This window comes from Variovorax sp. NFACC27, assembly GCF_048301545.1.
GTDB classification, from domain to species: Bacteria; Pseudomonadota; Gammaproteobacteria; order Burkholderiales; family Burkholderiaceae_C; genus Variovorax; species Variovorax gossypii.
This window is the reverse complement of record NZ_CP157613.1, coordinates 5,168,009-5,224,664: the sequence shown is the minus strand read 5'-3', so window position 1 is coordinate 5,224,664 and position 56,656 is coordinate 5,168,009. Positions and strand designations below refer to the sequence as shown.

The following is a 56,656-nucleotide window of genomic DNA, read 5'->3' as shown; positions in this document are numbered from 1 at the left end:
CCCGCGTCCTTGATGACCCTGGCCCACTTGGACAGGTCGGCTTTCTGGGTGTCGGCGAGCTGCTGCGGCGTGCTGCCCACGAGGGTCACGCCGAGCTTGTCGGCCATCGCGACGACATCGGGGTCCTTCAGGTGGCGCACGATTTCGTCGTGCAGGCGCTGCAGCATGGGCGCGGGCGTGCCGGCCGGCGCGTAGACGGCCTGCCACTGCTCCACCACGAAGTCCTTGAAGCCCGCCTGCCCCATGGTCGGTACGTCCGGCAAGGCTTTCAGGCGGTCCGCCGACGTGACGGCCAGCGCCCTGAGTTGCCCGCTCCGGATGTGCGGCAGCGCGGCGGCCACGGGGGCGAACATGAAGCTCGCATGGCCTGCCAGCACATCCTGGATGGCCGGCGTGTCGCCCTTGTAGGGAACGTGCGTCATCTTCGCGCCCGTCTGCAACCGCAGGAGTTCGCCCTGCATCTGAAGGACCGTGCCGTTGCCGCCGGATGCGAACGAGAGCTCGCCGGGGCGCGCCTTCGCCTGCGCGACGAGGTCGGCGACCGTCCGGAACGGCTGGCCGGAGCCGACGACCAGCACGTGCGGGATGGTCCCGATGAGCGACACCGGCGCGAAGGCTTTCACCGGGTCGTACTGCATCTTCGGCAGCAGGTTGGGCACGATCGCCTGCGGGCCGATCGACGTGCCCAGCAGCGTGTAGCCGTCGGGCGCTGCGCGCGCGACGAAGGCGGAACCGATGGTGCCGGTGGCGCCCGCCTTGTTGTCGACGATGACCGGGGTGCCCAGCGAACTGCCCAATCGCAGCGCGATGGCCCGGCCGAGGATGTCGGTGGTGCCGCCAGGCGGGTACGGCACCACCCAGGTAACGGGCTTGCCGGTGGGCCACTGGCCCTGGGCGAAAGCGGGGAATGACGCGGCGGCGAGCGCGGCCAGGCCAAGCGCACCGAACCGGCGCCGATGAAAGCGGATCATGAAGTCTCCTGAAGGGTTGCGGAGGGCGCGAAGCCGTAGAGTTCGGCGGGGTTGTCGACCAGCACGCGGCGCAGCGCCTCCGACGTGCCGGTCCAGCCGGCAAGCAGAGCCATCAGCTCTGCGTCGTCCGGCATGGCGTGGTGCCCGGCGCTGGCGGACGCGTGAGGCCAGTCGCTGCCCCAGAGCACGCGATCGGGCGCGGCGTCCAGAAAGCTGCGCGCCAGCGCGCCCACGTCTTCGTAAAGGGGCGCGCCCCGTTCGCTGACGATGTAGGCGCCGGACAGCTTCACCCAGGCGCGGCGCTTCTCGAGCAGCCGCAGGATCAGCGCATGCGAGGGATGCCTGCCGGCCATGGAGGGCGCGAGCCGGCCGAAATGGTCGAACACGACCGGTACAGGCAGCCGGTCCAGCACGTCGGCGAGGTCAATCCACGTGTGAGCGGGTGCGAGCAGCTGCAGATGCCAGCCGAGCGGAGCAGCGCGACGTGCAAGCGGCTCGATCTGCGATGCGGAATTGACGACGCCCAGCGACAGGTTCAGGCGGATGCCGCGTATCCCGCGGGCGAGCAGTGCTGCCAGCTCGGCATCGCCGACCTGTTCGTCGACAACCGCCACGCCGCGTGCCTTGGGGCCGAAAGCCTCGAGCGCATCGCACAGCGGCCTGTTGTCGGTGCCGTAGGTCGAGGGGGTCACGAACACGACCCGCTGCGTTCCCGTGCGCCGCTGCAGCTGGCGGTAGTCCGCCGCGCCGGCGTCCGGCGGCCTCAGCGTGGCGCCCGCGGCCGCGGGATAGCGTGCGTCGTACAGATGCACATGGCAATCGCAGGCATCGGGCGGAACGTCGACCATGGTGCGGCCGCGCCCCGCCGAGAACGGAGCCACGGGCGCATCGGCGCACGAAGCAGTGGGCGCGGCCATGCCGGATCAGTCCATCTTGACGCCGGAGGACTTCACGATCGCGCCCCAGCGCACGCCGTCGGTGCGGATCAGCGACGCGAACTTCTCCGGCGGCCCGGACATCACCTCCGCGCCTTGCGCGGCGAGCTTCTTCTGCACCTCGGGCGTGGCGAGCGCCTTGTTGAAGGCCGTGTTGAGCCTTGCGATCGCGTCCTTCGGCATGGCCGCGGGGCCGGCCAAGCCGAACCAGGTGACGGCCTCGAAATCCTTGTAGCCCGACTCGGCCATCGTCGGCACGTCGGGCAGGTCGCGGTTGCGTTGCAGAGACGTCACGGCCAGAGCGCGCAGCTGGCCGCTCTTGATCTGCGCGATCAGCGTCGGCACCGACGAGATGTACATCTGGATCTGCCCGCCGACGAGGTCGGTGAGACCCTGCGAGGCGCCCTTGTAGGGCACGTGCGTGAACCGTACGCCGGCCGCCTGCTGGAACTGCTCGGTGGCGAGGTGGGCCACGGTGCCGTTGCCGGAGCTCGCGTAGTTGAGCGCGGTCGGCTTCGCCTTGGCGGCGGCGACCACGTCCGACAGCTTCTTGTAGGGCGACGCGGCGGACACCACCACGACCAGCGGTGCAGAGGCGACCAGGCCGACGGGTGCGAGGTCCTTCACCGGGTCGTACGGCAGCTTGGCGTAGAGGGACGGGTTGATCGCCAGGTTGCTGGTCTGGCCCAGCACCAGCGTGTAGCCGTCGGGACTGGCCTTCACCGCCGCATCGACGCCGATGTTTCCGCCGGAGCCCGGCTTGTTGTCGATGACGATGGTCCAGCCTTCCGAGGTCGCGACCTTGTTCGCTACCTCGCGGGCAATGATGTCCGTGCCGCCGCCAGGCGGGAAGGGCACCACGAGGCGGATGGGGCGCGAGGGATAGGCCTGCGCCAGTGCCATGCCGCAGGCGAGCATGAGGGCGCCGCCGAGGGCTGCGCGGCGGGAAATGGAGCTGTTGCTCGAGGTACGCATTGGTTTGTCTCCGACTCGTTCGATGAGTGCCTGGCAGCGGTGCTCCAGGGCATGCGGCGACTTTAGGTTCGCGTTCCACTCCATACAATGGTGGTCCATTGAATGCAACATGGACCACTGGGTGAAACAGAATGACCCTTGCAAGAAAAACCGGAACAGTGAAGCCGAAGCGCCCGGCCGAGGTCGTCGAAGTGCCGCGCGAAGCCGACCTGGAGGCCACCGGCGGCGTCACTGCGGTGACCCGCGCCCTGCAGCTGCTCGACACGTTCGGGATGCAGGACGAACGGCTTTCGCTGGCCGAACTGACGCGGCGCACCGGCATGCACAAGACCACCATCCTCCGCCTGCTCCGCACGCTGGCGTTGGCCGGCTACGTGGTGCAGCGTGACGACGGCGAATGGAGGCTCGGCCCCGCGGCAGGCTGGCTCGGCGCCCGCTACCAGGCCAGCTTCGACGCCAACAACGTCGTCGAGCCGATGCTCCTCGCGCTATCGCAGGCCACGGGCGAAAGCGCTGCGTTCTATGTGCGCGAAGGCAATTCGCGCACATGCCTCGCCCGCGTGGAAGGGCCGCAACCGATCCGGCACCACGCGCGCATGGGCGCGATGCTTCCGCTGGAGCTCGGGTCTCCGGGGCGGGTGATCCTGGCCTTCTCCGGCGAGCCCGGAAAGCTGTACGAGGACATCCGCAAGAAGGGCTATCACTTCTCCATCGGAGAGCGCGAGAAGAATGTGGCGACGGTGTCCGCGCCGGTTTTCGGCCTGCGCTGGGCCTTGCTCGGCTCCGTGTGCATTTCAGGGCCTGCGGACCGCCTGCCGAAGGCCAAGCTCATTGGCCATGCGAAGACCATCATGAAAGCAGCGAACGAGCTTTCCTATGCGCTCGCCGGTCGTCCTACGGCGCAAACGCCGGCAGTCGTTTCCACGTGGCATCCGTAGAAGGGCCTGGTGGCATTCTCGAAATCGGCGGCCTTGACCGTCGATGCGCCTGAAGGAACGACAGCGCATGCCAGGCAATATCGCATCCGCGCACTTGTCGGACAGCCGTCGCTAGACGAGGTGATGCCCGCCATCGATGCGAAGAGTCTCGCCCGTGGTGAATTCGCTCGTCATCAGATAAAGATACGCGGGGCGATGTCGGACGCCGTCGCGATCCCGGTCGACTCCGGAAGGCTCAATCGGAACAGGCCTCGCAGTCGCGGTTCTTGCCGTCGGCATGCATCCTTTTCAGTTCTGCTCTGCCCAGCGGAGTGATCCGAAGAATGACACCGCCTTGGCCGTCTCCCGTTCCCGGCTCGGGCAACCTCGCCTCCACCAATTGGGCGGCAGCCAGGACTGCGGTGCACTGGATGTCCGCATCGGTCTGGATGGCCAGGGGAAACGAGGCGTCCTCGATGCGCCTCAGGAAATTCATCGGCATTGCCGTCGCTCCTTCCGAATGATCCGCGATCGGACCTTTGGGTTCAGTTCAACAGTATCGAAGTCGAGGGTTCTTATCGACAAGAGGGACGCCTGGTGCAGCGCGAAAGACAGGCATCATTCCTACAGGGGAATGCGCACCAATTTCCTATTTCTGACCAAGCCGGCCGCGTCTCGGTCTGATTTCTTCACGTCTCGCGTCTCGACGCGCAAAGCTGCAAGAGAAAAGAGAGCTCGCCTGAGTCAGGATCGATATGCCGCCTCGCGGCCCAGCAGCTCACGCTGCGCGAGCAGGAAGGTCGCGGCGTTCCAGCTCTGTCCGGCCATGCCCATGGGCGACAGCGTCCGGCCGTGGAACCACTCGGTGAAGCGCCAGTCGTCGAGTGCGTTGACCTGCGCCAGCCGCACGAGCTCGGACCATGCCATCTCGTGCGCGCCCAGCTTGGCCAGCGCCATCACCCAGAAGCCGCCGACGAAAGGCCAGATGCCGCCGTTGTGGTACTGGTGCACGATGTTCTGCTGGTGGCGACCCATGTAGGCCCGCCACAGCGGGTGCTGGCGCGACAGCGGATGCAGCACCACGCGCACGGGGTAGGGCTCGCTGGCGCGCGCCTGGGTGATGGTGTCGACGATGCGGTTTGCCATGGCCGGGTCGGCCAGCCCGCTCTGCATGGCCAGCACGTTGCCGAACACGTCTCCCTCGTCGCCGACCACGGCCAGATTGACGAAGCTGAGGTACAGACCGGGGTCGCGCCGGCCGCGGCGCGCGTAGTGCTGCAGCAGCCGGGCCCGGTGGTATTCGGGCAGGTCGCGCTGGAACGGATTGAACAGGTGATTGAAGTGGTGATGCGTTTCCTCCGCATGGTCCAGCGCGTATCGGCGCTTGACCTCGTACCAGAGTGCATTGGTGTAGAGCACGTAGCCCGAGCGCGGCATGATGTCGGCCCAGTCGCTGGCTTCGTTCTGCTGCAGCAGCCGGAAGTGCTGGTGCTCCTGCGCCAGCAGCCAGTCCAGCGCGCGGCCGACCTCGGCGTTCCAGCGCGAAGCGCCGACTTGCCCATGACGGCGCACGTGGTCCACGGCAATCAGCCACCACAAGGTGGCGTCGATGCAGCCCAGGTACCAGAAGTCGGCATCGCGGCCTTCGGGGTCGACGTACTTGGGGATCTGCCCGTTGGCAGCCTGCTGTGCCGCGAGCGAGTCGAGGCTTGCCACCGCCCCTTGTTCCAGTGCAGGAACGCCGCTGCCGCACATCGCGATCACGCATATCGCGGCGTCGCGCCCGAAGATGCGCGTGTAGCGCCGCGCCTCGGCGGCTTCGGTCCGGGATGCCGCAAGGATGCCGTGCGGCGTCAGGTTGCGTTCCAGAAGTGCGAGGGAGGCCTGCGAGCAGGTATCCAGCAATGCGAGCGTGGGGGCATCCAGGTCAGTCATGCGTTCGTATCGTGGCTCGGGGCTCTCTTTTTATCAACCGTGCTGTGCATGCGGAGGGTGCTTGCCAGCCGCGACGCTGTAGGCAAGTTCCTGCCCCAACATACGCAAAAGTCCATCGCCCCTGGAGGCTTCGCGCGCGCTGAATGCTCGAAACGAGAACACCGCGGATCGAGGGCCGGAGATCAGGGCACCCAGAAGGAGACAGGCAACATGGAATTAGGCAACGTGGAATTCGAAGGCATCTACTGTTTCGATACCGCATCGGTGCGATTCGCGATCTATCCCGACGGTCCCGATGGGGCCCGCATCCTGGCGCAGATTTCCGAGAACACCCTGCACGACGAGTTCGGCGTACGGGAAATGGGCGAGCAATTGACTGCCGCCTGCAGGAAACATTTCGACGCGATCCTGCCCGCCGCCATCGCTCGCTACAGAGCCGACCCGCACCAGCCCGTCACGCTCACCCACGCTGACTTTCGTGTCTCTCCGGCGGCCCCGGCTGCCAGAGCGGGACGCTGAGACGCCGCCGCGGCCCGGGTAATCGCCTTGTCGCCACCCCTTCGCCCCGTACGGGTCGGGCGGACGCACGGGCTTCTCTCCGACATGGTGAATCGGCACTGGCCTTAACCGCGGTATCCCGCACGCCAGCAAATTGGATCCGACCAGACGCGAACTCTGACAAGAACCCTGAGAGCTCTCTGAGAACTCTCTGAGAACTCTTCTTCTCAACAGGAGCACCGGTGCCGTCGAATCATCCACGCCATGGCGAGCGAGACGCCTATCTTTTCCGGGAGGGCACTCACTCCCGGCTCTACGAACTGCTCGGATGCCATCCCGTGGAAGAGGGCGGTGCGCGGTTCGCGGTGTGGGCGCCGAACGCCGAGTCCGTCTCGGTGGTCGGCGACTGGAACTACTGGTCCGGCGATGCCGATCCGCTGGCCGCGAGTGCCGACAGCACGGGCATATGGCAGGGACACGTTCCCGACGCCGCGGCCGGACAGGCCTACAAGTACCGCATTCGTTCCCGCCATGGCGGCTACACGGTCGACAAGGCCGATCCCGTCGCCTTCAGCGCGGAGCCGCCACCGGCCACCGCGTCGCGGGTCTGCGAACTTTCCTACGAATGGAACGACGCCGAGTGGATGGCAACGCGCGGTCCGCGCAACGCGCTCGGTGCCCCCATGTCGGTCTACGAGGTGCATCTCGGCTCGTGGCGGCGCCACGACGGCCGGTTTCTCGGCTATCGCGAGATGGCGCATCAGCTGGCCGCCTACGTGAAGGACATGGGCTTCACGCACGTGGAGCTCATGCCCGTGACCGAGCACCCGTTCTACGGCTCGTGGGGCTACCAGACCACCGGCTACTTCGCACCCACCGCACGCTTCGGCTCGCCGCAGGACTTCATGTACCTCGTCGACCATCTGCACCAGCAGGGCATCGGCGTGCTGCTCGACTGGGTGCCTTCGCACTTCCCGACCGACGAGCATGGGCTCGCGTACTTCGACGGCACGCACCTCTATGAGCACGCCGATCCGCGCCAGGGCTTCCATCCGGAGTGGAACTCCAGCATCTTCAACTACGGCCGCTCCGAGGTGCGCAGCTTCCTCGTGTCGTCGGGGCTGTTCTGGCTCGACGTGTACCACCTCGACGGGCTGCGCGTGGACGCCGTCGCGTCGATGCTCTACCTCGACTACGCACGCCGGCACGGCGAATGGGTTCCGAACCGCCACGGCGGACGCGAGAACCTGGAAGCCATCGATTTTCTCCAGACGCTGAACCGCGCCGTCTACCGCGAGCATCCCGACACGGTCACGGTGGCCGAGGAATCGACCGCGTGGCCGCGCGTGTCCCGGCCCACCGACATGGACGGCCTGGGCTTCGGCGAGAAGTGGAACATGGGCTGGATGCACGACGTGCTGGCCTACATGAAGGAGGACCCGGTCCACCGCCGGTATCACCATCACAAGCTGACCTTCTCGCTGGTGTACGCCTTCCACGAGAACTTCGTGCTGCCGCTCTCGCACGACGAGGTGGTGCACGGCAAGGGTTCGCTGCTCAACAAGATGCCCGGCGACAGCTGGCAGCAGTTCGCCAACCTGCGCGCGCTCTACGGCTTCATGTGGGCGCACCCCGGCAAGAAGCTGCTCTTCATGGGCGGCGAGTTCGGCCAGCGGCGCGAATGGACGCACGACGGCGAACTCGAATGGTGGGTCTGCGGGCTGGAGGGGCATCAGGGCCTGCAGCGCCTCGTGTCGCAGCTCAACCGTGTCTACAGGGACGCGCCCGCGCTGCACCGGATGGATTTCTCGTCCTCGGGCTTCGAGTGGGTCGCGGCCGACGACGCCGACACCAGCGTGTTCGCCTTCCTGCGCAAGGCGGACGACGGCAGTCCGCCCTTGCTGGCGGTGAGCAACATGACCCCGGTGCCTCGCACCAACTACCTGCTCGGCGTGCCGCTGGGAGGCCGCTGGCGAGAGCTGATCAACACCGATGCGTCGGAATTCGGAGGAGCGGGCTGGGGCAACTTCGGGGGCGTCGAGGCGTCGCCGGTGCGCTCCCATGGCCGCAGGCAATCGGTGTGCATCACCTTGCCGCCGTTGTCCACGCTGATCCTGGAGCACTGTTCCTGATGAAGAACATCTTCTCGGCCAAGACCGTCCCCACGCCGGTGGGAACCGACATGGAGCGCGACAACGGCACGGTCCGCGCGGTCATCGATGCCGTGCTGCCGTGCGTGGACGGCGGTCGCTTCCCGGTGAAGCGCGTGGTCGGGGAGCCGGTGCGGGTCCGCGCCCACTGCTTCACCGACGGGCACGACGTCCTGCGCGTGCAACTGTGCTGGCGCGCGCACGACCAAACCGCCTTTCGCGAAGTGCCGATGAAGCCGCTCGGCAACGACGTGTGGGAGGCCAGGTTCTCGCCCCCGTCGCTCGGACGCTACGTCTACACCGCCGTCGCCTGGGTGGATCCCTTCGAGTCGTGGCGCAGCGAGATGACGCGGCGCGTCGATCCCGACGACGTGCGCATTGCCGCGCAGGTCGGGGCGCTGGAGATCGCGGCCGCCGCCGCGCGCGCCGAGGGTGCCGATCGGGTCTCCCTGCAGCGATGGGCCACCGAGCTCGATGCAGTGGCCGCCAGCCCCGCGTCCGACATCGTCTCGCTGAAAGCCCTGGCGCTCGACGAGGAGTACGCCGACCTGGCGCGGCGCCATCCCGATCGCCGGCACGCGGTGCGCCATCCGGTGGAGCTGCCGCTGGTGGCCGACCGCGAGCGTGCGGGCTTCAGCACCTGGTACGAACTGTTCCCGCGTTCGGCAGGCCCCGCGCCAAGCGCGCACGGCACCTTCAGGGACGTGGAGGCGCGGCTGCCGGCCATCGCCGCCATGGGCTTCGACGTGCTGTACTTTCCGCCGATCCATCCCATCGGGCGCGAGCAGCGCAAGGGACCCAACAACGCGCTGGAGGCAGGGCCCGGCGACGTGGGGAGTCCGTGGGCCATCGGCGCGGCGGAAGGCGGGCACAAGGCGATCCTGCCGGCGCTGGGCACAGCGGAAGACTTCAGGCACCTGCTCGAGCGCGCCGCGGCACACGGCCTGGAGATCGCGCTCGACATCGCCTTCCAGTGCGCGCCCGACCACCCCTACGTGAAGTCACACCCCGACTGGTTCCGCTGGCGCCCCGACGGGAGCGTGCAGTACGCGGAGAACCCGCCCAAGAAGTACCAGGACATCTATCCCTTCAACTTCGAGTGCGAAGACTGGCGTGGCCTCTGGGCCGAGCTCAAGAGCGTGCTCGATCACTGGATCGGGGAGGGCGTGCGCATCTTCCGGGTGGACAACCCGCACACCAAGGCCTTTCCGTTCTGGGAGTGGGCCATCGGCGAGGTGAAGCGCGTGCATCCCGAGGCGATCTTCCTGGCCGAAGCCTTCACGCGGCCGAAGGTGATGCACCGGCTCGCCAAGCTCGGGTTCTCGCAGTCGTACACCTACTTCACCTGGCGCAACACGAAGAAGGAGCTGGAGGACTACTTCACCGAGTTTTCGAGCGGCCCCGGCATCGACTACTTCCGTCCCAACGCCTGGCCCAACACGCCCGACATCCTGCACGAGCAGCTGCAGTCGGGGGAGCCCGCCGTGTTCATGTCGCGACTGGTGCTGGCCGCGACGCTCGCCGCCAACTACGGCATCTACGGACCGGCGTACGAGCTGTGCGAGCACCTGCCGCGCGGACCCGGCAGCGAGGAATACCTCGACTCCGAGAAGTACCAGCTGCGCCACTGGAACCACGACGATCCCGCCAGCCTCGCGCCCTTCATCGCGCGGGTGAACCGCATCCGCCACGAGAACCCGGCGCTGCACCAGGACAGGAGCCTGCGCTTCCTGCACATCGACAACGACCAGCTGCTGGCCTACGCCAAGGAGTCGCCCGATGGCTGCAACGTGATCGTCACCGTGGTCAACCTCGATCCGCACAACACGCAGTCGGGCTGGCTCGGGCTGGAGCCCGGCAGCGTGGGCGTCGCGGGTGGGGGCAGCTTCCAGATGCACGACCTGCTCAGCGGCCAGCGGTTCATCTGGCAGGGCGACTGGCACTACATCCGGCTCGATCCCCACAGCGTGCCCGCGCACATCTTCGTGGTCCGCCGCCGCCATGGCGACGAACGCGACTTCGATTACTTCCTCTGAGGTCGTCCGCCCATGAACGCACCCGTCTCCCACATCGCGCTCGAAACCGTCGAGATCGACACCAGCGACGATCCGCTGTGGTATCGCGACGCGGTGATCTACCAGCTCAACGTCAAGGCCTTCTTCGACTCCAACAACGACGGCATGGGCGACTTCAAGGGCGTCACCGCCAAGCTCGACTACGTGAAGGAACTGGGCGTCAACACCATCTGGCTGATGCCGTTCTATCCCTCGCCGTTGCGCGACGACGGCTACGACATCTCCGAATACGAGAACGTGCATCCGCAGTACGGCACCCTCGACGACTTCCGCGAGATGCTGGCCGAGGCGCACAAGCGCGGCCTGCGGGTGATCACCGAACTGGTCATCAACCACACCTCCAGCGAGCACCCGTGGTTCAAGGCTGCGCGGCTGGCGCCGCCGGGCTCGCCGGAGCGCAACTTCTACGTGTGGAGCGACACCGACCAGATCTACCAGGGCACGCGGATCATCTTTACCGATACCGAGGCCTCCAACTGGACCTGGGACCCGATCGCCAAGCAGTACTTCTGGCACCGCTTCTTCAGCCACCAGCCCGACCTGAACTTCGACAACCCGGCGGTGCTGGAGGCCATCTTCCGGACGATGCGCTTCTGGCTCGACATGGGCGTGGACGGCTTCCGGCTCGACGCCATTCCCTACCTGGTGGAGCGCGACGGCACCAGCAACGAGAACCTGCCCGAGACCCACGCGGTGATCAAGCAGCTGCGCGCGGCCATCGACGCCGAGTACAAGAACCGCTTCCTGCTGGCCGAAGCCAACATGTGGCCGGAGGACGTGCGCGAGTACTTCGGCGACGGGGACGAGTGCCACATGGCCTACCACTTCCCGCTGATGCCGCGCATGTACATGGCCATCGCACAGGAAGACCGGCACCCGATCGTCGAGATCATGGCGCAGACGCCCGACATTCCCGAGGGCTGCCAGTGGGCCATCTTCCTGCGCAACCACGACGAGCTCACGCTCGAGATGGTGACCAGCAAGGAGCGCGACTACATGTACACCATGTACGCGGCCGACACGCGCGCGCGCATCAACCTGGGCATCCGCCGGCGCCTGGCGCCGCTGATGGAGAACGACCTGGACCGCGTGAAGCTCATGAACGGCATGCTGCTGTCGATGCCGGGCTCGCCCATCATCTACTACGGCGACGAGATCGGCATGGGCGACAACGTGTTCGTGGGCGACCGCAACGGCGTGCGCACGCCCATGCAGTGGAGCCCGGACCGCAACGCCGGCTTCTCGCGCGCCGACCCGCAGCGTCTGTACCTGCAGCCGATCATGGACCCGTTGTTCGGCTACGAGGCGCTCAATGTAGAGACGCAGGCGCGCGACGCGAGTTCGCTGCTCAACTGGACCAAGCGCATGCTCGCCGTGCGCAAGACCAGCCACGCCTTCGGCCGCGGCAGGCGGCGCTTCCTGAAGCCGGGCAACCGCAAGATCCTGGCCTACCTGAGCGAATACGACGGCGACGTGATCCTCACGGTGTTCAACCTCTCGCGCGCCGCGCAGCCGGTGGAGCTCGATCTTTCCGAGTTCAAGGGCTTCGTGCCGATCGAGATGCTGGGCCGCGCGCCGTTCCCGCCCATCGGCGAGCTGCCGTACCTGCTCACGCTGGCTTCCTATGGCTTCTACTGGTTCAGGCTCACTGCCGAGGCCAATGCGCCGAGCTGGCACCAGGAGGGCGTGGCATTGCAGGAGCGGCCCACGCTGGTGCTCTTCGACGGCTGGACCAGCTTCTTCCGCGATCGCGTGATGCCATGGCGCATCGGCATGTCCGAGCGCATGCGCAACCAGTTCGAGCTGGAGACGCTGCCGCGGCACATCGAGATCCAGCGCTGGTACGCCTCCAAGGGAACCGTCATCCAGTGCGCACGGCTGGCCGACCATGCCGTTTGGGAGGTGGACGGCCTGAGCTGGATGCTCTCCCTGCTCGATCTCGAGGGCCCGGCGGGAGGCGCCACCTACTTCATGCCGCTCGCGCTGGCCTGGGAGGAACGCGACGAGGAGCGCATGGCCGGCGTGGGGCAGGCCGCGCTCGCCAAGGTGCGGCAGCAGGCGCAGGTCGGCCTGATGGGCGACGCCTTCTACGACGAGGCTTTCTGCCGCGCGCTGGTGCGCACCATCGCCAAGGGCGCCGAGCTGCCCACGCTGGGCGGCAAGCTGGTCTTCCGGCCGACCGCCGCCTTCGCGGAGATCGCGGTCGACATCGACGCGCTGCCCGTCGGCCGCCCGAGCGGCGCGAGCAGCAACACCGCGCTCACGCTGGACGAGACCCTGTTCCTCAAGGGCTACCGCCATGTGCGCGAGGGCATCAACCCCGAGCTCGAGATGGGGCGCTTCCTGACCGAGGTGGCGCGCTACCCGCATTGCGTGCCGGTGCTCGGCGCGCTCGAGTACATGACCAACGACGGCCGCACGATGACGCTCGCGATGGTGCAGAGCTACATGGCCAACCAGGGCGACGGCTGGGACTACACGCTCGGCTACCTGGAGCGCTTCCTGCGCGACGTGCTCACCACCGATGGCGCCACGCCCGCCACGCCCGGCGAGCCCGACGTGTCCTCGGTGCATGGCGGCTTCCTAGCCCTCATGGCCACGCTGGGCCGGCGTACCGCCGAACTGCACCGCGCGCTTGCCGCGCGCACCGGATCGGCCGCCTTCGACCCCGAGCCGCTGGCTGCCGCCGACTTCGCCGGCTTCAAGACGCATGCGGCGAACGATGCCGCCGCCACGCTCGCGCTGCTGCACGAGCGTCTCGAACTGTTGCCGCCCGCCGCGCAGCCCGACGCGCGCAGCCTGCTCGAGGCGGCCGATGCGCTGCGCGCCGCCATCGAGGCGCGCCATCCGGTGGAGGGCGGCGGCATCAAGAGCCGCTACCACGGCGACTTCCACCTGGGCCAGGTGCTGGTGAAGGACAACGACTTCGTCATCATCGACTTCGAGGGCGAGCCCGCCCGCAGCTTCGAGGAGCGCCGCACCAAGAGTTCGCCGCTGCGCGACGTGGCGGGCATGCTGCGTTCGTTCAACTATGCCCGCTGGTCGGCATTGCGCCGCGTGGCCCAGAGCCCCGGCGAGGCCGAGCGGCTGGCGCCGCCCGCCATCGCCTGGGAGCGGGCGACGCGAGACGCCTTCCTGGGCGGCTACGGCGCCGCGCTGGCAGGGCCGGACGGCGCTCCTCTCGATGCCGAGCTGCTTGCGCTCTTCGAGCTGGACAAGGCCCTCTACGAGCTGCGCTACGAGCTCGAAAACCGCATCGAATGGGCGCAGGTTCCGCTGCATGGCGTGCTTGCGCTGATCCAGCCACCCCGCGCCTGACACCGCCGAGGCCGCCTTCAACGGAAGACAGATCATGGAAAACTTCGGCATTCACCTGGAGCCTCTGCGCGCCATCCTCTACCAGGTCGGCGCCTTCATACCGCGCCTACTGATCGCGCTGGTGGTGGTCCTCGTCGGCTGGCTGGTCGCCAAGGCGGCCCGCTTCACGGTGACCAAGGCGCTGCGTGCGATCAACTTCAACGTGCTGACCGAGCGCGCGGGGCTCGACAACTTCCTGCGCCAGGGTGGACTGGCGGGCGACACCAGCAGCCTGTTCGGCATCCTGACCTACTGGCTGGTGATCCTGGCCTCGCTGCTCATCGCCTTCAACGGCATGGGGTTGAGCTACATCGCCGACCTGCTGGGACGCATCGTCTGGTTCGTACCCAACGTGTTCGTGGCGCTGCTGGTGCTGGCCTTCGGCTCCTACTTCGCGCGCTTCGTGGGCGAGGCGGTGAGCAGCTATTTCCGGAGCGTGAAGATGCAGGACGCCGTGCTCTTCGGCAAGGTCGCGCAGTACGCGGTGATGGCCTTCGTGATCCTGATCGCCCTCGACCAGATCAAGGTCGGCGGCGACATCGTGCGCGAGAGCTTCCTCGTGATCCTGGCTGGCGTGGTGTTCGCGCTGGCCCTGGCCTTCGGGCTGGCCGGCAAGGATTGGGCGAAGGCCCAGATCGAGCGCTGGTGGCCGCGGCAGATCGGGAGCCCCCCCAAGCCGCCGCCAAGCGTGACCACCGTCGGCGACGGGCGCCCCGCGCACTTCGGCAACGACCGGCCCCCGCGCTGAAACGCACCGGATGATGCGAAAGACCAATCCGGCAATCAGCGCCGTCTGGCCCGGGCGCCCCTATCCGCGCGGCGCCACCTGGGACGGGGAGGGCGTCAACTTCGCCCTGTTCTCGCAGCATGCGGACAAGGTCGAACTCTGCCTGTTCGACGAGCAGGGCCGCCATGAGCTCCAGCGCATCCCGGTGCACGAACGCACGGATGGCGTCTGGCACTGCTACCTGCCCGAGGCGCGCCCCGGTCAGGCCTATGGCTATCGCGTGCACGGGCCCTACAAGCCCGAGGAGGGGCATCGCTTCAACGCCCACAAGCTGCTGATCGACCCGTACGCCAGGGACCTGGTGGGCGAGCTGCGCTGGGGCGACGCGCTCTACGGCTACACCGTCGGAAGCAAGCGCGAAGACCTCTCCTTCGATCGCCGCGACAGCGCGCCGCTGATGCCCAAGGGACGCGTGCTGGAGACCGCCTTCACCTGGGGAGAAGACCGCCGCCCCTCGGTGCCCTGGCAGGACATGGTGATCTACGAGATGCACGTGCGCGGCTTCACCATGACGCACCCCGACGTGCCGGCCGGGCTGCGCGGCACTTACGCCGGACTGGGCTGCGCGCCGGTGGTCGACTATCTCAAGCGGCTGGGCGTGACCACGGTCGAGCTGTTGCCCGTGCACGGTTTCCTCAACGACCGCCACCTGGCCGAGCGCGGCCTGCGCAACTACTGGGGCTACAACACGCTGGCCTTCTTCGCGCCCGAGATGCGCTACAGCGCCTCGGGCAAGGTCAAGGAGTTCAAGACCATGGTGAAGACGCTGCACTCGGCGGGCATCGAGGTGATCCTCGACGTCGTCTACAACCACACCTGCGAGGGCAACCAGCTCGGTCCCACGCTGTCGCTGCGCGGCGTGGACAACGCCTCGTACTACATCGCCAATGCAGAAAACCGCCGCTACTACGACGACTTCACCGGCTGCGGCAACACCGTCAATCTCGAGCATCCGCATGCGCTGCAACTGGTGATGGACTCGCTGCGCTACTGGGCCGAGGAGATGCACGTCGACGGCTTCCGCTTCGACCTGGCCTCGGCCCTGGCGCGCGAGTCGGGCAAGGTGGAAAACCTCGGCGGCTTCTTCGATGCGATCCGCCAGGACCCCACGCTCAACCGGGTGAAGCTGATCGCCGAACCCTGGGACCTGGGCCACGGTGGCTACCAGGTCGGCAACTTTCCGCTCGGCTGGGCCGAATGGAACGACCAGTACAGGGACGGCCTGCGCGGCTTCTGGAAGGGCGACGGCGGGCTCCTCGGCGAGGTGGCCAGGCGCATCAGCGGCTCCGAGGACCTCTACGGCTGGTCGGGCAAGCGACCCACCGCCAGCATCAATTTCGTCACCGCGCACGACGGCTTCACCCTGCATGACCTGGTCTCCTACAACGACAAGCACAACGAGGCCAACGGCGAGGACAACCGCGACGGCAACAGCCACAACATCTCGTGGAACTGCGGCGTCGAGGGGCCTACCGAAGACCCCGAGGTGGCGGCCCTGCGCGAGCGCCAGAAGCGCAACCTGCTGGCGATGCTGCTGCTGTCGCAGGGCGTGCCCATGCTGCTGGCGGGCGACGAGCGCGGCCATACGCAGCAGGGCAACAACAACGTCTACTGCCAGGACAACGAGCTCGGCTGGATCGACTGGACTTCCACGCCCGAGCGGCTGACGCTCGTGGCCTTCGTCGAACGCATGGTGGCGCTGCGCCGCGCGCACCCCTCGTTCCGGCGCCGCAGCTTCTTCGCGGGACAGCCTTCCGAAGGCGAGACCGTGACCGACGTCCATTGGCTGAAGCCCGACGGTGGGGAAATGCGGCCGGAAGACTGGAACGACGCCAGCGCGCGCTGCATCGCGATGTACATCCCCGGCGGCGGCATCGCCGACCGCGGGTTGCGTGGCGAAGTGCAGCACGACGACGACTTCCTGGTGCTGCTCAACGCCCACCACGACGAGATCGCCTTCACGCTGCCGCCGATGCCGCACGGCGCCTGGCGGCTGCTGGTCGACACCGCGAACAACTCGCCGCCCGTCATCGCCGAGGATGCCGCCGCGCTGGCGCCGGTCTGGCCGGAGCCCCGCTATCCCCTGCAATGCCGCTCGCTCGTGGTGCTGAGCCGGCCGGATGTGCGGCCATGAAGGCTCGCACGAACACGAAAACGCACGCGCATCGCATGCAGTTCGGTGCCACGGTGCTTGCCGATGGCACGGACTTCGCGCTCTGGGCCCCTTCCGCGGAGATCGTCGTGCTCGAACATCACCCGCTGGGCGGCGAGCTCTCGTCGCATCCGATGCCGCGCGACGGTCGCGGCTGGCATCGCCTGAGCGTGCCAGGGGCGGGGCACGGCGACAGCTACCGCTACCGCCTGCCCGACGGTACGCGCGTGCCCGATCCGGCGTCGCGCTTCAACCCCGGGGACGTGCACGGCCCGAGCGTGGTCATGGACCCGCAGCGCTTCGGGTGGACGGATGGCGCATGGCGCGGCCGTCCCTGGGAAGAGGCGGTGGTCTACGAGCTGCATGTGGGCACCTTCACCGAGGAGGGGAGTTTTCGCGCGGCGCGCGAGCGGCTGGCCGAGCTTGCCGAACTCGGCATCACCGCCATCGAGCTCATGCCGCTCGCGGACTTTCCGGGGCGGCGCAACTGGGGCTACGACGGCGTGCTGCCGTTCGCGCCCGATGCTTCGTACGGCACGCCCGACGAACTGAAGGCGCTGATCGACGCGGCGCATTCGCTGGGCCTGATGGTGCTGATCGACGTGGTCTACAACCACTTCGGGCCGGAAGGCAACTACCTGCATGCGTACTGCCCCGAGTTCTTCAATTCCGGGCGGCAGACGCCGTGGGGCGCAGCGATCAACTTCGACGGGCCGGACTCGCGCACGGTGCGCGATTTCTTCATCCACAACGCGCTCTACTGGGTGGAGGAGTTCCGCTTCGACGGGCTGCGCCTGGATGCCGTCCATGCCATCCACGACGAGACGCGGCTGCACATCGTGCGCGAGATCCGCGAGGCGCTGGATGCCGGGCCGGCGCGCGGGCGCTACGTGCATCTGGTGCTGGAGAACGAGGACAACCGGGCTTCGATGCTGATGCGCGACAGCCGGGGCATGCCCCTGATCGGCACGGCGCAGTGGAACGACGACCTGCACCATGCGGTGCATGTGCTGGCCACCGGCGAGCGCGACGGCTACTACGCCGACTACGCGGACGACCCGGTGCGTCGTTTCGCCTGCGCGCTGGCGGAGGGCTTCATCTACCAGGGGCAGCCGTCGGTGTTCCGGCAGGGGCAGCGGCGCGGCGAGCCGAGCGTACGGTTGCCGGCGCAGGCCTTCGTCTCCTTCCTGCAGACGCACGATCAGGTCGGCAACCGCGCCTTCGGCGAGCGCATCCACGCGCTCGGCGATCCGGTGCTGGTGCGTGCGGCGCTGGCCTGCCTGCTGCTGTCGCCGCATGTGCCGATGCTCTTCATGGGCGACGAGTTCGCGGCTTCTTCGCCGTTTCTGTATTTCTGCGATTTCGGGCCGGACCTGGCAGCGGCGGTGTCCGAAGGCCGGCGCGCGGAGTTCGGCGGCTTTGCGGCGTTCGCGGACGAAGCCGCCCGGGCGCGCATTCCGGACCCGAATGCCGAAGAAACCTTCCTTGCCTCGAAGTTGCGCTGGCGCGAGCGCGGGGCACGTCCGCATTTCTCGCGGCTCAGCGAGGTGCAGCTGCTGCTGGACTTGCGCCATCGCCTGATCGTGCCGAGGCTCGGTGGTACGAAGGGTGCTGGCATCTACCGGTGCGAGAACGACATGCTCCAGGTGCAGTGGGACCTGGCGCCGGTCAAGGCCGGCGGCACCTCGGTGCGCTTGCACATGCAGGCCCATTTCGGAGCGCAGCCCGTGGAGGCTGTCGTGACGCCACCCGGCGAGGTGATCTACAGCGATGGGGTGATCGATCGCGAGGGCGCCCTGTGCCTTGCGCGCGGCGCGGTGCACGTGACACTGGAAGCACTGCATGACGGATGAGGCACGCAGCGGCCCTGTTGCCGACGATCTCGGAAGGCTGTGCGCGCACTTCGGTATTGCAGCCGGCTACTTCGATGCCTTCGGCGCATGGCGCGAGGCGCCCGCCGAAAGCCTCGTCGCACTGCTGGCCGAGTTCGGCGTGCAACTCGATGGCCCGGGTTCGGCGGGCAGGGCGCTCGAGGCCGCCCGCCGTGCGCGTTGGGCAGAGGCCTTGCCGCCGGTGCGGGCCGTGCAGGCCGGGCGCCCTGCTTGGTCGGTGCAGTTGCGCCTGCCGGTGTCCATGCGCCGGATCCGATGGCAGCTCGACGACGAGCAAGGGAGCGAACTGCAGGGCGAAGCCGATGCAGAGGCTTTTCCCGAGACTGGCCGAATCGACATCGACGGTGCCTGCCTGTGCGAGAGAGTGCTGCAGATGCCGGTCGCCCTCGAGACGGGCTACCACCGGCTGCGCATCGAGGGCCTGCGCGGCGAGACCCTGGTGCTTGCATCGCCCGGCCGTTGCTACCGGCCACCCGCCGTGCGCGATGGCGGGCGCGTCTGGGGCGTGACGGTGCAGCTCTATGGTTTGCGCTCGCCGCGGAACTGGGGCATCGGCGACTTCGGCGATCTCGAGGACCTGGCTGCGCGCATGTCGGCTCAAGGCGCCGACATCATCGGCTTGAACCCGTTGCATGCGCTGTTCGCGAGCACGCCATCGGATGCGAGCCCGTACAGTCCCTCGTCGCGCCAGCACCTCAACGTGCTCTACATCGACGTGGAAGCGGTGGACGGCTTCGCAGATTGCGAGCCGGCCCGCGACAGGGTGCGTTCGCCCGGCTTCCAGAAACGGATTGCCGAGTTGCGCGCCGCGCCGCTGGTCGACTACCCAGGCGTGGCCGCTGCAAAGTTCGAAGTGCTCGAATTGCTATATGGCGATTTCTGCGAGCGGCACCTGCCGCCGGAAGGCGCACCCGACGAGATGGGCAGGGAGTTCCTGGCCTTCGTCGCGGAGCGCGGCGAGGCGCTGCGGCAGCACGCCATCTTCGAGACGCTGCAGGCGCACTTTCTTGCTGCCGGAGGCGACGCACGGGACTGGCATGCATGGCCGGCCGCCTACCGCGATCCGGACTCGGCCGAAGTCACCGCCTTTGCGATAGCCCATGCCCGGCAAGTACAGTTCCATCGGTACCTCCAGTGGCTGGCCAACCGGCAGCTCGCGCGCGTATCCGCGCGCTGCGACGCGCTCGGCATGGGCGTCGGCCTTTACGTGGACCTCGCAGTGTCGGTCGATCGCGCCGGCTCGGACGCGTGGGGCGCGCAGCAGGTGCTTGCGCAGGGCGCCAGCGTCGGCGCACCGCCGGACGAGTTCAACCCCGCCGGGCAGGGCTGGGGGCTGCCGCCGCTGCGCCCCGACCGCCTGCGCGCCGATGGCTACCGCTTCTTCATCGACACGCTGCGCGCCGGCATGCGCGGCGCGGGTGCGTTGCGCATCGATCACGTGATGGGCCTGATGCGCCTGTTCTGGATTCCGCGAAGCCTGAGCGCGCGCGAGGGAGCGTACGTCGGCTATGCGCTCGATGAAATGCTGGCCATCGTGGCGATCGAGAGTCAGCGTCACCGCTGCATGGTCGTGGGCGAGGACCTGGGAACGGTCGAAGAGGCGATGCGCGATGCGCTGACGCAGGCCGACGTGCTGTCCTACCGGTTGCTGTACTTCGAGAGGCAAGGCGACGGCGGTTTCACGCGGCCCGACGCCTATCCGCCGGCTGCCCTCGTCGCACTCAGCACGCACGACCTCGCGACCTTCGCTGGCTGGTGGACGGCCGCCGACCTGCGGGAGCGGCTCGCGCTGGGCCTGTTTCCCGATCCGGCGATCTTCGACAGGCAGCTGGCGGACCGGGCGCACGAGCGCATCGCGTTGATGCAGGCCTTGCGGCAGGCGGGTCTTCTGTCGCGCGAAGAGGTGGCGCAGGCGGCCGGGCTCGCGATGCCGTCCGCGCGCATCGTCGAAGCGGCGCATGCATTCCTCGCCGGCGCACCGTCGGCGCTGATGATGGTGCAGCTAGAGGACGTGGCAGGTCTGGTGGCGCAGGCCAACATGCCGGGCACGGTGGACGAGCATCCGAACTGGCGGCGCAAGCTGCCCGAGCCCGTTGCGGCGCTGGCCGGTGGCGAACGCATGCGCGGATTGGGTGAAGCCTTGCGCGCTGTCCGGCCGCGCCGGACCGAATCGAGCGCGCGAGGCGCATCGCCGGGGCTGCAGACCCGCGTGCCTCGCGCCACCTACCGGCTGCAGTTCCACAAGGATTTCGGTTTCGACGATGCGATCTGCGTGCTGCCGTATCTCGCGGAGCTCGGCGTGAGCCATGTGTACTGCTCGCCGATCCAGCGCGCCCGCGCCGGCAGCATGCACGGCTACGACGTGGTCGCACATGGAGAGATCAACCCCGAACTCGGCGGCGAGGAAGGCTTCGCGCGTTTCACCGAGGCGCTGAAGGCCAACGGCCTCGGCCAGCTGCTGGACATGGTGCCCAACCACATGGGCGTGTTCGGCGCCGACAACGCCTGGTGGATGGACGTGCTGGAGAACGGGCCTGCGTCGCTGTTCGCGCAGCACTTCGACATCGACTGGCAGCCGCTCAACGTCGAGCTGACCGGCAAGGTGCTGTTGCCCGTGCTGGGCGCGCACTACGGCGAGGCGCTGGAGAACGGCGAGTTGGTCCTGCGCTTCGAGGAAGCGACCGGCAGCTTCGCCATCGGCTACTACGACCACCGGTTTCCACTGGCGCCCGAGAGCTATCCCGTGGTGCTCGAGCGGGCGCTGGCGCGGATCGACGACGCAGCCGCATCGGGAAAGCTGGCGAGCCTGTCGACGGCTTTCGGCCATCTGCCGCAGCGCGATGAGATTTCCGCGCAGGGGCAGGTCGAACGCGTGCGCGACAAGGAATTGCTCAAGCTCCGGCTGGCGCGGCTTGCCCGGCGCCATGCCCCGGTGGCGCGGGCGCTCGCGGCGTCGGTGGCGGAACTGAACCTCGCCGTGCCGGAAGCCCGCGACGCGCTGCATCGGCTGATCGAGCTGCAGGCCTACCGGCTCGCTCACTGGCGGGTGGCGGCGGACGAGATCAACTACCGGCGCTTCTTCGACATCAACGATCTCGCGGCCGTGCGCATGGAGCGCGACGAGGTGTTCGAGGCCACGCAGTCGTTCGCGCTGGACCTTGCCGCGTCCGGCGTGGTGGACGGTTTGCGCATCGATCACCCCGACGGGCTCTACGACCCGGCCGACTACTTCCGCAAGCTGCAGGAAGGCTATGCACGGCGCGCCGGACTGGTGCTGCCCGCGCACGACGCCCAGGGGCGGCCCGCGCGGCCCCTGTACGTGGTGGCCGAGAAGATCGCCGGGGCCCACGAGGAAGTGCCCGAGCGCTGGCATGTGCACGGCACCACCGGCTACCGCTTCGCGAATGTGGCCAACGGCGTGCTGGTCGATACAGCCGCCGAGGCGAGCGTCGTGCACACGTGGCAGCGCTTCACCGGCGATGCGGCGGACTTCGCCTCGGTATCGCGCGCCGGACGTCGCGAGGTGATGCGCAACGCACTCGCATCGGAGTTGAACGTGCTGTCGACCGAGCTGCGGCGCATCGCCGGCGCCGACCGCGGCACGCGCGACTACACGCTCAATGCGCTGCGCCACGCGCTGGCCGATGTGGCCGCGTGCATGCCGGTCTACCGTACCTACATCGTCGAAGGGCCGTCGGAGCAGGACGGGCGCTTCATCGACGTAGCCGTCGACGAGGCGGCCCGGCAGAGCAGCGATGTCGACCGGTCGATCTTCGACTTCGTGCGGAGCGCGCTGCGCGCAGAAGCCGTGGCTTCGGCGCCGCCGGCGCTGCGCGAGCGGGTGCGGCGCTTCGCGCTGCGCTTCCAGCAGTTCAGTGCTCCCGTCGCGGCGAAGGGCGTGGAGGACACGGCTTTCTACCGCTACTTTCCGCTTGGCTCGCTCAACGAGGTGGGCGGCGAGCCGGACCTGTTCGGCATCGGGGTCGAGGCCTTTCACGCGGCGAGTGTCGACCGCGCACGGCGTTGGCCTCACACCATGCTGGCGACCTCGACGCACGACAACAAGCGCTCGGAGGACGTGCGCAACCGGATCGACGTGCTGTCGGAGATGCCCAACGAGTGGACGCTGGCGCTCACGCGCTGGCACGGCCTTTGTCGCGGTACGCGCAGGAAGCTGGCGGGCGGCGAGGCGCCGTCGCGCACGGACGAGTACCTGCTGTACCAGACCTTGCTCGGCACCCTGCCTCTCGGCGGGCTCGAGGCTCGCGCGGCACCTGGGTACAGCGACCGCATCTGGCAGTACATGCAGAAGGCCGCCCGGGAAGCCAAGCTGCGCACGCGATGGTCGCAGCCCGATGCTGAATACGAAGCCGCCCTCGAGCGTTTCGTGCGCGACCTGCTGGCCGATTCGAAGGAGGGCACGTGCCTGGCGGACATCCAGCAACTGGCCGACAAGCTGGCATGGTTCGGCGCCTGGAACAGCCTCACGCTCACGCTGCTGAAATACGGTTCGCCCGGGGTGCCCGATCTCTATCAGGGCAGCGAATTCATCGAACTGAGCCTGGTCGACCCCGACAACCGGCGCCCGGTGGACTACGCGCTGCGACAACAGCGGCTTGCTGAGCTGCGAGCGATAGCGGGGCAGGAGGGCTTGGCGCGGCAGGTGCGCTCGATGGTCGAGGCGCCGCACGATGGCCGCGCCAAGCTCTGGTTCATCTGGCGGATGCTGTCGTTGCGGCAGACGCATCCTGCGCTGTTTCGCGAAGGCAGCTACGAGCCGCTGGCGGTCGACGGGCCGCTGTCGAGGCACGTCGTTGCTTTTGCTCGCAGGCACGAAGGCCGGATGCTGGTGGTCGTGGCAGGCCGGTTGTTCGTGGATCTCGTGCGCCGCGATGCGGACGACGATGGCGTCATTCCGGCATTGCCCGATGCCATGAAGTGGAGCGGCACGACCGTGCGCCTTCCCGCCGATGTCCGCGCTGTGGTGTTCGAGAACTTGCTGACTGGCGAGCCTCTGGCGATGGAGGAGGGGCGCATGCGCCTGGACGACGCATTGCGATGGATGCCCTGGGCTGTTCTTTTTTTGGGATGGGAAGCCCCCTGCTGCCTGACGGGCGACATCAGCCCTTCAGGCAATTACCCGGTCTCCATGGACGAGCATCACGAATAGCCCCCATGCCTCCGCCCGAGAAAGTCCCGCATCAACGCCACGACTTCGTCGAGGTGCGTCTCCAGCAGCCAATGCCCGCCATCGAGAAAGTGGAGTTCGGCATCGGGCAGGTCCCGAAGGTATGCGCGCCCTGATTCCTCGGGCATGTAGTGATCCTGCGGGCCCCACACGATCAACGTCGGGGGACGGTGCGTGGCGAGGTACTTCCGGTGCTCGGGAAACCAGGCGCGGTTCTCTTTCAGCCCCGCGATCAGGTCGACTGCGATCTCCTTGCGCCGTGGCGTGACCAGCGACCAGTGCAGCTTCCACAGGTCGGGCGGAATGCATTCGGCGAGCTCGGGCCTCACCGCGTTGAGAAACTCCTCCTTGAAGATGTCCTCGGTGATCGCCTCGGCCAGTTGGGCGTGCATCTGCTCGGCGGGCAGCGTCCAGGTCCGCTCGATCTCGGCGTACTTCGGTCCTAGTGCATCTTCGTACGGGATATCGCCGTTCTGGATGATGAGTGCCGTCACACGCTCGGGCGCGCCGATCGCCAGACGTGCACCGATCGGCGAGCCGAAATCGTGCAGATAGAGTGCGAAGCGCCGGATGCCAAGCGTCTTCACGAAGCGGTCGAGAAAGGCCGCATAGCCGTCGAAGCTGTAGTCGAAGTCTTCCGGGGTGGCGCTGTAGCCGCAGCCCGGGTAGTCGGGCGCAACCAGTCGCCAGCGATCGGCCAGCCTCGGCATGAGCTCGCGAAACTCGTAGGACGAGCACGGGTAGCCGTGCGGCAGCAGCACGACCGGTGCGTCGACCGGGCCGGCTTCGCGATAGAAAGTGTCGACTTCGCCCACCTGAATGCGGCGATTTCGCACACGGGTGTCCATGAGCTCGATGTTCATGCGTCATCTCCTTGCTTTCCCGCAGGCTAGGAATCCTCGAGCGCCTGCTGGGTCGGCGAGCCCGGACGCATGTTGTAGGCCGATGCTGCTTGCCGCGCGGTTCATCCGTCCTGATCATCGCGCGCCTGAGTGCACGTCGATTCAGTCGGCCTTGCGAATCGCTTCTGCGCGACCGCGGCCGTCTTGCCAGATGGCTCTGCTCCGATCGGTCAGGCGTCGAAGCAACTAACCATGCGCTGAACGTGCAACATCGGACGGACTGAAGCCCAGGCGGCGTCGGAACATCGTCGAGAACGCACCGGGACTGTCATAGCCGAGGTCGAGCGCCACGGCGGTGACTGCCTGCCCTTCGGCCAGCCTGGAAAGCGCCGATATCAGGCAGGCGTGCTGGCGCCATTCGCCGAAGGCCATGCCCGTCTGGGCGCGGAAGAACCGTGTGAACGTGCGTTCGCTCCGGTGCAGAGTCGCCGCCCAATCGCCAGCGGTTGCGCGGATGTTGGGTGCGTAGAGGAACTCCACGCACAAGGCATGAAGCGTGCTGTCGCTGGGAAGGGGCGCGAAGATCGGGAGCGTGGCGGCACGCGCGATCTCCGCGAGCGCGAGGCGCATGACCAACCCATCCCTGCCTCGCACGTCGTAGAGCATCTGTACGTCCGTTGCCTCCAGCAGCAACTGGCGGAGCAGGGGAGAGACGAGCAGTACTTCGCAACGCGGCCCACCGCGTGGTGCAGCGCGCGGCTCGATGTAGAGGCTGCGCGTGCTGACGCCAACCATGCGCACGCGATGCGGCTTGCTCGCCGGTATCCAGACTCCGCAATGAGGCGGCACGACCCATGCGCCGTCGTCGATGCCTACCTCCATGAGGCCCGTTGCGCCGTAGAGGAACTGCGCCCGCCGATGCTGGTGCATCTCCAGCAACGTGCCACGCGCGTAGTCGGTGCCGATGGCCAGCACATCGCGTTCAGTGGCGTCGACGCTGTCCAGCGGCACGTTTCTCATCGGCATTCCTCTGTTGGCTGAAATGCGAACATTCTTGTCCAGATTCCGAATGCAGGACAAGACGAGGAGCCATAACCTTGCCGCTCTTGAAGGACGGATTTCGATGGAACTCTATATATGGCTCGCCGCCTGCGGCGTGCTCGCGGGCGTGACCACGGTGCTCTTCGGCTTCGGCGGTGGCTTTGTCGTGGTCCCTTTGCTCTACCAGGCGCTGACGCACATGCGCGCAACAGGATCGCCAGTTGGATCCCACGCGATGCAGATCGCGGTCGCGACATCGACGTGCGTGATGATCTTCGGGTCGGCCATGGCGACGGCGAAGCACCAGCGCGCGGGCTCGCTGGACTGGGCGGTCATCAAGCCGCTGGTTGTCTCCATCGCCATTGGCAGCGCGCTCGGCGCGGCTACCGCGGCGGCGGTGCAGGGCAGTTGGTTGCGCTGGGCTTTCATCGCGTATGTCAGCCTGACCGTCGTGGACTGCTGGCTTCGACCCGGCTTTCTGTCGCAGCCGACGCAGGAGGCTCAGTCCGCCCGGGCGCAGACGGCGCTGACCGGGATCGTGATCGGCTGGATCGCTGCCTTGCTAGGTGTGGGCGGCAGCGTGATGACGGTTCCCCTGCTTCGTCGCAGAGGGGTGAGCATGACCGGTGCGACGGCGATGGCCAGCCCGCTGTCGCTGCCCGTCGCGCTGGTGGGGACTGCGACCTATGCGGTGCTTTCCTGGGGAGGGACGGCGTCGTTGGGTAGCGGGTACGTGGGCTACGTGGATCTGCGTGCGTTTCTTGCCCTGGTCGTCGGCTCGTACGCGGGGATCCGGGTGGCGTCGCCGTTCATCGGGCGGATTCCCGATCGCGTGCATGCGAGGGTTTACGTCGGGCTGCTGATTGCAGTTGTGGTGTCGATGTTGGTGGGTTAGGCGAGTTCGCCAGCGGAGACATCCGACGCTTGGTGAGCCTTGTCTTCCCTGTCCAGGGCTGAGGGCTTCACTGCCAGTGAATTGGAGCGGGTGAAGGGAATCGAACCCTCGTATGAAGCTTGGGAAGCTGCCGTTCTACCATTGAACTACACCCGCATTTCGCAACCCGTTGATTTCAAACGAGTTGTCGACCTAAGTGCCTGATTCTACAGAGGAAAGAAGGCTTTTTTGAATTCGACCGTGTTCCCAAACTCGCCCGGCCACGCCCCTGTCCACTTGGCACCTTGGCGTAGTTTTCTTGATAGAAACTACACCCGAAACCACCCGTCGTCCGCATGCCTGGGAGCGACGGCAGCCGGGAGTATAGGGCCATGTTCTTCGACATCCGCGCTGCCAAACCGCTCAAGGCAGGCGAGCATCTCGTCGTGGAAGGTTGCGAGAGAGCATCGAGCAGCTGCGAAATCTGTGCTCTGAGCGGGAGATCCCAGATTTTCTGAACCTCCGAGAGCACTGTTTCGAGTTCTGCTACCTCCCGAACGGATAGCTCCCTGGTCGGTGCACGGTCATCACGACTTGACTGCAGAAGCCGACGGATGGTGCCTAGTCTGCTTGTGGTTGAGCGACCGAAGTGCCGCCCTTGTGGGGAAATGGTACGTAGCCCTGCGTCGGGGCGGGAAGCCGCTCTATGCACTCAATGGAACACGCATTGACCAACAGCGGAAGAACGTCGGTGGCAACGTTGAGCGACAGCCATCGCTGATGAACTGCGCTTCGACTCTCAAGAAGACCGTTGCAAACGCTGCATCGAATTGGAATCAGGGCTTCGACCACGGGGTCTAGCTTAGGGAATGTTGGCCGGTACTTGTAGTTTCCATAGAGCGCTCGCGTACTAACCGTGCTTGATTTCAGGTGGGGGCACCGCGTTATCTCGTATGGGAACCAGTGCAACCCATACGAGGTGTAAGGGATGAACTGTTCCAGACTCTCCATCTCTCCGATCTCAGGCGGGATACGAAGCAGGTTGCTGCGATACAAATTGAGCTTCTTGACGTGCTTCAGCTTGGCGATCGATGGGGGCAATGTGATGACCTGGCCCCAGAGCTCAGTGCCAAGAATCTCTTTGGGAGAGAGCGTTTCCCTGCGATCGTGTGCCGCATCTTCGATCAATTCCAACAGCGCGAGCCATCCTGGCAAAGTGGTGTCTTGGGATTCGAGATGAAGATGCGTTACTGGCCAGGGCGGTTGGCGTCCTTCCTCGATTGCATCGTAAATCGCATCCCATGCCTCATCGGGCGGGTACATCGTACGCGGTCAATTAATCACGCCCTTGTTCAGTGAACGATGAGCTGTGAGGCTACGTGCCCATGTAGAGCAACATGGACATGTAGACATGACAGAGCAGTACGCAGAGTTGAGAGGCCGGCTGGTTGTGGGGCGCAAGAGTGACGGTCGCAGCGTCTACGACGAGGCCGCCAAGAAGGAGTTGATCGTTGCCTGCCTGAAGCAAGGAGTTTCGGTGGCACGCATGGCGATGGAGCACGGTGTCAACACGAACTTGCTGAGAACGTGGATCACGGCCTACCAGCGACGAAGCGCTCAGGTATCAGCGGGCGACATCGCGCGAGCGCAGGATGCGCCATTCGTTGCCGTACACGTAGAGGGCGAACAAGATCCGAGTGAACGAGTGCCTCAGCGCGAGTGTGCGGTGACGGTTCCCGCGGTCGCCCACACACCAGCTACGGCGGTGGCGGTGATCTCGGATGAAGGCCCCTTGGCAGCACCGCCCCCGATGGTCGGATTGCAGGTGCGACTGCCCAACGGCGTGCAGCTCGATCTCGGTGAGACGACTTTGAAGGAATTGCCCACGCTCGTGCAGATGCTGAGCCGACTGCCATGTTCCGCTTCGACGAAGGGCTGAAGGTCTACCTGCACCGCGAGCCCGTGGACTTCCGGCTGAACATCAACGGCCTGGCCGTGTTGGTGGAGCAGGCGCTGGGCTTGGACCCGTTCGCCTCCTGCGCATATGTATTCAGCAATCGCCGACGCGACCGAGTGAAGATCCTGGGTTGGGAGCGCAACGGCTTCTGGCTGTTGCTCAAACGCCTGGAGAAGGACAGATTCATCTGGCCCTCGGCCGAGGCGGTTCCCACGCTGACGCCCGAGCAGCTGCACTGGTTGCTGGAAGGCATCGACATCGCGGTGGTGCGACGCCACCATCATCGGCGCTACACCAGCGTGGCCTGAAGGAACGATGATGAGGCATGCCGATCCAATCGGGCGTGTCGTCGCCTGCCACCATCACCGCTGAAGAACTCGCCGCGCTCATTGCTGAGCGCGATGCGTTGGCCGGCGCGCTTCGAGTGGCGACTACCGAGCGCGACCTCGCGCTGGAGCGGCTGAAGGCGCTGCAGCGTCAGCTGTTCGCGGCCAAGAGCGAAGCCCGCGGCACGGACCAGAAGGACCTGTTCCTCAACGAGGCCGAGGCACTCGCCCCCACCGATCAGACGCCGCAGGCCGAGGTCGAAGACATCGACGAAGAGGAGTCGACACCGGTCGCTGGGCATCAGCGCAAGAAGCGTGGACGCAAGCCACTGGACCCCGCGCTGCCGCGCGAGATCGTGCGCCACGAGCTGCCCGAGGCCGAGCGTGTGTGCGCACATGACGGGCACGCGCTGGTGGAGATCGGCGCCGAGATCAGCGAACAGATGGACGTCATACCCGAGCAGGTGCGCGTGCTGCAGCACCACCGCATCAAGTACGCCTGTCCCTGCTGCGATCAGAGCCTGAAGGTTGCACCGACGCCGGCGCGCATCATCCCGCGCGGGCTGCTCACCGAGCAGGCGCAGGCCTGGGTCATCACCGGCAAGTACCAGTTCGGCATGCCGCTGTATCGCACGGCCGTATTGCTACGCCGCTTCGGGGGCGACATCGCGAGCAACACGCTGGCTTCGGGCATCGTGCGCGTCGGCCAGGCTGTGCAGCCGGTCATCAACCTGCTGCGCGACCACCTGCTCGACTCGGACCTGATCTACGGCGATGAGACCACGGTCCAGGTGCTCAAGGAGCCGGGACGCAAGGCCCAGACGAAGAGTTTTATGTGGGCGCAGATGAACGGCACCGGTCCACCAGTGCGGCTGTTCGCCTACGCGCCGGGGCGCGGCGCCGTGCATGCCGAGAAGCTGTATGCCGGCATCCGCCCCGGGACCACGCTCATGAGCGATGGCTACGAGGTCTACAACGGCATCGCGAAGGCCGGCGGTCTTACGCATCTGGGATGCTGGGTTCATGCACGTCGACCGCTGATCAAGGCCGAGGACGCTATCCCGAAGGCGGCGCGCTCGCCTGATCAGATCGCGACCCGGCTCGTGCGGCTGATTGCCAAGCTGTATCGTGCGGAGACCTTGGCCAAGGACTGGACGCCCGCGCGCCGGCTGCGGCTGCGCTCGCGCTACAGCGCCGCCGTTGTGCGCGAGATCGAACGGCTGCTGCTCACGCACCTGCACGCCGTTGCACCATCGAGCCTGCTGGGCGAAGCGCTGCACTACCTGCACGGGCAGTGGCCCAAGCTCGTGCGGTTCCTGGACAACGGCACCTGGCCGCTGGACTCCAACCCGGTGGAGAACGCGATCCGCCCCTTCGTTGTTGGAAGGAAGGCATGGTTGTTCGCCGACACCGTCGGCGGCGCCAATGCGAGCGCCAATCTCTACTCGCTGATCGAAACGGCCAAGGCCAACAACGTCGAGCCCTACCGCTACCTCGTCGCCTTGTTCAAGAAACTGCCGCTGGCGCAGACGGTCGACGACTACGAGGCGCTGCTGCCCTGGAACATCGAGCTCGACGCACTTTAGACCGCGCTGCGCACGTCGCTTCCGGCACCACGCGCAAGGGCGTGGTTTATTGACGGCTTACGGTACATCTCGCATGAATGAATAGTCAACACGTTCTCCCTTGGCCACCCTACGCACTGCGACAGCATTCTCGTCTACTCGTCACTGGTGAGCGATGCACCGCGGCACTTGCTGAGCACGGGTCAACCATGCCCGTAGGGGGTGGTCATATCAAGCTCTCGTATCGCCCCGCGAAACCGAGCAGTCGCTCAAAACGCCACCGAGATACGCAAGCGTCCGGCCAATCCGTGTTCTCGTGCCTCACGTGGCAACATACCAGTTGTTGACAGCGCGCATCGCGCGATAGGGAGCTTGATTTGTTAACTTTTTCAAAGGCGCGAAGGATCGCGGAAGCATGGGTCGATATCGTCACTGAGGGCAACTCGGCGCTCGACAGTGATTTCACGATAGCGAAGCCATATGGCTGGCTGTTCTGTTGGAACAGCAAGGAGTTCTTGGCCGACCGCACGATCGAAGGGAACGCGCTGGTCGGCAACGTCCCTATATTCGTCGATCGAGTCAACGGCGAACTTCTATGTGTTGGCCCAATTGGATTGGCTGGCCCCGGATGCGAGCATTGGTTTGCCGAGTACGAGGCGTCGATCCCTCCCGCTCGGCTCCAGATGACCCCCGAGCAACCTCACTGGGAGTCCTGACCAAGAGTCAGCTGCATATGTGCTCTGCTGACCAGCGATGGGCAGAGGTTCGGCAGTGTGCTTGAGGCTGCGCGGCCAAGGCATCGTGTCGGCCGTGAACTTGTCGCTGTGTAGGTGACGCAAACGATGATCGCCTACACCATCATTCAGAATCGACCTCGACCTCCTCGTAGTTGCCCTCATCATCGAATCGGATCACGACGATCGAGGCACCGTAGAAGGCCTGAGTCGCATCGCGGCACTCAAGATGTCCCCCGTCAGGAAAGCCGATGCAAAGTACCTGCGGCTCCATCGCTGCTGCGGCGGACCCGGCCTCGCTCGCATACCGGCTGCGCTCTTTTTCGCTCGCCTCGGATCCCGCAGCTTCCGCTATCTCTTCCGCGGCCTGCCGCCTGAGTTGTGCTTCGTTCTTCAGCACTCTAGGTAGCAGCGCCTTAGCGTAGGCGATTGATTCGATCTGGCGTTCGCGGGAATGATCTTCCTCATCTAGGTCGATGAGCAGGCGAACCCGGTGCGGACCGAATTCGATGTTGCCCACCCATTCGGAAGTTCTCCAGGAAAGTTCGCCGAGTACAGCGTCGCGGTTCTGGGTCAGAAGTTCTTCGGTACGCGCCATTTTCAAGTACTCGTCTGATTGCTATCGAGGCGCCGGTTCGTCTTGCTTGTGCCCGGCCGACGGATGTTGCCACACGGGTGCGCGACCGGTTCGCGCTGCGGGACGAACGAAGCAGCGGCGATTCGTCGGCAGATCGCTAGTCCTCGGCAAAGATCTCGCCAAACCCCTGGAAGACCCAACGGTCATCTACCAGTCTTGCGTGACCCTTGGCGCCGGTGCTACGCGCGGGGCGCTGCAGCAACTCGTCGTGGCCGTGGATGCCCCGGACATCGAGGGGCAGATCGACGACCTGGCTGCCGCCGTGGGCGGCACGCTGATTCCGTACGCCAAGCCTTTCACGGTGATCAAGAACATCCAGATCACGCTGCAGTCAGGCGCCAGCACAGCAACCATCGCGGAGCCGACGAAGCGCGTCGAAGTGGACTCGCTGTCACGCAACGCTACCAGGCAGGGCATCCGTAGCCGCTCAGTAGCGCTCAGGGCGCTGCCTCTGTGGCTCGTTGCGAATGCCTTGCTTGCGATAGTTGTAGTCACGAATACAGGCGGCGTGCCGTTCTTGTGCGGGGATCAGGCGATTGTTGTGACAGTCCACTTGGTCCTCGCGGGTGCGCTCCCTGGGGCAGTTCTCCTTGTAGTAAAAAAAGCGATCCCGATAGCTGCCGCAGGCTCGATCAGCTTCATCCGCGAGGGCTTGCGCTGCCCCGGCAAGGAGCGCAGTGGCAAGAAGGATTCGTGTGGTATTCATATCCTCGTCTCCATGTTTGTGGCGTGCCAGCCTATTGCGGAGTGGAAAAGTCAGCCTCCCCAAAATGAAGGAGGCGACCTCCTGAATTCGAGGGAGCCACGCGAGCGTCCGGGATGGTCATGAGCCCTGGTCAGTGCACGTAGTCTGCGCGCAGGGCTGGCGACAGCACGAAATTTTGTGGGTAGGTGTAGTTGTTCTCTCTTCAGTGGATGGAGAGCGTCTCGGTCATCTGTTGGTAGAGGGTGGTCGCGGCCAGCGCCCACGAAAAAGCCGCCTCGAGGGCGGCTTTGGGAATGTGGTCGTGAACTCTTACGCGGTCCACGCTACGGCAAATTCTTTTGCATGAAGTCAATATTGTTTTTCTCGTCGTAGTGACTTCGACGCGCTGGCATGAGATTCAGCTTGCCTGGCCAGGCACTGCTCAGGAGTTCTGAGCGCGGCGTAATTGTAGCAGGCGCGAAGTGCGCTGGATCTCGATTGGCCAGAATGGCGTTGTAGATGGCTTAGCCAGACTTCTGGGAGCTACCCACTGGGCTATTCGCGCGTCACCATCGAGCTGACACGGCTCAATAGAGACGTTTTTTGAGAATGGCAGATTGCGAGTCTAGGCAGAGGCATTCAACGAATTGGGCACTTGGGCAAGAGGTCGACCCGCACCTGGTCATCGACAAAGATCTCCCCGAACCCTTGAAAGACCCAGCGATCATCACTGCGCGCGTAGACAGCCGTGAACTCGTTGTTGATGCGACGAGACCAGAAGTGCAGGCCGAGTCGCCCTCGAAACAGGATGATCTGCGCGAGATCGGCATCGATCTCACCGAGCCCAGCGACCATCTCGTCGATCTGCGGCAGCACTGCTTCCAGTGTCGGAATGACCTCTCGTTGAAGAGCCTGCTGATCGACGGCATACACCTGGATCGTGACCTCGTCCGGTGTTCCGCGGTACAGGTCGCTGTCGAACTGCACGCGACCCTCAGGATCCGGTTGGTCGTCCGCCTGGTGGAAGCCTTGGAGTCGTAGTTCGGCGAGGTAGTCCATCGGCGGAGGCGTAGGTCGTATGGGAAGTGATCGTTGGGCGCAACCCCACGTGTCCCTGCTCGGAGGATGTCCAGGGCTTGATGCGGCATCGTGCGTCGACGCGAGCCGAAGGGGCTCGTCCGAGAACGACTACAGCGAAGCCGCAGAGCCTTGGCCGACAACGTTCGAGACGTCCGGAATGCTCGCGTGGAGCAACTGCACGTCGAGCGGATCGCAGCGGCTGCTGATCTGCTTCCCATCGAACTTCACCCGAAGCAACGGACCGCTTGCCCCGACTATGGTGCCGGGTCTTCCCTCGCACAGCACGCGGCTTCCTCTTTCGAGCGCGAGTCCGTGCCGTGCGCCAATTTCCCTGATAGTCATCGTGTTGCCCGCGGGTGTGAGTGATCGGCAGATTCTTGCTGACGAGTGGCTAAAACACCCTTCCGAAATTCGCTCGGGCATGTAGGACAGGCGTGGCGGTTCGCGTCAAGAGAAAGCCCGCGGGCAGGATTTTCGGGTTCGGGCATCCGCTCCACGGCCGGAAGTGATACCCCTTCGGATGTGCTCCCTGGCCTGGTGGCCTCCCACAAAAGCAGGATTGCGCGCAGCGGGCCTCGGGGATTTACTGGCGCTTCAGATTGTCCAGAGGAACATCCATGGCCAAGGCCACTCATCGCAAAGCTACGGTGACTTTGAAGCTGCCGTTCGACATTCCGTCCGACGCGGAGCTGACCGCTCTCCGGGATGCCGGAATCCCGGTCAACGATCTGGGCGTTGCGGCTTCCGGGTTCTTGTACATGAGGACAACCAGCGACTATCGCTCCCACATTTTTCGCTGGTTCGCCAATAGCGGCTCGATGGATGGTTCTGACAGCGAAATGGCATCGATGCGATGACGATGCGGTCGCCAATGGAAAGAGGGCAGAGCCGGCAGATGATGCGGCTCAAGGCAGTCCTGGGCGTCGCGGCGGAGGCGTGAAGGGCTCTTCGGGCTCGTTGCCAGGCACTTCATAGGTGAGCGTTGCGTACGCCACCGCGGCCGCATCGCGCGGGTCGTGGTCCATGTGGACTTGGTAGAGCGTCGCAGTCAGGCCGTCGAGCCACTCTTCGTCGATCTCGCCGGCGAACAGTTCGTGGAACGCATCCTTGAACTCGTACCACCAGGCTTCCTGATCCGTCAGGGCTGCCCCGGCGACGATGATGGGTTGAGCGGGCTTCCACATGGCGGCATGCTACTTCCGAGCCGGCATGCCGTCAGAATGAGGCGGCGGCAAGGTGCGGGCTTCGGCGAAACTGCAGCGTTTTCACCGGATCTCCGGTAGTACCTGCATCGCCGCGCAAGCCGACCGACTCCAAACCGTGCCGAGCATGAAAGCCAAGTTCATCCGACTCATCCTTCCCGTCTTCCTTGCTTCCGCGGCAGCCGGGCCCGCCGTCGCCGGAACGATCTCCTGCGTTCCGGCCCCGGGCAATGCAGGGGGCGCTCCCTGGATCCGCCGTATCGCCATCGACGAACACGCTCGCACCGTCAACATGGACGTCGTCCGCCACAGGACGAAGGACGCAGACACCATGGGCAAGATGAGGGCCGAGCTGCTGAGCATGGACGAGACCCAGGGCGGCGAGCCCGTCTACGTGTTCAATGCCGTTCCCGCGGCGGGCAGCGAGGTCACGAGCCTCTTCAAGCTGTTCAAGAGCGGCGAGTGGCGCCTGATCAGTGCCGGGGTGGCCTTCGTGGGCAAGGTGCCGGTGCTGCGCGGCATCGAGCCGGGCATCGTCTTCGACTGCAAGCGCTCGGACCTGGGGTAGCGCCGCAACATCGATTTCTTCAAGAGAAGAAAAAATTTTCAGCGCTGCCTCTTTCGCGGGCATTGCGTTGCAGGCCACGCCAGGCAAGGCTTCCGAGCGATGCGCACACGGTTTTCCACAGCATTGTCCCCATCGGAACGGGAAAACCTGTCACGGCTTTGTGGTAAGGGCGGGTCAATAGGAAAAAGGGTAGCCCGAGGGTAGGCGTGTTCCGACAGACTTGGCGGCGCTCGCGGAGGAACATGGCTTGCACCGCAGCTCGTTGCGGCAAGGAGCCTGAAATGACGTTCGACTTCCTGTTTCGCCCGAATCACACCGCGTACCTCCGGCGCGCGGCGGCCCTCCTTGAAGAGGCTCAGATGGCGCGCATCGAGCATCAGGCCGCGGCAGAGCATCACAGCGCGCTTGCCCGCATGTACGCCGAACGCGTCAGGCGTCTTGAGAACGAGCTCTATCGCCAGCCGCAGGGCGCGGCGGCGCACGGGGTTGTGGCGGAAGGCACCGCGGACGACCGGCCCCAGCTGTATTCGCTGGACGGAAGCCGCAAGCCGGGCCTGACTTCGGCAAGCTGAAGGCGGCCGGCCAGGGCGCCAGTCCGGGCCGCGTTGCGACCCGGCAAAAAAATACCCGCCGAAGCGGGTTTCGAGTTGCCCTGGTGGGCAGGCTCCAATCACTGACGGAGAGCTCTTCTTTTATGCGGCCCTGTTGCGTGACAGCGTCGCTATGGTCGGTGGTCGCCTGGGAAGCCGGTGTCAGCCGGAAACAGGTAGTCGCCGTAGGACACCTATTAAAACGTGAACTATTTGGCAGTTTTACTGGGTCGCAGTAGAGGCCACGAGAGCGCCGCAAGCTACGTCGATTCGAAGTGTCGGTCCCGTCCGACAAGACGGCGGCGCATGAAGCCCTAGATTTTGTGGGCTCGCTTTGAATTGCGAGTTCTCTGTGCGTGACAGCACTCAAGAGGTTCAACCCAGCCTTGTGCTGGGTTTTTTTTGCGTCGCTCCAGGCGCTCTTCGTTGGAAGAGTTCAGAAGAGCTCGAACCGGAAGGTGGTGCTGTGCGGCTGGCTCAGGAGCGGAGTCGCGATCCCGCTCGCGTGCTCCCAGGCTTCGCGCCAGAGCCTGGCGTTGGCGATCTGCGTGTCGCTCATCGATTCGATGCCGGATTCGAGCTGGTTCATCCACGCCCGATGGCATTTCACCAGCCTCGATGAAGTGCCGATGCGCTCCTCGAGCAGCCGCAGGAAGGTGAAGCGCACCTCCATCAGGTCCCGTATCGAAAGGCTGGCGCCCTCCAGTCGGACGGTGTAGAGCTGCTCGCGATTGGCTTTGTGATCGAACATCGGACGCGCATGCAACAAGGCTGCGAGCCGACTTGCCAGGAGCGCGAAGGCGCTTGTCCGAAGGTCTCAGGCCTTGTCTCTCTGTTTAGAAAGAATGTGTAACCGCAAATATTAGCCAAGCACCTGTTGTGCGAAATGGAATCAGCGTTCCGGTTTGTCGCGTTGCTGCCTCCGTGCCCACCAAGGCGACGCGTGCACGGGGAGGGCGATGGTCAGCGCAGGAACACGTGCTGCATGAACTGCCTGATCGGGTACTGGATCACCGTCTGCACCTTCGCCGGCAACTCGAGGGGGCGCATCAGCATCTTGAGCGTGGTGCCGGCGCTCAGGTTGGTCCGGATGGTGCTGTTCATGTCGGCGCTCAGTTGCTGCACGTAGGCCGTGTCGCTGGCGCGATCGGGCGAGCGGGTCTGCACCACGTGGCGGATCGCGCAGTCGGCGTCCTCGCTCTTGAGCTCGAGCGTGCGCCGGCCGATGGTGCCCATCACGCGCAGGCGACCCAGCTTCTCCTGCTCGCGGTAGCGCCGGTAGTAGCGGTAGAAGTGCTTGTAGTGGTTGACCTCGTCGGTCGCGATGCGGGTCGCCAGGTCTTGAAGCACCGGCTCGTTGGTGCTGCGGGCCATGGCGCGGTAGTAGGTTGCGGTGCCGGTCTCGACGACGCAGCGGGCAGTCATTTCGAGGCCGCGGGTCGGGGCGAGCAGCTCGACCTTGCAGTAGGTCGCGTATTCCTCGAGGAAGTTCTGGTAGGCGGTATCCCAGTCGAACTCCGGCCATACGTGGCGAACGTAGGCGCGCAGGGCCCTGCCGTGCTGGAGTTCTTCGAGTTCCCAGTGCTGCGAGAGCCATTCCGTGACCTCGTCGTCGCCCTGGAAGAAGTTCACCAGGTTGTGCGTGTAGAGGTCCGAGCCGCTCTCGATGAAGGAGGCCGAGGTCACCAGGTAGAAGAGGTTCTCGTCGGGGCGAACCTTGTCGAGCGCGATGCGCGAGAAATCCAGGTCTTCGATCGTCCAGTGCCGTTCGGCATCTTGGCTTGCCATGCGAACTCCTTGATCTTTTTGTCCGTACAAGTACGGATGGCGCAGACCGTGTTTGGTTCTCGTTTTTTGCGCCAGGACACATATTAGCCGTGGAGTCCGGATCGTGTCGTCTTCCGGGAGGCCCCGGCCGGCGCGGGCGGCATGGCCAAACCTATAATCGTTTGTTCAAGCAAATCAAGCAGTTAGGCCGGTTCGCCGCAGTGGGTTCGACATGAGGGTCGCCATCGCCGCGCCGCCCTCGACGGCAGAAGACGAATCCAAAGATGAGCCAGCCCACATTCACGGTCGCGGACATCCGCAAGACCTTTATCGATTTCTTCGCTTCCAAGGGCCACACGGCAGTGGCGTCGAGCCCGCTCGTGCCGGGCAACGACCCGACGCTGATGTTCACCAATTCGGGCATGGTGCAGTTCAAGGACGTGTTCCTCGGCACCGACAAGCGTCCCTACAAGCGCGCGGCCTCCGTCCAGGCCTGCCTGCGCGCCGGCGGCAAGCACAACGACCTGGAGAACGTGGGCTATACCGCCCGCCACCACACCTTCTTCGAGATGCTGGGCAACTGGAGCTTCGGCGACTACTTCAAGCGCGAATCGCTGAAGTGGGGCTGGGAGCTGCTGACCGAGGTCTACAAGCTGCCGGCCGAGAAGCTGCTGGCCACCGTCTACCACGAGGACGACGAGGCCTACGACATCTGGACCAAGGAAATCGGCCTGCCTCCCGAGCGCGTGATCCGCATCGGCGACAACAAGGGCGGCAAGTACAAGTCCGACAACTTCTGGATGATGGCCGACACCGGCCCGTGCGGCCCGTGCTCCGAGATCTTCTACGACCACGGCCCGCACATCCCCGGCGGCCCCCCGGGCAGCCCCGAGGAAGACGGCGACCGCTTCATCGAGATCTGGAACCACGTGTTCATGCAGTTCGACATGCAGCCCGACGGCAGCGTGGTCAAGCTGCCCGCGCCCTGCGTCGACACCGGCATGGGCCTGGAGCGCCTCGCTGCCATCCTGCAGCACGTGCACAGCAATTACGAGATCGACATCTTCGACGCGCTCATCAAGGCCGCCGGCCGCGAGACGGGCACGCAGGACCTGTCGAACAACTCGCTCAAGGTGATCGCCGACCACATCCGCGCCACCTCGTTCCTGGTGGCCGACGGCGTGATCCCGTCGAACGAAGGCCGCGGCTACGTGCAGCGCCGCATCATCCGCCGCGCCATCCGCCACGGCTACAAGCTCGGCCAGAAGAAGCCCTTCTTCCACAAGCTGGTGCCCGATCTCGTGAAGCTCATGGGCGAGGCCTACCCCAAGCTCGTGGCCGACGAGAAGCGCATCACCGACACGCTGAAGGCAGAGGAAGAGCGCTTCTTCGAGACGCTGGCCAACGGCATGGAAATCCTCGACGCGGCCCTGGCTGGCGACGCCAAGGTGCTGCCGGGCGACGTGGCCTTCAAGCTGCACGACACCTACGGCTTCCCGCTCGACCTGTCGGCCGACGTTTGCCGCGAGCGCGGCGTGAGCGTCGACGAGGCCGGCTTCAACGCCGCCATGGAAAAGCAGAAGGCCGCGGGCCGTGCAGCCGGCAAGTTCAAGATGGACCGCAACGTCGAATACGCCGGCGCGGGCAACACCTTCACCGGCTACGACCACCTCGAGGAAAGCGCCAAGGTCGTCGCGCTGTACCTCGAAGGCGCCGCCGTGCAGGAACTCAAGGAAGGCCAGAGCGGCATCGTCGTGCTCGACACCACGCCCTTCTATTCGGAAAGCGGCGGCCAGGTCGGCGACCAGGGCGTGCTCGTGGCCGAAGGCGTGCAGTTCGGAGTGGAAGACACGCAGAAGATCAAGGCCGACGTGTTCGGCCACCACGGCACCCAGACCCAGGGCACGCTGAAGGTCGGCGATGCGGTCAAGGCCGCGGTCGACACCGCGCGCCGCGCCGCCACCATGCGCAACCACTCGGTCACCCACCTGATGCACAAGGCCTTGCGCGAAGTATTGGGCGGCCACGTGCAGCAGAAGGGCTCGCTGGTCGATGCCGACAAGACGCGCTTCGACTTCGCGCACAACGCGCCCGTCACGCACGAGCAGATCCTCGAGATCGAGAAGCGCGTGAACGCCGAGATCCTCGCCAACACCGAGACGCACGCCCGCGTGATGGACATGGAGTCGGCCCAGAAGACCGGCGCGATGATGCTGTTCGGCGAGAAGTACGGCGAGACCGTGCGCGTGCTCGACATCGGCACCAGCCGCGAACTGTGCGGCGGCACCCACGTGGGCCGCACGGGCGACATCGGCCTCTTCAAGATCGTCAGCGAAGGCGGCGTGGCTGCCGGCGTGCGCCGCGTCGAAGCCGTCACCGGCGCCAACGCGCTGTCGTACCTGCAGGACCTCGAATCGACCGTGCAGAGCGCGGCCGCCACGCTCAAGTCGCCGGCGGCCGAACTGCAGGGCCGGCTCTCGCAGGTGCTGGAGCAGGTGAGGGCGCTCGAGCGCGAAGTGGGCGCGCTCAAGGGCAAGCTCGCTTCGTCGCAGGGCGACGAGCTCGTGTCGCAGGTCGTGGACGTCAAGGGCATCAAGGTGCTGGCCGCCAAGCTCGACGGCGCAGACGCCAAGACGCTGCGCGAGACCATGGACAAGCTCAAGGACAAGCTCAAGACCGCCGCCATCGTGCTGGCCGCCGTCGACGGCGAGAAGGTGCAGATCGCTGCCGGCGTCACGGCCGACAGCACCGGCAAGGTCAAGGCCGGCGAGCTGGTCAACTTCGTGGCCCAGCAGGTCGGCGGCAAGGGCGGCGGCAAGGCCGACATGGCTATGGCCGGCGGCACCAATGCGGCGGGCCTCCCGGCCGCGCTGCAGTCGGTCCAGGCCTGGGTCGCGGACCGCGCCTGACAGGCAGGCACACACCCGGAACAAGCACTTCACTCATGCCAGAAGCAATCCCCGGTGAAGTGCTTGTGATGGGGGCGGGCACCATCGGCTGCTTCATCGGCGGAAGCCTCGCGGCGGCTGGCGTGCCCGTCACCTTCGTCGGCCGTCCGCGCGTGCTCGAGAAGCTCGCGAAGCATGGCCTGACGCTCACCGACATCGACGGCGCCACGCGCAGCCTTCCTGCCGACAGGCTGCGGCTCAGCGGACAGGTTCCCGTCGGCGCCAGGCCCTCGCTGGTGCTGCTGTGCGTGAAGAGCGGCGCCACCGCCGAGGCGGCGGGCGAGCTGGCCTTCGCGCTGCCGGCAGGTACCGCGGTGATCTCGTTGCAGAACGGCATCTCCAACTGCGCCGCCGCCGCCCAGGCCGGCCCTTCGCTCAACGTGCTGGCGGGCATGGTGCCCTACAACGTGGCCGAGATCGGCCCGGGCGCCTTCCATCGCGGCACTCCCGGCCGGCTGGCCGCCGAGGACGACGCGGCGCTGCGCCCCTGGCTTCCCGTCTTCGAGCGTGCCGGCGTGCCGCTCGACCTGCATGCCGACCTGCTGCCGGTGCAGTGGGGCAAGCTGATGCTCAACCTCAACAACCCCGTCAACGCGCTTTCGGGCCTGCCCCTGCGCGAAGAGCTGATGCAGCGCGGCTACCGCCGCTGCTTCGCGTCGCTGATCGACGAGGCGCTGGGCATCCTCAACGTGGCCGGCATCGCGCCGGCGCAGGTGGCGGCTGTGCCCGCGCATCGGCTGGTGAGCCTGCTGCGGCTGCCCGACTGGATCTTCCGCATCGTCGCCGCGCGCATGCTGCGCATCGACGCCAAGGCTCGCTCCAGCATGGCCGACGACCTTGCGCTCGGCCGCCGCACCGAGATCGACGCGCTCAGCGGCGAGGTGGTACGCCTCGCGCAGGAGCACGGCCTGAGCGCACCGCGCAATGCGCGCATGGTCGCGCTGCTCGAGGCCTGGCCGCAACAGCCGAAGCGCTGGACGGCACGGCAATTGCAGGACGCGCTGGGCCTGTAGCGTCCGGCCCTGTACCCTCGGCTGCGTCACGGCAGCTTTCAAGGGGTTGTTCTCATGCAGGTCCTGATTCTCGGCAGCGGCGTCATCGGCACCTCGATCGCGTACTACCTGGCACGCGCCGGGCACGAGGTGACGGTGCTGGAGCGCCAGCCGGCGCCCGCGCTCGAAACCAGCTTCGCCAACGCCGGCGAGGTTTCTCCCGGCTACTCGGCGCCATGGGCCGGGCCCGGCGTGCCGGTCAAGGCCATCAAGTGGATGCTGATGCAGCACAGCCCGCTGGTCATCAAGCCCATGCTCGATCCGGCCATGTGGCGCTGGGGTCTCGCGATGCTGCGCAACTGCACGCAGGCGCGCTACGAGATCAACAAGAGCCGCATGGTGCGGCTTGCCGAATACAGCCGTGATTGCCTGAAGGCGCTGCGCGCCGACACCGGCATCGCCTACGACGAGCGCATGCAGGGCACGCTGCAGCTCTTTCGCACGCAGCAGCAACTCGACGGCACCTCGAAGGACGTCGAAGTGCTCCAGGCCTCCGGCGTGCCCTACCAGCTGCTCGACCGCGAAGGTTGCGTGCAGTACGAGCCCGCGCTCGCGGCGGTGAAGGAAAAGTTCGTCGGCGGCTTGCGGTTGCCGGGCGACGAGACCGGCGACTGCTTCAAGTTCACGCAGGCGCTGGCGAAGCTGGCTGAAGCCGAGGGCGTGAAGTTCCGGTTCGGCGTGAACATCCAGGCTCTCGAGCACGATGCGGCCAAGGGCGTGACGGCCGTGCGCACCGACGCCGGCAGCTTCACCGCGGAGCGCTACGTGGTCGCGCTCGGCAGCTACTCGCCGGCGCTGGTCAGGCCGCTGGGCATCCGGCTGCCGGTGTACCCGGTCAAGGGCTTCTCGATCACCGTGCCGATCACAGATGCCGGCGGGGCGCCCGAATCGACGGTGATGGACGAGACCTTCAAGGTCGCGGTCACGCGCCTGGGCGACCGCATTCGCGTGGGCGGCACGGCGCAGCTCTCGGGCTTCGACCTGCGGCTCAACGAGCGCCGGCGCGACACGCTCGAACACGTCGTGACCGATCTCTTCCCGCGAGGCGGCAACGTGCGCGACGCCTCTTTCTGGACCGGACTGCGGCCCATGACACCCGACGGCACGCCGGTGATCGGCGCCACCCGCATTCCCAACCTGTTGCTGAGCACCGGCCACGGCACCCTCGGCTGGACCATGGCGGCGGGCACCGGTCGCGTGATGGCCGACCTGATCGGGGGCAGGGCGCCCGCGATCGACATGGAAGGCCTCACCGTGGCGCGCTACGGCGGCTGACGCTTCGCCCCTGCCCCTGCCCCTCGACGCCAACACAGGGCGGCCCCGAAAAGGCCGCCCTGTTTTCGTTGTGACACAAGGATTCGGGTTTTCCCTTAGTCATGAAGTTGTCTTCTTCGATATTCTTCGTGGCGTTCCATTAATAAATCGTTGTTTCTTTAGTGAAACAAACCTCGATCAGACGGACACGATGAAACAGACACGCCGCCATGCCATCGCCGCTGCCATTTCCATGGCCGCCGCTTGCGCCTCCGGACTCGCCTGGGCAGCCGACAGCTACCCGGCCAAGCCGATCACGCTGGTCGTTGCCTATCCGGCCGGTGGCGACACCGACGCGCTGGCACGGCTCTTCGCCGAGAAGCTGTCGACGCGCGTCGGCCAGCCCGTGGTGGTCGACAACCGTCCCGGCGCCAGCGGCATCATCGGCAGCGCCTACGTGTCGAAAGCCACGCCCGACGGCTACACGCTGCTGCTCGCGCCCAGCACCTTCTCGATCGCGCAGCTGGTGCTGAAGACCAACGGCTCGGGCTACGACGTGCTGAACGGCTTCACGCCCATCGTGCAGACGGGCAGCCAGCCGCTGTTCCTGGTGGCCGGCGGCAACAGCGGTTTCGCCGGGCTGAAGGACGCCGTGGCGGCCGGCAAGGGCGGCAAGTCGCTGAGCTACGCGAGCCCGGGCAGCGGCTCGCCGATGCACATCCTGGGCGAGATGTTCGCCCGCGCCTCGGGCACCACGCTTGCGCACGTGCCCTACAAGGGCGTGGCGCCGGCCATCAACGACGTGCTGGGCGGCCATGTGCCCGTCACCTTCATCACGCTGGGCCCCGTGGCGCCGTACCTCACCAACGGCAAGCTGCGCCCGCTGGCCGTGGCCTCGGCCCAGCGCTCGCCGCTCGCGCCCAACGTGCCGACGCTGGCCGAGCAGGGCTACAAGGACGTCGAGGTGACCGCCTGGAACGGCCTCTGGGGTCCACGCGGTCTTCCGCCCGAGATCGTGAAGACGCTCAACGGCCACTTCAACGAGATCCTGAAGATGCCCGAGATCGTCTCGCGCATGGCCGTGCTCGGCACCACGCCCGTGGGCGGCGACGCCGACGTGCTCGGCAAGACCAACGCCGCCGACTACGCGCGCTTCGGCAAGGTCATCAAGGAGCTCGGCATCCAGGCCGACTGACCCGCACGACCGATCCACGCACCTCACTCTCATGACCGAACTCAAAGCCATCGCCGACCCGTCCAGCCTGCAGGCGCTGCTGGCCGAACTGCCCGGCAACCTGCTGGCCGGCCGCCGCGCACTCGTGACCGGCGGCGCGCGCGGCCTGGGCCTCGCCTTCGCGCAGTGCATCGCCGCCGCAGGCGCGAGCGTGGTGCTGGCCGACATCCTCGGCGAGCTGGCCGAGACCGAGGCGAAGGCCCTGCGTGACGCCGGCCGCACTGCCCACGCGCTGCCGGTCGACCTGTCGAATCCAGATTCGATCGTGGCCTGCGCCGACGAGGCGATCCGCCTGCTCGGCGGCCTCGACGGGCTCGTCAACAACGCGGCCATCACCAACTCGGGCGGCAAGGATGCGCACCAGCTCGAGATCGACATGTGGGACCGCGTGATGAACGTCAACGTGCGCGGCAGCTGGCTCATGGGCCGCGCCTGCCGCGCCGCGCTGGCCGAGAGCGGCCGAGGCTCGATCGTCAACCTCGCCTCCGACACCGCCCTGTGGGGTGCGCCCAACCTGCTGGCCTATGCGTCGAGCAAGGGCGCCGTCATTTCCATGACGCGCTCGCTGGCGCGCGAATGGGGCGGCGACAACATCACCGTCAACGCCGTGGCGCCCGGCCTCACGCTTGTGGAAGCCACCGAATACGTGCCGATGGCGCGCCACCAGAAATACCTCGAAGGCCGCGCCATCCCGCGCGAGCAGCAGGCCGCCGACGTGTGCGGCGCCACCGTCTTCCTGCTTTCCGGCCTCGCGCGCTTCGTGACGGGCCAGCTGCTGGCCGTCAACGGCGGCTTCGCGATGCACTGAAAGCACGCCCCGATTTTTCCGACCAAGGAGTGAACCCGATGAGCGATCTGTCCGAACAGCAGAAGATCAACGAAACCGCCGCCAGCAGCCTGGCGCAGCCCGAAGGCAGCAGCCTCGCGGAGTGGATGAACACCCGCATCGCGCGCTACGAAACCCGCAAGTACGACTGGGACGCGCTGAAGTTCCAGGCCGACTTCGACCCCAAGTTCCGCCGCGCGCAGATGCGCTACGTGGGCACCGGCGGCACCGGCGTCGCGAAGGACGTCAACACCGTGCCCGCCGAGCACTTCACCTTCTCGACCATGGTGATCCCCGCCGGCCACGAAGGCCCGCCGCACCTGCACACCGACGTGGAGGAAGTGTTCTTCCTGATCCGCGGCAAGCTCAAGGTGGTGATCGAGAAGGACGGCGAGCGCTTCGAGACCATCATGACCGACCGCGACCTGATCTCGGTGCCGCCCGGCGTGTACCGCGAAGAGATCAACATCGGCGACGAGGACGCGCTGATGTGCGTGATGCTCGGCGCGAAGAAGCCGGTGACGCCGACCTATCCGGCCGATCACCCCCTGGCCAAGATCAAGCGCTGAACGGGCAGGCCATGATCGACGCCGCATCCGATGCACTGACCCTGCCGGCCTCCGAGCTGGCACGGCTCGACGCCGACTTTCCGGCCCGCGATGTCGCGGTCGGTGGCGGCGCCGTGGTGTCGGTGCGCGAGTGCGGGCAGGGCCCGGCCGTCGTGTGCCTGCACGGCATCGGCTCGGGCGCCGCGTCGTGGATCGACACCGCCGCGTTGCTCGCACCGCAGGCCCGCGTGATCGCGTGGGACGCGCCGGGCTACGGCTCTTCGACGCCGCTCGAGGTCCATTCGCCCGCCGCCGCCGACTACGCGGCACGCCTGGGCGCCTTGCTCGATGCGCTCGGCATCGAATCGTGCGTGCTGGTCGGCCATTCGCTCGGTGCCATCACCGCCGCGTCGGCTGCGCGCAGCGATTCGCGCATCCGCCGCCTCGTGCTCGTAAGCCCGGCCATCGGATACGGCGCGCCGGCCCGCGCGGAAGCCCGGGCCAAGGTGCGCACCGAGCGCCTCGCCACGCTCGACGAACTCGGCATCGCCGGCATGGCCGCGAAGCGCTCCGGCCGGCTGGTTTCCGACAAGGCCACCGACCACGCCCGCCGGTGGGTGCGCTGGAACATGGCCCAGCTGAACGACCGCGGCTACCGCCAGGCGATCGAGCTGCTGTGCAACGCCGACCTGCTGTCGGACCTGCCGCCGCCCATGCCGGTGCGCGTGGCCTGCGGCGCGCTCGACGTGGTCACGCCTCCGGCTGCCTGCGAGGAAGTCGCGCGCAAGTGCGGAGTGCGGCTCGAATTGGTGGACGATGCGGGACACGCCGGCTATGTGGAGCAACCGCAGGCCGTCGCCAAGCTGCTGCGCGAATCGCTCGCCGGCTGACCGCAACCCACACAGAGACATCCGAGAAGGAACCACTGGCATGGCCAACAACAACGACGGCAACGAAGCGATGGAAGAGGGCGCCGACCGCTACAACGTGCCCGCGCTGGAGCGCGGACTGCGCGTGCTGTGCGAGTTCAGCCGCGAAAGCCGCACGCTCTCGGCACCCGAGCTGGCGCGCCGCTTCGACCTGCCGCGCTCCACCGTCTTCCGCCTGCTCACCACGCTGGAGAACATGGGCTTCCTCGAGCGTGCCGAGGGCGGGCGCGACTACCGCCTGGGCCTGGCCGTGCTGCGCCTGGGCTTCGAATACCTCGCCTCGCTGGAACTCACCCAGCTCGGCACGCCGCTGCTCAACCGCCTGTGCGACGAGCTGCGCACGCCCTGCAACCTGGTGGTGCGCGACGGCCGCTCCATCGTCTACGTCGCCAAGGTGGCGCCGCCCACGCCCTTCGCGAGCTCGGTCACCGTGGGCACGCGGCTGCCGGCCCATGCCACGGTGCTGGGTCGCATCCTGCTCGAAGACCTCACGCTGCCGCAGCTGCGCGCCCTCTACCCCGAGGAAAAGCTCGAGACCTTCTCGCCGAGCACGCCCAAGACCGTGAACGAGCTCTTCGACATGGTGCAGGCCGACCGCCAGCGCGGCTACGTGCTGGGAGAGGGCTTCTTCGAATCGAACATCTCCAGCATCGCCGCGCCGGTGCGCGACCACAGCGGCCACATCGTTGCCGCCCTGGGCGCCACCGTCACCGCCAGCCACATCGAGGAAAGCCGCATCGACGAGATGGTGCAGCGCGTGCGCGTCACGGCCGACGAGATCTCCGGCCTGCTCAATTACTCGCCCGCGCGCACCGCCAACGTGGTGCCGCTTCGCTCCGCATGACCCCGGGACCATGACAACCCAAGCTCTTCCTTCCTTCTTCGCCGCCGATGCGCTGGCCGGCCGCGTGGCCGTGGTCACGGGCGGCTCGTCGGGCATCGGCCTGGCCACCGTCGAGCTGCTACTCGGCTGCGGCGCCGCGGTCGCGCTGTGCGGCCGCAATGCCGAACGGCTCGACGGCGCCGTGGCCGGCCTGCGCAGGCAGTTCTCGGACGCCAGGCTCTTCGCCCAGCCTTGCGACGTGCTCGACGCCGCCTCGGTCCGCTCCTTCGCCGCCGCCAGCGAAGCCGCGCTCGGCCCGGCCTCGATGCTGGTCAACAACGCGGGGCAGGGCCGTGTCTCCACCTTCGCCGACACCGACGACAAGGCCTGGACCGAAGAGCTCAACCTGAAGTTCTTCTCCGTCATCAACCCGACGCGCGCCTTCCTGCCGCAGCTCGCGGCGCAGCGCGAGGTGCTGGGCGATGCATCCATCGTCTGCGCCAACTCGCTGCTGGCGCGCCAGCCCGAGCCGCACATGGTCGCCACCTCGGCCGCGCGCGCCGGCCTGCTGAACCTCGTGCGCTCCATGGCCACCGAATTCGCGCCGCAGGGCGTGCGCGTCAACGGCATCCTGATCGGACTCGTGGAGTCGGGCCAGTGGCGCCGCCGCTTCGAGGCGCGCGAAGACAAGTCGCTCGACTGGGCCGCATGGAGCGGCCAGCTCGCGAAGAACAAGCACATCCCGCTGGGTCGCCTGGGGCTTCCATCCGAAGCCGCGCGCGCGATCCTTTTCCTCGCTTCGCCCCTCGCGTCGTACACGACGGGCAGCCACATCGACATCTCCGGAGGCCTGTCACGCCATGCATAACCCCAACAACACCGTCACCGTCGGCGCAGTCGTCGCCGCCTTTCTCGAACAGTGCGGCGTCAAGGCGGCCTTCGGCGTGATCTCGATCCACAACATGCCGATCCTCGATGCCTTCGCGCAGCGCGGCACGGTGCGTTTCATCTCGGCGCGGGGCGAGGCCGGCGCGGGCAACATGGCCGATGCCTACGCACGCTCCACCGCCAGCCTGGGCGTGTGCATCACCAGCACGGGGCCTGCCGCGGGCAACATCGCGGGCAGCATGGTCGAGGCCCTGACGGCCGGCGCGCCGCTGCTGCACATCACCGGGCAGATCGAGACGCCGTACCTCGACAAGGGCATGTCGTACATCCACGAGGCGCCCGACCAGCTCACCATGCTCAAGGCCGTGTCGAAGGCCGCGCTGCGCGTGCGCAGCGTCGAAACGGTGCTCGGCACGCTCAAGCGCGCGGTGCAGCTCGCGCTGACCGCGCCGACCGGCCCGGTCAGCGTCGAGATCCCGATCGACATCCAGTCGGCGCTGACCACGATGCCGGCCGACCTGTCGCCGCTGCCCATCGAGCGCCCGGTGCCGTCCGCCGCCGCGCTCGACGCGCTGGCCGCGCGCCTCGCCGTTGCCCGCCGCCCGATGCTGTGGGTCGGTGGCGGTGCTCGCCACGCCCGCGTCGCCATCCAGCGCCTGCAGAAACTCGGCTTCGGCGTCGTCACCACGACGCAGGGCCGCGGCACGGTGCCCGAGGACGACGCCGGTTCGCTCGGCGCCTACAACATCCAGAAGCCGGTCGAGGCCCTGTACCAGACCTGCGACGCGATGCTCGTGGTCGGTTCGCGCCTGCGCGGCAACGAGACGCTCAAGTACGAACTGAAGCTGCCCCGCCCGCTGTACCGCATCGACGCCGACGCCGCAGCCGAAGGCCGCTGCTACGCGTCCGAAGCCTTCGTCTGCGGCGATTCCGCGCTGGCCCTCGAAGGCCTGGCCGACCGCCTCGAAGCCGCCGGGTACAAGGCCGACCCGCAACTGCTGGTCGACCTGCGCGCCGCGCACGACCAGGCGGTCGCGGCGCTGCGCGATGGTCTCGGCCCGTACGCCGAACTCGTGCGCCAGCTCCAGTCGACGGCCGGGCGCAACTTCAACTGGGTGCGCGACGTGACCGTCTCCAACAGCACCTGGGGCAATCGCGAGCTGCGCGTCTTCGAACCGAGCGCCGGCGTGCACGCCACGGGCGGCGGCATCGGCCAGGGCATGCCGATGGCCATCGGCGCGGCCATCGGCGCGGCGGTGACCGGCTCGGGCCGCAAGACCTTCTGCCTGGCCGGTGACGGCGGCTTCATCCTGAACCTGGGCGAGCTGGCCTGCATGGTGCAGGAGAAGGCGCCCATGGTGATCGTGCTCATGAACGACAAGAGCTACGGCGTCATCAAGAACATCCAGGACGCGCAGTACGGCGGCCGCCAGTGCTATGCCGAGCTGCACACGCCCGACTACGACCTGCTGTGCAAGTCGATCGCGCTGCCGCATGCCCGCGTGCAGAACCTGTCGGACCTGCCCGCCCGCCTCGGCGAGGCGCTGGCGACCGAAGGTCCGTTCCTGCTGGAGATCGACATGCTCTCGATCGGCAGTTTCAAGACCACCTTCGCCGGCCCGCCGACCAACACGGTCACGCAGATCCCGGCTCTCGGCACGGCCGGCAAGTGAGCGAAGCCCGTTCCATGTCCACCCCCACGCGCATCGCACTCGTCGGCTGCGGAGCCATCGGCACCTCGGTGCTCGAACTGCTCCGCGGCGATCCCGCCCTGAAGGTGGTGGCTGTCGTCGTGCCCGCCGACGCCGTTGCCGCCGCGCAGAAGGCGGCACCCGACGCGCAGGTGGGCAGCACCTTGCCTGCAGCCGGCATAGACCTCGTGGTCGAGACCGCGGGTCATGCCGCCATCGAGCAGCATGTGCTGCCCGCGCTGGCACGCGGCACGCCCTGCGTGGTCGCCTCGGTCGGCGCGCTGTCGGCTGCCGGCTTCGCCGAGAAGCTCGAAGCCGCGGCCATCGCCGGCAAGACGCAGGTGCAGCTGATTCCGGGCGCCATCGGCGCCATCGACGCGCTCGCCGCCGCCCGCATCGGCGGCCTCGACAGCGTGCGCTACACCGGCCGCAAGCCGCCGCAGGCCTGGAAGGGCACGCCGGCCGAACAGGGCCGCGACCTCGGCGCGCTGGCGCAGGAGACCGTGATCTTCGAAGGCAGCGCGCGAGAAGCGGCCTTGCTCTATCCGAAGAACGCCAACGTCGCGGCCACCGTCTCGCTCGCGGGCCTGGGGCTCGACCGCACGATGGTTCGCCTCATCGCCGACCCGGCTACCGCCGAGAACGTGCACACCGTCGAAGCCGAAGGCGCCTTCGGCAGCTTCGAGCTGACCATGCGCAACAAGCCGCTCGCGGCCAACCCCAAGACATCCGCGCTGACCGTGTACAGCGCAGTGCGTGCGCTGCGCAATCGCGTGGCCGCGCTCGCCATCTGAACCCGCTGTTTCCCATGATCTCCTCCGAACTCCTTCCGATCTGCATCGCCGGCGAATGGCGCCTGGGCGGCGGCGACGTCTACGAAAGCCTCTACCCGGCCACCGGCGAGCCCATCGCGCGCCTGCGGGCCGCGAGCCTTGCCGATGTCGAGGAAGCCATTGCCGGCGCCGACCGCGCATTCCGCACCAGCGGCTGGGCGCAGCGCCTGCCGCACGAGCGCGCGGCCGTGCTGCATCGCGTGGCGCAGCTGATCCGCGAAGAGAGCGAATCGCTCGCGCAGAAGCAGCGCCTGGACAACGGCAAGCCGATCAACGAGACGCGCAACCTCGTGGCCAGCGCCGCGGGCACTTTCCAGTTCTTCGCTGCTGCGCTGGAGACGCTGGAAGAAACCATCACGCCGTCGCGCGGCGCCTTCGTCACGATGAGCGTGCACGAGCCCATGGGCGTGGTGGCTGCCATCACGCCGTGGAACTCGCCCATCGCCAGCGAGGCGCAGAAGCTGGCGCCCGCGCTGGCCGCCGGCAACGCGGTGGTGGTGAAGCCCGCCGAGGTCACGCCGCTGATGGCGCTGGAGCTGGCGCGCATCTGCGAGAAGGCCGGCGTGCCCAAGGGCATCGTCAGCGTGCTTCCGGGCAGGGGCTCGGTGATCGGCGACGCGATCACGAAGCATCCGCTGGTCAAGCGCGTGTCTTTCACCGGCGGCACGACCACCGGCAAGCACATCGCGCACATCGCGGCCGACAAGATGATGCCGGTGTCGCTCGAGCTCGGCGGCAAGTCGCCGACCATGGTGCTCGACGATGCCGACCTCGACCACGCGGTGAACGGCGTGCTCTACGGCATCTTCAGTTCGTCGGGCGAGTCGTGCATCGCGGGCTCGCGCCTCTTCGTGGCGCGCGGCATCTACGACGAGTTCATCACGCGCCTGGCCGAAGGCGCCAACGCGCTGAGGGTGGGCGATCCGGCTTCGGAGCGCACGCAGATGGGCCCGCTCATCACGGCGAAGCACCGCGAAGGCATCGAACGCTACGTGGACCTCGGCGTGTCCGAGGGCGGCCGGATTCGCACGGGCGGCGTACGCCCGCACGGTGACGGCTATGACCGGGGCTACTTCTACAAGCCGACCATCCTCGAAGGCCTGACGAACAGCGCCCGCATCAGCCAGGAAGAGATCTTCGGCCCGGTGTTGGTCGCCATGCCCTTCGACAGCGAGGAAGAACTGATCGAGCAGGCCAACGACAGCGTCTACGCGCTGGCGGCGGGCGTGTGGAGCCGCGACTTCAAGCGCGCCTGGAAGCTGGGCCGCGCGGTGCAGGCCGGCACGGTCTGGGTCAACACCTACAAGCAGTTCTCCGTGTCCACGCCCTTCGGCGGCTGGCGCGACAGCGGCCTGGGCCGCGAGAAGGGCCGCGAAGGCATCTTCCAGTACATGGAGCAGAAGAGCATGTACTGGGGCACGAACGAACAACCCCTGCCTTGGGCAGCACCATGAAAACCCCCAGGCTTCGCGCACTTCGTGTCGCTGCGCCAACCCCCTTGCAGGGGGCAATACCTGCGACCCGGCAAAGCCGGTTCCGCGGTATTCCTGGAACGAGATGTTCGGTGCCGCGCGTGTGCCGGTCGGCATGAAAGAAAGATTGAAATGAGCGTACTTGGCATCGACCAGATCACCTACGGCGCGGACGACCTGCCCGCATGCCGCCAGTTCTTCCAGGACTGGGGCCTTTCGCTGAAGTCGGAAGCCGCCGACGAACTCGTCTTCGAGTGCCTGAATGGCTGCAAGGTCGTGGTCGCCGCGCTGGACAAGCCCGGCCTGCCGCCCGCGATGGAAGAGGGCCCGACGCTGCGCGAAGTGGTGTGGGGCGTGGAGAGCGACGCGGACCTCGACCGCTACGCCACCGCCATCGCGCAGGATCCGGCCTTCTTCGACACCACGGTGGACGGCGCGCGCCGCATCGGCTGCATCGACCCGAACGGCCTGGCCGTGCGCCTGCAGGTCAGCCGCAAGCATGCGGTGCAGGTCGACTGCGGCGCCATGAACACCTGGAACGCGAAACTGCGCATCAACCAGCCCGCGCCCATCTACGAACGCGCAACGCCCATCGAGGTCGGCCACGTCGTGTTCTTCGTGAGCGACGTGAAGACCACCAGCGCCTTCTATGCCGAACGCTTCGGCTTCGTGGGCTCCGACAGCTATCCGAACCGCGGCGCCTTCATGCGCTGCGCGGCCGAGGGCGGCCACCACGACCTGTTCCTGCTGCAGATTCCTTCGGGCAAGCGCGGGCTGAACCACGTGGCCTTCACCGTGCGCGACATCCACGAGGTGTTCGGCGGCGGGCTGCACTTCTCGCGCTGCGGCTGGGAAACGCAGCTCGGCCCGGGCCGCCACCCGGTGTCGTCGGCGTACTTCTGGTACTTCAAGAACCCGGCGGGCGGCCTCATCGAGTACTACGCCGACGAAGACCAGCTCACCGCGGACTGGCAGCCGCGCGAGTTCGAGCCGGGCCCCACGGTCTTCGCCGAATGGGCAGTGGACGGCGGCCTCGATGGCAACACGCGCCGCCAGAAGAACGCGGAAGGCCCCAAGGGTGCCTTCCTGACCGAAAAGAAATGACTCACCCGACCGACATGCAACGACGTTTCTCCTTCTCCGTCCTGTTCGCCGCGCTCGCGGCCTTCACGCTCGCCGCGCCGGTGCACGCTCAGCAGAGCGAGGCCCAGAAGCAGCTCTCGAGCGAGCGCTTCACCATCATCTCGCCGTTCCCGCCCGGCGGTCCGGTCGACACGCTGGCTCGCGTGCTCTCCGACGGCCTTGCCAAGCGCTACGGCCAGGCGGCGGTGGTCGACAACCAGGTCGGCGCGGCCGGCAACATCGGCATGGAGAAGGTCAAGCGCGCCAAGGGCGACGGCCACACGCTGCTGGTGATTCCGGCGGGCAACGTCACCATCAACCCGACGCTGATGCCCAACTTCCCCTTCGACATGGCGAAGGACTTCGTGCCGGTCACCATGCTGGCGAAGGCGCCGAACGTGCTGGTCGCGTCGCCGGCCTCGGGTATCAAGAACGCGAAGGACCTGGTGGCTCAGGCCAAGGCCAAGCCAGGCACGTTGTCGTATGCCTCGCCCGGCGTGGGCAGCGGCCTGCACCTGGCGGGCGAGCTCTTCAAGCAGCAGGCCGGCATCGACATGCTGCACGTGCCCTACAAGGGCACGGCGCCCGCGCTCAACGACGTGCTCGGCGGCTCGGTGCCGTTGATGTTCAGCAACCTGCCGGCGACGCTGCCCTTTTTGAAGAACGGCAAGCTGGTCGCCATCGGCGTGACCGAGGCCAAGCGCAGCGCGGCGGCGCCGGATATCCCGACGCTGGCGGAGCAGGGCATCCAGGGCGTGACCGTGACCTCGTGGTACGGCCTGATGGCGCCCAAGGGCACGCCGCCCGCCGTGGTCGAGCAGCTTGCCAGGGACGCGGCCGAGATGCTGTCGAAGCCCGACGTGCGCGAGCGCCTGAAGCTGCAGGGCATGACCGACGCGGCCATGAAGCCCGCCGAGTTCGCCGCCTACATCCGCGACGAGACGGCCGTGTGGGCAAAGATCATCAAGGCCCGCAACATCGTTGCCGAGTAAGCCGGCGCAGGCACGAGGGGACAGACTCATGAAGACCACCAGCGAATCCACCATCGGCATCGTCGGCGCGGGCATCGGCGGCCTCGTCGCAGCCATCGCGCTGCGGCGCGCGGGCCACGACGTGATCGTGTTCGAGCAGGCTAAGCAGTTCGCCCGCGTCGGCGCGGACATCAACCTCACGCCCAACGCCGTGCGCGCGCTCGACGGCCTCGGCGTGGGCGAGGCGGCCCGCGTGACGGCGGCCCGTCCGTCGCACCGCATCAGCCGCACCTACGACACCGGCGAAGAGACTTCGCGCCTGGAGATGGCCGACACCGCCGAGCAGCGCTACGGCGCGCCGCAGCTCACCATCCACCGTGCCGACCTGCTGGCGGCGCTGGCCGACATGTTCCCGGCGGAACAGGTGGCGCTCGGCAAGCGGGCCGAGACCATCGCGCCGGACGACAAGGGCGTGAGCATCTCCTTCTCCGACGGCACCAGCGCGCGCGTCGGCGCGCTGATCGGCGCCGACGGCATCCACTCGTGCGTGCGCACAGCGATGTTCGGCGCCGAAAGCCCGCGCTTCACCGGCATCGTCGCCTACCGCGCCGTGGTGCCCGCCGAGCGCGTGGCTGGCGTGCCCAACCTTGGTGCCTTCACCAAGTGGTGGGGGCCCAATCCGCAGAGCCAGATCGTCACCTTCCCGCTGAACCGGGGCAAGGACGTCTTCATCTTCGCGACCACGCCGCAGGACAGCTGGCACCTCGAGTCGTGGACCGCGCCGGGCAGTGTCGACGAGCTGCGCGAGCAGTACGTGGCCTACCACCCCGAGGCGCGTGCCTTGCTCGACGCCTGCGACACGGTGCTCAAGACCGCGCTGTACGAGCGCGACCCGATGCCCGCCTGGACCAAGGGCCGCATGGCGCTGCTGGGCGATGCCGCGCACCCGATGCTGCCCTTCATGGCGCAGGGCGCCGGCATGGCCATCGAAGACGCGGTGGTGCTGTCGCGCCATCTCGACGGCGTGGCGATGGCCGACGTGCCTGCCGCGCTGCAAGGCTTCGAGACGGCGCGCATCGAGCGCGCCAGCCAGGTTCAGCTCGGCTCGCGCGGCAACAACTGGCTGCGCGAAGGCGGCAACGCCGACTGGGTCTACGGCTACGACGCCTGGGCCGCGCCGCTCGCAACCCCGGCCATGGCGGCCGCCGCCTGATTCTTCAATTCATTCCGCCCCACGGAGGCACACGATGCAAACCCAAGACCGCTACCTGCAACCGCACCAGGCGCGCCGGCGCCCCGCGACCACCTACGAAGACCTGCTGGGCGACGTGATCGAGCGCGCCTTTGCGGACGGCATCCACGACCTGTCGGGTCTGGTGCAGCGCCTGAACGACAGCGGCCTCGCCACGCCGGGCGGCCAGCAGTGGACCGAGGAGCTGTATCGCAAGGAGATGGCCGCGCTGGCGGCCTGAGAGGAACGAACATCATGACCATCGCCATCCAACCCGTTCCCGCTGATCCGGTCGACCATCTGCTCGAGATCGGCCTGAAGGACCTCTGGTACCCCATCTGCCCCTCGCACTTCATCAAGGAGAACCCCATCTCCCTGCGCCGCCTCGGCCGCAAGCTCGCGCTGTGGCGCGACGGCGAAGGCGTGCTGCATGCGCTGGAAGACCGCTGCCCGCACCGCGGTGCGCCGCTGTCGCAGGGCGTGGTGCTGGGCGACCGGCTCTCGTGCCCTTACCACGGCGTCGAAGTGCGCCATGACGGCGTCGTCACGCGCGTGCCCGGCAGCCCCGGCTGCAAGCTCGAAGGCTCGAAGGCCACGCGGCACTTTCACGTGCAGGAGCGCGCGGGCGCGGTGTTCATCTACAACTCGAAGGAGCCCGTCGACGTGCCGCCGCCGCTGGTGCTGCCCGAGCAGCTGACCGACGATGCAGAGTACAGCAGCTTCCTCTGCTATACCGAGTGGAAGGGCGACTACCGCTACGTGCTCGACAACGTGATGGACCCGATGCACGGCACCTACCTGCACAAGCAGTCGCACTCGATGGCCGAGGGCGATTCGAGCGCCAAGTTCGGCATCCGCCAGACCGACATCGGCTTCGTGTTCGAGAAGGAAGGCCAGCGCAACGTCAACTTCGACTGGACCGAATGGGCCGACACGGGCATCCACTGGATGCGCCTGGAGATCCCGTATCCGAAGACCGGCGGCCCCGGCGGCAACTTCATCATCATCGGCGCCTTCTCGCCCATCGTGAAGGGCATGACGGCCACCTTCTTCTGGCGCGTGCGCAAGCTGGAGCCGGGCTGGCAGCGCGACACATGGCGCTTCCTGTACCGCAACCGCCTGGAAGCGCGCCAC

General features: G+C 66.8%; 49 protein-coding genes and 1 tRNA gene (2 of these 50 cut by a window edge). 35 read left to right on the top strand and 15 right to left on the bottom strand.

Annotated elements, in window-relative coordinates; genetic code table 11:
- The 3 genes in view from ABL840_RS24415 to ABL840_RS24405 are tightly spaced (at most 6 nt apart) and all read right to left on the bottom strand, a layout consistent with a single transcriptional unit that may run on beyond the window.
- A protein-coding gene (locus ABL840_RS24415; RefSeq protein WP_093306461.1) for a Bug family tripartite tricarboxylate transporter substrate binding protein crosses the window boundary here: on the bottom strand, nucleotides 1–971 show its 5' portion. Its footprint begins 16 nt before the window's first position; the window shows 971 of its 987 coding nt (coding positions 1–971); it begins with the start codon at nucleotides 969–971; the stop codon falls past the left edge of the window.
- Nucleotides 968–1,888 (bottom strand): amidohydrolase family protein, encoded by a 921-nt coding sequence (locus ABL840_RS24410; RefSeq protein ID WP_093306460.1) that lies wholly within the window; start codon nucleotides 1,886–1,888, stop codon nucleotides 968–970. The genes ABL840_RS24415 and ABL840_RS24410 overlap by 4 nt, the downstream gene beginning before the upstream one ends.
- Nucleotides 1,889–1,894: 6 nt before the next feature.
- A complete protein-coding gene (locus tag ABL840_RS24405) occupies nucleotides 1,895–2,881 on the bottom strand; it encodes a Bug family tripartite tricarboxylate transporter substrate binding protein (RefSeq protein WP_093306458.1) in 987 nt (328 codons plus the stop codon).
- A 131-nt stretch (nucleotides 2,882–3,012) separates the two neighbouring features.
- On the opposite strand from ABL840_RS24405, the gene ABL840_RS24400 reads away from it, so the two are divergent.
- Entirely contained in the window at nucleotides 3,013–3,819 is an 807-nt protein-coding gene (locus tag ABL840_RS24400; protein WP_176947598.1) for an IclR family transcriptional regulator, read from the top strand.
- 235 nt (nucleotides 3,820–4,054) lie between these two features.
- On the opposite strand, the gene ABL840_RS24395 is transcribed toward ABL840_RS24400, so the two are convergent.
- Entirely contained in the window at nucleotides 4,055–4,300 is a 246-nt protein-coding gene (locus ABL840_RS24395; RefSeq protein WP_093306456.1) for a hypothetical protein, read from the bottom strand.
- Nucleotides 4,301–4,542: 242 nt separating this feature from the next.
- The gene (locus ABL840_RS24390; RefSeq protein WP_093306454.1) at nucleotides 4,543–5,733 is read right to left on the bottom strand and encodes an amylo-alpha-1,6-glucosidase; all 1,191 of its coding nucleotides are present in this window, start codon (nucleotides 5,731–5,733) and stop codon (nucleotides 4,543–4,545) included.
- A gap of 210 nt (nucleotides 5,734–5,943) precedes the next feature.
- On the opposite strand from ABL840_RS24390, the gene ABL840_RS24385 reads away from it, so the two are divergent.
- The 8 genes from ABL840_RS24385 (at nucleotide 5,944) to ABL840_RS24350 (ending at nucleotide 23,814) form a co-directional block, all read left to right on the top strand.
- Nucleotides 5,944–6,252, top strand: coding sequence for a hypothetical protein (locus tag ABL840_RS24385; RefSeq protein WP_256228544.1), 309 nt, complete (start codon nucleotides 5,944–5,946; stop codon nucleotides 6,250–6,252).
- Nucleotides 6,253–6,473: 221 nt separating this feature from the next.
- Nucleotides 6,474–8,363 (top strand): 1,4-alpha-glucan branching protein GlgB, encoded by a 1,890-nt coding sequence (glgB, locus tag ABL840_RS24380; protein ID WP_093306453.1) that lies wholly within the window; start codon nucleotides 6,474–6,476, stop codon nucleotides 8,361–8,363.
- On the top strand, nucleotides 8,363–10,417 hold the full coding sequence (locus ABL840_RS24375; protein WP_093306451.1) for an alpha-1,4-glucan--maltose-1-phosphate maltosyltransferase: 2,055 nt from the start codon (nucleotides 8,363–8,365) through the stop codon (nucleotides 10,415–10,417). Before glgB ends, ABL840_RS24375 begins: the two co-directional genes overlap by 1 nt.
- A gap of 12 nt (nucleotides 10,418–10,429) precedes the next feature.
- Nucleotides 10,430–13,774 (top strand): maltose alpha-D-glucosyltransferase, encoded by a 3,345-nt coding sequence (gene treS, locus ABL840_RS24370; protein ID WP_093306450.1) that lies wholly within the window; start codon nucleotides 10,430–10,432, stop codon nucleotides 13,772–13,774.
- 34 nt (nucleotides 13,775–13,808) lie between these two features.
- On the top strand, nucleotides 13,809–14,561 hold the full coding sequence (locus tag ABL840_RS24365) for a mechanosensitive ion channel family protein (protein ID WP_093200676.1): 753 nt from the start codon (nucleotides 13,809–13,811) through the stop codon (nucleotides 14,559–14,561).
- Nucleotides 14,562–14,571: 10 nt separating this feature from the next.
- On the top strand, nucleotides 14,572–16,734 hold the full coding sequence (gene glgX, locus ABL840_RS24360) for a glycogen debranching protein GlgX (RefSeq protein WP_093306448.1): 2,163 nt from the start codon (nucleotides 14,572–14,574) through the stop codon (nucleotides 16,732–16,734).
- Nucleotides 16,731–18,605 (top strand): malto-oligosyltrehalose trehalohydrolase, encoded by a 1,875-nt coding sequence (gene treZ / locus ABL840_RS24355; protein ID WP_093306447.1) that lies wholly within the window; start codon nucleotides 16,731–16,733, stop codon nucleotides 18,603–18,605. Before glgX ends, treZ begins: the two co-directional genes overlap by 4 nt.
- Nucleotides 18,595–23,814, top strand: a complete 5,220-nt coding sequence (locus ABL840_RS24350; protein WP_093306446.1) for a malto-oligosyltrehalose synthase — start codon at nucleotides 18,595–18,597, stop codon at nucleotides 23,812–23,814. The genes treZ and ABL840_RS24350 overlap by 11 nt, the downstream gene beginning before the upstream one ends.
- Here ABL840_RS24350 and ABL840_RS24345 read toward each other — a convergent pair.
- The gene (locus tag ABL840_RS24345; protein WP_418115995.1) at nucleotides 23,805–24,695 is read right to left on the bottom strand and encodes an alpha/beta fold hydrolase; all 891 of its coding nucleotides are present in this window, start codon (nucleotides 24,693–24,695) and stop codon (nucleotides 23,805–23,807) included. The genes ABL840_RS24350 and ABL840_RS24345 overlap by 10 nt on opposite strands.
- Before the next feature lie 225 nt (nucleotides 24,696–24,920).
- Nucleotides 24,921–25,694, bottom strand: coding sequence for an AraC family transcriptional regulator (locus ABL840_RS24340; RefSeq protein WP_093306752.1), 774 nt, complete (start codon nucleotides 25,692–25,694; stop codon nucleotides 24,921–24,923).
- A gap of 103 nt (nucleotides 25,695–25,797) precedes the next feature.
- Between ABL840_RS24340 and ABL840_RS24335 the strand changes: the two genes are divergently transcribed.
- Complete coding sequence (locus tag ABL840_RS24335) at nucleotides 25,798–26,610, top strand: sulfite exporter TauE/SafE family protein (protein ID WP_093306751.1); 813 nt, start codon at nucleotides 25,798–25,800, stop codon at nucleotides 26,608–26,610.
- Between the two features lie 82 nt (nucleotides 26,611–26,692).
- On the opposite strand, the gene ABL840_RS24330 is transcribed toward ABL840_RS24335, so the two are convergent.
- Nucleotides 26,693–26,766 (bottom strand) — tRNA-Gly (locus ABL840_RS24330).
- A gap of 444 nt (nucleotides 26,767–27,210) precedes the next feature.
- A complete protein-coding gene (locus ABL840_RS24325; RefSeq protein ID WP_418115994.1) occupies nucleotides 27,211–27,912 on the bottom strand; it encodes a hypothetical protein in 702 nt (233 codons plus the stop codon).
- Nucleotides 27,913–28,000: 88 nt separating this feature from the next.
- Between ABL840_RS24325 and ABL840_RS24320 the strand changes: the two genes are divergently transcribed.
- The 4 genes from ABL840_RS24320 (at nucleotide 28,001) to ABL840_RS24305 (ending at nucleotide 31,153) form a co-directional block, all read left to right on the top strand.
- Nucleotides 28,001–28,528 carry a transposase gene (locus ABL840_RS24320; protein ID WP_418115934.1) on the top strand — a complete coding sequence of 176 codons (528 nt, stop codon included), beginning with the start codon at nucleotides 28,001–28,003 and terminating at the stop codon, nucleotides 28,526–28,528.
- Nucleotides 28,504–28,854: an IS66 family insertion sequence element accessory protein TnpB gene (tnpB, locus tag ABL840_RS24315; RefSeq protein ID WP_093308108.1), complete on the top strand. Its 351-nt coding sequence runs from the start codon at nucleotides 28,504–28,506 to the stop codon at nucleotides 28,852–28,854. Before ABL840_RS24320 ends, tnpB begins: the two co-directional genes overlap by 25 nt.
- Before the next feature lie 17 nt (nucleotides 28,855–28,871).
- Nucleotides 28,872–30,458, top strand: coding sequence for an IS66 family transposase (tnpC, locus tag ABL840_RS24310; protein ID WP_093308107.1), 1,587 nt, complete (start codon nucleotides 28,872–28,874; stop codon nucleotides 30,456–30,458).
- Nucleotides 30,459–30,814: 356 nt separating this feature from the next.
- Nucleotides 30,815–31,153 carry a YrhB domain-containing protein gene (locus ABL840_RS24305; RefSeq protein WP_093307449.1) on the top strand — a complete coding sequence of 113 codons (339 nt, stop codon included), beginning with the start codon at nucleotides 30,815–30,817 and terminating at the stop codon, nucleotides 31,151–31,153.
- 142 nt (nucleotides 31,154–31,295) lie between these two features.
- Here ABL840_RS24305 and ABL840_RS24300 read toward each other — a convergent pair whose 3' ends face one another.
- Entirely contained in the window at nucleotides 31,296–31,769 is a 474-nt protein-coding gene (locus tag ABL840_RS24300; RefSeq protein ID WP_093307448.1) for a hypothetical protein, read from the bottom strand.
- A 199-nt stretch (nucleotides 31,770–31,968) separates the two neighbouring features.
- On the opposite strand from ABL840_RS24300, the gene ABL840_RS24295 reads away from it, so the two are divergent.
- Nucleotides 31,969–32,637, top strand: coding sequence for a hypothetical protein (locus ABL840_RS24295; RefSeq protein ID WP_093307447.1), 669 nt, complete (start codon nucleotides 31,969–31,971; stop codon nucleotides 32,635–32,637).
- A 495-nt stretch (nucleotides 32,638–33,132) separates the two neighbouring features.
- Here ABL840_RS24295 and ABL840_RS24290 read toward each other — a convergent pair whose 3' ends face one another.
- Both ABL840_RS24290 and ABL840_RS24285 read right to left on the bottom strand, forming a co-directional pair.
- The gene (locus ABL840_RS24290; RefSeq protein ID WP_093307446.1) at nucleotides 33,133–33,552 is read right to left on the bottom strand and encodes a hypothetical protein; all 420 of its coding nucleotides are present in this window, start codon (nucleotides 33,550–33,552) and stop codon (nucleotides 33,133–33,135) included.
- Between the two features lie 129 nt (nucleotides 33,553–33,681).
- Nucleotides 33,682–33,915, bottom strand: coding sequence for a hypothetical protein (locus ABL840_RS24285; protein WP_143043024.1), 234 nt, complete (start codon nucleotides 33,913–33,915; stop codon nucleotides 33,682–33,684).
- Nucleotides 33,916–34,190: 275 nt separating this feature from the next.
- Between ABL840_RS24285 and ABL840_RS24280 the strand changes: the two genes are divergently transcribed.
- A complete protein-coding gene (locus ABL840_RS24280; RefSeq protein WP_093307445.1) occupies nucleotides 34,191–34,430 on the top strand; it encodes a hypothetical protein in 240 nt (79 codons plus the stop codon).
- Between the two features lie 48 nt (nucleotides 34,431–34,478).
- Here ABL840_RS24280 and ABL840_RS24275 read toward each other — a convergent pair whose 3' ends face one another.
- Entirely contained in the window at nucleotides 34,479–34,757 is a 279-nt protein-coding gene (locus tag ABL840_RS24275; RefSeq protein WP_093307444.1) for a hypothetical protein, read from the bottom strand.
- 145 nt (nucleotides 34,758–34,902) lie between these two features.
- Between ABL840_RS24275 and ABL840_RS24270 the strand changes: the two genes are divergently transcribed.
- Nucleotides 34,903–35,343, top strand: a complete 441-nt coding sequence (locus tag ABL840_RS24270) for a hypothetical protein (RefSeq protein ID WP_093307443.1) — start codon at nucleotides 34,903–34,905, stop codon at nucleotides 35,341–35,343.
- A gap of 281 nt (nucleotides 35,344–35,624) precedes the next feature.
- A complete protein-coding gene (locus ABL840_RS24265) occupies nucleotides 35,625–35,915 on the top strand; it encodes a hypothetical protein (RefSeq protein WP_093200639.1) in 291 nt (96 codons plus the stop codon).
- 454 nt (nucleotides 35,916–36,369) lie between these two features.
- On the opposite strand, the gene ABL840_RS24260 is transcribed toward ABL840_RS24265, so the two are convergent.
- A complete protein-coding gene (locus ABL840_RS24260) occupies nucleotides 36,370–36,684 on the bottom strand; it encodes a hypothetical protein (RefSeq protein WP_093200636.1) in 315 nt (104 codons plus the stop codon).
- Nucleotides 36,685–36,896: 212 nt separating this feature from the next.
- Complete coding sequence (locus ABL840_RS24255; RefSeq protein ID WP_093307442.1) at nucleotides 36,897–37,721, bottom strand: ferritin-like domain-containing protein; 825 nt, start codon at nucleotides 37,719–37,721, stop codon at nucleotides 36,897–36,899.
- 263 nt (nucleotides 37,722–37,984) lie between these two features.
- Between ABL840_RS24255 and alaS the strand changes: the two genes are divergently transcribed.
- From alaS to ABL840_RS24170, 17 genes are all read left to right on the top strand, one after another.
- Nucleotides 37,985–40,609 carry an alanine--tRNA ligase gene (gene alaS, locus ABL840_RS24250; protein ID WP_093307441.1) on the top strand — a complete coding sequence of 875 codons (2,625 nt, stop codon included), beginning with the start codon at nucleotides 37,985–37,987 and terminating at the stop codon, nucleotides 40,607–40,609.
- Nucleotides 40,610–40,644: 35 nt separating this feature from the next.
- A complete protein-coding gene (locus ABL840_RS24245) occupies nucleotides 40,645–41,661 on the top strand; it encodes a 2-dehydropantoate 2-reductase (protein WP_093307440.1) in 1,017 nt (338 codons plus the stop codon).
- 54 nt (nucleotides 41,662–41,715) lie between these two features.
- Complete coding sequence (locus ABL840_RS24240; protein WP_093307439.1) at nucleotides 41,716–42,975, top strand: D-amino acid dehydrogenase; 1,260 nt, start codon at nucleotides 41,716–41,718, stop codon at nucleotides 42,973–42,975.
- Between the two features lie 190 nt (nucleotides 42,976–43,165).
- On the top strand, nucleotides 43,166–44,149 hold the full coding sequence (locus ABL840_RS24235) for a Bug family tripartite tricarboxylate transporter substrate binding protein (RefSeq protein ID WP_093307438.1): 984 nt from the start codon (nucleotides 43,166–43,168) through the stop codon (nucleotides 44,147–44,149).
- Between the two features lie 31 nt (nucleotides 44,150–44,180).
- Nucleotides 44,181–44,996 carry an SDR family oxidoreductase gene (locus tag ABL840_RS24230; RefSeq protein WP_093307437.1) on the top strand — a complete coding sequence of 272 codons (816 nt, stop codon included), beginning with the start codon at nucleotides 44,181–44,183 and terminating at the stop codon, nucleotides 44,994–44,996.
- 38 nt (nucleotides 44,997–45,034) lie between these two features.
- A complete protein-coding gene (locus ABL840_RS24225) occupies nucleotides 45,035–45,583 on the top strand; it encodes a cupin domain-containing protein (RefSeq protein WP_093200616.1) in 549 nt (182 codons plus the stop codon).
- A gap of 11 nt (nucleotides 45,584–45,594) precedes the next feature.
- The gene (locus tag ABL840_RS24220) at nucleotides 45,595–46,452 is read left to right on the top strand and encodes an alpha/beta fold hydrolase (protein ID WP_093307436.1); all 858 of its coding nucleotides are present in this window, start codon (nucleotides 45,595–45,597) and stop codon (nucleotides 46,450–46,452) included.
- Between the two features lie 40 nt (nucleotides 46,453–46,492).
- The gene (locus ABL840_RS24215) at nucleotides 46,493–47,335 is read left to right on the top strand and encodes an IclR family transcriptional regulator (protein ID WP_093200611.1); all 843 of its coding nucleotides are present in this window, start codon (nucleotides 46,493–46,495) and stop codon (nucleotides 47,333–47,335) included.
- A gap of 10 nt (nucleotides 47,336–47,345) precedes the next feature.
- Nucleotides 47,346–48,182 carry an SDR family oxidoreductase gene (locus tag ABL840_RS24210; protein WP_093307435.1) on the top strand — a complete coding sequence of 279 codons (837 nt, stop codon included), beginning with the start codon at nucleotides 47,346–47,348 and terminating at the stop codon, nucleotides 48,180–48,182.
- Entirely contained in the window at nucleotides 48,175–49,875 is a 1,701-nt protein-coding gene (locus ABL840_RS24205; RefSeq protein WP_093307434.1) for a thiamine pyrophosphate-binding protein, read from the top strand. The genes ABL840_RS24210 and ABL840_RS24205 overlap by 8 nt, the downstream gene beginning before the upstream one ends.
- A 14-nt stretch (nucleotides 49,876–49,889) precedes the next feature.
- Entirely contained in the window at nucleotides 49,890–50,687 is a 798-nt protein-coding gene (locus ABL840_RS24200; protein ID WP_093307433.1) for an aspartate dehydrogenase, read from the top strand.
- 14 nt (nucleotides 50,688–50,701) lie between these two features.
- Nucleotides 50,702–52,180, top strand: coding sequence for an aldehyde dehydrogenase (locus tag ABL840_RS24195; protein ID WP_093307432.1), 1,479 nt, complete (start codon nucleotides 50,702–50,704; stop codon nucleotides 52,178–52,180).
- Nucleotides 52,181–52,330: 150 nt separating this feature from the next.
- A complete protein-coding gene (locus tag ABL840_RS24190) occupies nucleotides 52,331–53,302 on the top strand; it encodes a VOC family protein (RefSeq protein ID WP_093307431.1) in 972 nt (323 codons plus the stop codon).
- Nucleotides 53,303–53,316: 14 nt separating this feature from the next.
- Nucleotides 53,317–54,312 carry a Bug family tripartite tricarboxylate transporter substrate binding protein gene (locus ABL840_RS24185; protein WP_093200595.1) on the top strand — a complete coding sequence of 332 codons (996 nt, stop codon included), beginning with the start codon at nucleotides 53,317–53,319 and terminating at the stop codon, nucleotides 54,310–54,312.
- Between the two features lie 28 nt (nucleotides 54,313–54,340).
- Nucleotides 54,341–55,504 carry an FAD-dependent monooxygenase gene (locus ABL840_RS24180; protein ID WP_093307430.1) on the top strand — a complete coding sequence of 388 codons (1,164 nt, stop codon included), beginning with the start codon at nucleotides 54,341–54,343 and terminating at the stop codon, nucleotides 55,502–55,504.
- 34 nt (nucleotides 55,505–55,538) lie between these two features.
- Nucleotides 55,539–55,763 (top strand): recombinase-like helix-turn-helix domain-containing protein, encoded by a 225-nt coding sequence (locus tag ABL840_RS24175; RefSeq protein WP_093200589.1) that lies wholly within the window; start codon nucleotides 55,539–55,541, stop codon nucleotides 55,761–55,763.
- A gap of 14 nt (nucleotides 55,764–55,777) precedes the next feature.
- Nucleotides 55,778–56,656: the 5' portion of an aromatic ring-hydroxylating oxygenase subunit alpha gene (locus ABL840_RS24170; protein ID WP_093200587.1), read on the top strand. It continues 171 nt past the right edge of the window; the window shows 879 of its 1,050 coding nt (coding positions 1–879); the start codon lies at nucleotides 55,778–55,780; the stop codon falls past the right edge of the window.

What these genes read in the sequence shown, in the direction of transcription:
- ABL840_RS24410 (WP_093306460.1), bottom strand. Translation starts at nt 1,888, where the DNA reads ATGGCCGCGCCCACTGCTTCGTGCGCCGATGCGCCCGTGGCTCCGTTC.
- ABL840_RS24405 (WP_093306458.1), bottom strand. Translation starts at nt 2,881, where the DNA reads ATGCGTACCTCGAGCAACAGCTCCATTTCCCGCCGCGCAGCCCTCGGC.
- ABL840_RS24400 (WP_176947598.1), top strand. Translation starts at nt 3,013, where the DNA reads ATGACCCTTGCAAGAAAAACCGGAACAGTGAAGCCGAAGCGCCCGGCC.
- ABL840_RS24395 (WP_093306456.1), bottom strand. Translation starts at nt 4,300, where the DNA reads ATGCCGATGAATTTCCTGAGGCGCATCGAGGACGCCTCGTTTCCCCTG.
- ABL840_RS24390 (WP_093306454.1), bottom strand. Translation starts at nt 5,733, where the DNA reads ATGACTGACCTGGATGCCCCCACGCTCGCATTGCTGGATACCTGCTCG.
- ABL840_RS24385 (WP_256228544.1), top strand. Translation starts at nt 5,944, where the DNA reads ATGGAATTAGGCAACGTGGAATTCGAAGGCATCTACTGTTTCGATACC.
- ABL840_RS24375 (WP_093306451.1), top strand. Translation starts at nt 8,363, where the DNA reads ATGAAGAACATCTTCTCGGCCAAGACCGTCCCCACGCCGGTGGGAACC.
- treS (WP_093306450.1), top strand. Translation starts at nt 10,430, where the DNA reads ATGAACGCACCCGTCTCCCACATCGCGCTCGAAACCGTCGAGATCGAC.
- ABL840_RS24365 (WP_093200676.1), top strand. Translation starts at nt 13,809, where the DNA reads ATGGAAAACTTCGGCATTCACCTGGAGCCTCTGCGCGCCATCCTCTAC.
- glgX (WP_093306448.1), top strand. Translation starts at nt 14,572, where the DNA reads ATGATGCGAAAGACCAATCCGGCAATCAGCGCCGTCTGGCCCGGGCGC.
- treZ (WP_093306447.1), top strand. Translation starts at nt 16,731, where the DNA reads ATGAAGGCTCGCACGAACACGAAAACGCACGCGCATCGCATGCAGTTC.
- ABL840_RS24350 (WP_093306446.1), top strand. Translation starts at nt 18,595, where the DNA reads ATGACGGATGAGGCACGCAGCGGCCCTGTTGCCGACGATCTCGGAAGG.
- ABL840_RS24345 (WP_418115995.1), bottom strand. Translation starts at nt 24,695, where the DNA reads ATGAACATCGAGCTCATGGACACCCGTGTGCGAAATCGCCGCATTCAG.
- ABL840_RS24340 (WP_093306752.1), bottom strand. Translation starts at nt 25,694, where the DNA reads ATGAGAAACGTGCCGCTGGACAGCGTCGACGCCACTGAACGCGATGTG.
- ABL840_RS24335 (WP_093306751.1), top strand. Translation starts at nt 25,798, where the DNA reads ATGGAACTCTATATATGGCTCGCCGCCTGCGGCGTGCTCGCGGGCGTG.
- ABL840_RS24325 (WP_418115994.1), bottom strand. Translation starts at nt 27,912, where the DNA reads ATGTACCCGCCCGATGAGGCATGGGATGCGATTTACGATGCAATCGAG.
- ABL840_RS24320 (WP_418115934.1), top strand. Translation starts at nt 28,001, where the DNA reads ATGACAGAGCAGTACGCAGAGTTGAGAGGCCGGCTGGTTGTGGGGCGC.
- tnpB (WP_093308108.1), top strand. Translation starts at nt 28,504, where the DNA reads ATGTTCCGCTTCGACGAAGGGCTGAAGGTCTACCTGCACCGCGAGCCC.
- tnpC (WP_093308107.1), top strand. Translation starts at nt 28,872, where the DNA reads ATGCCGATCCAATCGGGCGTGTCGTCGCCTGCCACCATCACCGCTGAA.
- ABL840_RS24300 (WP_093307448.1), bottom strand. Translation starts at nt 31,769, where the DNA reads ATGGCGCGTACCGAAGAACTTCTGACCCAGAACCGCGACGCTGTACTC.
- ABL840_RS24290 (WP_093307446.1), bottom strand. Translation starts at nt 33,552, where the DNA reads ATGGACTACCTCGCCGAACTACGACTCCAAGGCTTCCACCAGGCGGAC.
- ABL840_RS24285 (WP_143043024.1), bottom strand. Translation starts at nt 33,915, where the DNA reads ATGACTATCAGGGAAATTGGCGCACGGCACGGACTCGCGCTCGAAAGA.
- ABL840_RS24280 (WP_093307445.1), top strand. Translation starts at nt 34,191, where the DNA reads ATGGCCAAGGCCACTCATCGCAAAGCTACGGTGACTTTGAAGCTGCCG.
- ABL840_RS24275 (WP_093307444.1), bottom strand. Translation starts at nt 34,757, where the DNA reads ATGTGGAAGCCCGCTCAACCCATCATCGTCGCCGGGGCAGCCCTGACG.
- ABL840_RS24270 (WP_093307443.1), top strand. Translation starts at nt 34,903, where the DNA reads ATGAAAGCCAAGTTCATCCGACTCATCCTTCCCGTCTTCCTTGCTTCC.
- ABL840_RS24265 (WP_093200639.1), top strand. Translation starts at nt 35,625, where the DNA reads ATGACGTTCGACTTCCTGTTTCGCCCGAATCACACCGCGTACCTCCGG.
- ABL840_RS24260 (WP_093200636.1), bottom strand. Translation starts at nt 36,684, where the DNA reads ATGTTCGATCACAAAGCCAATCGCGAGCAGCTCTACACCGTCCGACTG.
- ABL840_RS24255 (WP_093307442.1), bottom strand. Translation starts at nt 37,721, where the DNA reads ATGGCAAGCCAAGATGCCGAACGGCACTGGACGATCGAAGACCTGGAT.
- alaS (WP_093307441.1), top strand. Translation starts at nt 37,985, where the DNA reads ATGAGCCAGCCCACATTCACGGTCGCGGACATCCGCAAGACCTTTATC.
- ABL840_RS24245 (WP_093307440.1), top strand. Translation starts at nt 40,645, where the DNA reads ATGCCAGAAGCAATCCCCGGTGAAGTGCTTGTGATGGGGGCGGGCACC.
- ABL840_RS24240 (WP_093307439.1), top strand. Translation starts at nt 41,716, where the DNA reads ATGCAGGTCCTGATTCTCGGCAGCGGCGTCATCGGCACCTCGATCGCG.
- ABL840_RS24235 (WP_093307438.1), top strand. Translation starts at nt 43,166, where the DNA reads ATGAAACAGACACGCCGCCATGCCATCGCCGCTGCCATTTCCATGGCC.
- ABL840_RS24230 (WP_093307437.1), top strand. Translation starts at nt 44,181, where the DNA reads ATGACCGAACTCAAAGCCATCGCCGACCCGTCCAGCCTGCAGGCGCTG.
- ABL840_RS24225 (WP_093200616.1), top strand. Translation starts at nt 45,035, where the DNA reads ATGAGCGATCTGTCCGAACAGCAGAAGATCAACGAAACCGCCGCCAGC.
- ABL840_RS24220 (WP_093307436.1), top strand. Translation starts at nt 45,595, where the DNA reads ATGATCGACGCCGCATCCGATGCACTGACCCTGCCGGCCTCCGAGCTG.
- ABL840_RS24215 (WP_093200611.1), top strand. Translation starts at nt 46,493, where the DNA reads ATGGCCAACAACAACGACGGCAACGAAGCGATGGAAGAGGGCGCCGAC.
- ABL840_RS24210 (WP_093307435.1), top strand. Translation starts at nt 47,346, where the DNA reads ATGACAACCCAAGCTCTTCCTTCCTTCTTCGCCGCCGATGCGCTGGCC.
- ABL840_RS24205 (WP_093307434.1), top strand. Translation starts at nt 48,175, where the DNA reads ATGCATAACCCCAACAACACCGTCACCGTCGGCGCAGTCGTCGCCGCC.
- ABL840_RS24200 (WP_093307433.1), top strand. Translation starts at nt 49,890, where the DNA reads ATGTCCACCCCCACGCGCATCGCACTCGTCGGCTGCGGAGCCATCGGC.
- ABL840_RS24195 (WP_093307432.1), top strand. Translation starts at nt 50,702, where the DNA reads ATGATCTCCTCCGAACTCCTTCCGATCTGCATCGCCGGCGAATGGCGC.
- ABL840_RS24190 (WP_093307431.1), top strand. Translation starts at nt 52,331, where the DNA reads ATGAGCGTACTTGGCATCGACCAGATCACCTACGGCGCGGACGACCTG.
- ABL840_RS24185 (WP_093200595.1), top strand. Translation starts at nt 53,317, where the DNA reads ATGCAACGACGTTTCTCCTTCTCCGTCCTGTTCGCCGCGCTCGCGGCC.
- ABL840_RS24180 (WP_093307430.1), top strand. Translation starts at nt 54,341, where the DNA reads ATGAAGACCACCAGCGAATCCACCATCGGCATCGTCGGCGCGGGCATC.
- ABL840_RS24175 (WP_093200589.1), top strand. Translation starts at nt 55,539, where the DNA reads ATGCAAACCCAAGACCGCTACCTGCAACCGCACCAGGCGCGCCGGCGC.